49 protein-coding genes and 4 tRNA genes are annotated in these 46,724 nt (G+C 69.7%); 32 read left to right on the top strand and 21 right to left on the bottom strand.

The window, feature by feature from the left end; all coding sequences use genetic code 11:
- Window positions 1-6: 6 nt before the first annotated feature.
- The gene (locus J7357_RS19810; protein WP_209249137.1) at window positions 7-420 is read right to left on the bottom strand and encodes an ester cyclase; all 414 of its coding nucleotides are present in this window, start codon (window positions 418-420) and stop codon (window positions 7-9) included.
- Between the two features lie 238 nt (window positions 421-658).
- Complete coding sequence (locus J7357_RS19805) at window positions 659-1,453, bottom strand: DUF481 domain-containing protein (RefSeq protein WP_010341068.1); 795 nt, start codon at window positions 1,451-1,453, stop codon at window positions 659-661.
- A gap of 179 nt (window positions 1,454-1,632) precedes the next feature.
- On the opposite strand from J7357_RS19805, the gene J7357_RS19800 reads away from it, so the two are divergent.
- Window positions 1,633-2,604, top strand: coding sequence for a YafY family protein (locus tag J7357_RS19800; RefSeq protein ID WP_010341069.1), 972 nt, complete (start codon window positions 1,633-1,635; stop codon window positions 2,602-2,604).
- A 241-nt stretch (window positions 2,605-2,845) separates the two neighbouring features.
- Here J7357_RS19800 and J7357_RS19795 read toward each other — a convergent pair whose 3' ends face one another.
- Both J7357_RS19795 and J7357_RS19790 read right to left on the bottom strand, forming a co-directional pair.
- On the bottom strand, window positions 2,846-3,262 hold the full coding sequence (locus J7357_RS19795; RefSeq protein ID WP_209249135.1) for a helix-turn-helix domain-containing protein: 417 nt from the start codon (window positions 3,260-3,262) through the stop codon (window positions 2,846-2,848).
- Window positions 3,263-3,503: 241 nt separating this feature from the next.
- Window positions 3,504-4,049, bottom strand: a complete 546-nt coding sequence (locus J7357_RS19790) for a lipocalin family protein (protein ID WP_244667700.1) — start codon at window positions 4,047-4,049, stop codon at window positions 3,504-3,506.
- Window positions 4,050-4,216: 167 nt separating this feature from the next.
- Between J7357_RS19790 and J7357_RS19785 the strand changes: the two genes are divergently transcribed.
- From J7357_RS19785 to J7357_RS21455, 3 genes are all read left to right on the top strand, one after another.
- Window positions 4,217-4,516 (top strand): hypothetical protein, encoded by a 300-nt coding sequence (locus J7357_RS19785; protein WP_209249131.1) that lies wholly within the window; start codon window positions 4,217-4,219, stop codon window positions 4,514-4,516.
- 67 nt (window positions 4,517-4,583) lie between these two features.
- Window positions 4,584-6,689, top strand: coding sequence for a prolyl oligopeptidase family serine peptidase (locus J7357_RS19780; RefSeq protein WP_209249129.1), 2,106 nt, complete (start codon window positions 4,584-4,586; stop codon window positions 6,687-6,689).
- Between the two features lie 75 nt (window positions 6,690-6,764).
- Window positions 6,765-7,244: a hypothetical protein gene (locus J7357_RS21455; protein ID WP_244667683.1), complete on the top strand. Its 480-nt coding sequence runs from the start codon at window positions 6,765-6,767 to the stop codon at window positions 7,242-7,244.
- A 9-nt stretch (window positions 7,245-7,253) separates the two neighbouring features.
- On the opposite strand, the gene J7357_RS19770 is transcribed toward J7357_RS21455, so the two are convergent.
- Window positions 7,254-8,465, bottom strand: coding sequence for a pyridoxal phosphate-dependent aminotransferase (locus J7357_RS19770; protein WP_209249127.1), 1,212 nt, complete (start codon window positions 8,463-8,465; stop codon window positions 7,254-7,256).
- Between the two features lie 257 nt (window positions 8,466-8,722).
- Between J7357_RS19770 and J7357_RS19765 the strand changes: the two genes are divergently transcribed.
- The 10 genes from J7357_RS19765 to J7357_RS19720 all read left to right on the top strand — a co-directional run bounded on the left by J7357_RS19765 (window position 8,723) and on the right by J7357_RS19720 (window position 18,499).
- Window positions 8,723-10,813: a S9 family peptidase gene (locus J7357_RS19765; RefSeq protein ID WP_209249125.1), complete on the top strand. Its 2,091-nt coding sequence runs from the start codon at window positions 8,723-8,725 to the stop codon at window positions 10,811-10,813.
- A gap of 522 nt (window positions 10,814-11,335) precedes the next feature.
- Window positions 11,336-11,716, top strand: coding sequence for a YbaN family protein (locus J7357_RS19760; RefSeq protein WP_209249123.1), 381 nt, complete (start codon window positions 11,336-11,338; stop codon window positions 11,714-11,716).
- 61 nt (window positions 11,717-11,777) lie between these two features.
- Window positions 11,778-12,029 (top strand): lipoprotein, encoded by a 252-nt coding sequence (locus J7357_RS19755; RefSeq protein WP_010341226.1) that lies wholly within the window; start codon window positions 11,778-11,780, stop codon window positions 12,027-12,029.
- The gene (gene dapF, locus J7357_RS19750; RefSeq protein WP_209249121.1) at window positions 12,022-12,879 is read left to right on the top strand and encodes a diaminopimelate epimerase; all 858 of its coding nucleotides are present in this window, start codon (window positions 12,022-12,024) and stop codon (window positions 12,877-12,879) included. Before J7357_RS19755 ends, dapF begins: the two co-directional genes overlap by 8 nt.
- Window positions 12,876-13,541: a DUF484 family protein gene (locus tag J7357_RS19745; RefSeq protein ID WP_010341229.1), complete on the top strand. Its 666-nt coding sequence runs from the start codon at window positions 12,876-12,878 to the stop codon at window positions 13,539-13,541. Before dapF ends, J7357_RS19745 begins: the two co-directional genes overlap by 4 nt.
- A 217-nt stretch (window positions 13,542-13,758) precedes the next feature.
- The gene (gene xerC, locus J7357_RS19740) at window positions 13,759-14,631 is read left to right on the top strand and encodes a tyrosine recombinase XerC (RefSeq protein WP_209032082.1); all 873 of its coding nucleotides are present in this window, start codon (window positions 13,759-13,761) and stop codon (window positions 14,629-14,631) included.
- A gap of 144 nt (window positions 14,632-14,775) precedes the next feature.
- Window positions 14,776-14,961 carry a DUF3079 domain-containing protein gene (locus J7357_RS19735; protein ID WP_343237440.1) on the top strand — a complete coding sequence of 62 codons (186 nt, stop codon included), beginning with the start codon at window positions 14,776-14,778 and terminating at the stop codon, window positions 14,959-14,961.
- 48 nt (window positions 14,962-15,009) lie between these two features.
- Window positions 15,010-15,561, top strand: a complete 552-nt coding sequence (gene hslV, locus J7357_RS19730) for an ATP-dependent protease subunit HslV (RefSeq protein ID WP_010341232.1) — start codon at window positions 15,010-15,012, stop codon at window positions 15,559-15,561.
- Window positions 15,562-15,674: 113 nt separating this feature from the next.
- The gene (hslU, locus tag J7357_RS19725; protein WP_209249119.1) at window positions 15,675-17,039 is read left to right on the top strand and encodes an ATP-dependent protease ATPase subunit HslU; all 1,365 of its coding nucleotides are present in this window, start codon (window positions 15,675-15,677) and stop codon (window positions 17,037-17,039) included.
- A 380-nt stretch (window positions 17,040-17,419) separates the two neighbouring features.
- Window positions 17,420-18,499: an NAD(P) transhydrogenase subunit alpha gene (locus J7357_RS19720; protein ID WP_209249117.1), complete on the top strand. Its 1,080-nt coding sequence runs from the start codon at window positions 17,420-17,422 to the stop codon at window positions 18,497-18,499.
- A 292-nt stretch (window positions 18,500-18,791) separates the two neighbouring features.
- Here J7357_RS19720 and J7357_RS19715 read toward each other — a convergent pair whose 3' ends face one another.
- The 3 genes from J7357_RS19715 to J7357_RS19705 are packed head-to-tail and all read right to left on the bottom strand — an operon-like array spanning window position 18,792 to window position 20,280.
- Window positions 18,792-19,295: a DUF3106 domain-containing protein gene (locus tag J7357_RS19715; RefSeq protein ID WP_209249115.1), complete on the bottom strand. Its 504-nt coding sequence runs from the start codon at window positions 19,293-19,295 to the stop codon at window positions 18,792-18,794.
- Between the two features lie 5 nt (window positions 19,296-19,300).
- Window positions 19,301-19,708, bottom strand: a complete 408-nt coding sequence (locus J7357_RS19710) for a hypothetical protein (protein WP_209249113.1) — start codon at window positions 19,706-19,708, stop codon at window positions 19,301-19,303.
- The gene (locus tag J7357_RS19705) at window positions 19,705-20,280 is read right to left on the bottom strand and encodes an RNA polymerase sigma factor (protein WP_209249112.1); all 576 of its coding nucleotides are present in this window, start codon (window positions 20,278-20,280) and stop codon (window positions 19,705-19,707) included. Before J7357_RS19705 ends, J7357_RS19710 begins: the two co-directional genes overlap by 4 nt.
- A 165-nt stretch (window positions 20,281-20,445) precedes the next feature.
- On the opposite strand from J7357_RS19705, the gene J7357_RS19700 reads away from it, so the two are divergent.
- Together J7357_RS19700 and J7357_RS19695 are read left to right on the top strand one after the other, a co-directional pair.
- Window positions 20,446-20,757, top strand: a complete 312-nt coding sequence (locus tag J7357_RS19700) for an NAD(P) transhydrogenase subunit alpha (RefSeq protein ID WP_010341238.1) — start codon at window positions 20,446-20,448, stop codon at window positions 20,755-20,757.
- A gap of 104 nt (window positions 20,758-20,861) precedes the next feature.
- Complete coding sequence (locus J7357_RS19695) at window positions 20,862-22,331, top strand: NAD(P)(+) transhydrogenase (Re/Si-specific) subunit beta (protein WP_209249307.1); 1,470 nt, start codon at window positions 20,862-20,864, stop codon at window positions 22,329-22,331.
- Window positions 22,332-22,528: 197 nt separating this feature from the next.
- Here the strand turns inward: J7357_RS19695 and J7357_RS19690 are convergent, their stop codons facing one another.
- Window positions 22,529-22,948, bottom strand: a complete 420-nt coding sequence (locus tag J7357_RS19690) for a hypothetical protein (protein ID WP_010341240.1) — start codon at window positions 22,946-22,948, stop codon at window positions 22,529-22,531.
- Between the two features lie 105 nt (window positions 22,949-23,053).
- Between J7357_RS19690 and sufT the strand changes: the two genes are divergently transcribed.
- The 3 genes from sufT to J7357_RS19675 all read left to right on the top strand — a co-directional run bounded on the left by sufT (window position 23,054) and on the right by J7357_RS19675 (window position 27,149).
- Window positions 23,054-23,605 (top strand): putative Fe-S cluster assembly protein SufT, encoded by a 552-nt coding sequence (gene sufT, locus J7357_RS19685; protein WP_209249110.1) that lies wholly within the window; start codon window positions 23,054-23,056, stop codon window positions 23,603-23,605.
- A gap of 102 nt (window positions 23,606-23,707) precedes the next feature.
- Complete coding sequence (locus tag J7357_RS19680; RefSeq protein ID WP_209249108.1) at window positions 23,708-24,808, top strand: branched-chain amino acid aminotransferase; 1,101 nt, start codon at window positions 23,708-23,710, stop codon at window positions 24,806-24,808.
- Between the two features lie 574 nt (window positions 24,809-25,382).
- Window positions 25,383-27,149: a S8 family peptidase gene (locus J7357_RS19675; RefSeq protein WP_209249304.1), complete on the top strand. Its 1,767-nt coding sequence runs from the start codon at window positions 25,383-25,385 to the stop codon at window positions 27,147-27,149.
- Window positions 27,150-27,472: 323 nt separating this feature from the next.
- On the opposite strand, the gene ybaK is transcribed toward J7357_RS19675, so the two are convergent.
- From ybaK to wrbA, 4 genes are all read right to left on the bottom strand, one after another.
- A complete protein-coding gene (gene ybaK / locus J7357_RS19670) occupies window positions 27,473-27,946 on the bottom strand; it encodes a Cys-tRNA(Pro) deacylase (RefSeq protein ID WP_209249106.1) in 474 nt (157 codons plus the stop codon).
- A 9-nt stretch (window positions 27,947-27,955) separates the two neighbouring features.
- Window positions 27,956-28,441: an asparaginase domain-containing protein gene (locus J7357_RS19665; RefSeq protein WP_010341245.1), complete on the bottom strand. Its 486-nt coding sequence runs from the start codon at window positions 28,439-28,441 to the stop codon at window positions 27,956-27,958.
- A gap of 79 nt (window positions 28,442-28,520) precedes the next feature.
- Complete coding sequence (locus J7357_RS19660) at window positions 28,521-28,877, bottom strand: DUF2069 domain-containing protein (RefSeq protein WP_209249104.1); 357 nt, start codon at window positions 28,875-28,877, stop codon at window positions 28,521-28,523.
- A complete protein-coding gene (gene wrbA, locus J7357_RS19655; RefSeq protein ID WP_209249102.1) occupies window positions 28,874-29,470 on the bottom strand; it encodes an NAD(P)H:quinone oxidoreductase in 597 nt (198 codons plus the stop codon). The genes J7357_RS19660 and wrbA overlap by 4 nt, the downstream gene beginning before the upstream one ends.
- A 76-nt stretch (window positions 29,471-29,546) precedes the next feature.
- On the opposite strand from wrbA, the gene J7357_RS19650 reads away from it, so the two are divergent.
- Together J7357_RS19650 and J7357_RS19645 are read left to right on the top strand one after the other, a co-directional pair.
- On the top strand, window positions 29,547-30,821 hold the full coding sequence (locus J7357_RS19650) for a YihY family inner membrane protein (RefSeq protein WP_209249302.1): 1,275 nt from the start codon (window positions 29,547-29,549) through the stop codon (window positions 30,819-30,821).
- A gap of 5 nt (window positions 30,822-30,826) precedes the next feature.
- Window positions 30,827-31,459 (top strand): TlpA disulfide reductase family protein, encoded by a 633-nt coding sequence (locus J7357_RS19645; RefSeq protein WP_244667696.1) that lies wholly within the window; start codon window positions 30,827-30,829, stop codon window positions 31,457-31,459.
- A 466-nt stretch (window positions 31,460-31,925) separates the two neighbouring features.
- Here the strand turns inward: J7357_RS19645 and ppk2 are convergent, their stop codons facing one another.
- The 8 genes from ppk2 to hemA all read right to left on the bottom strand — a co-directional run bounded on the left by ppk2 (window position 31,926) and on the right by hemA (window position 39,131).
- Window positions 31,926-32,714: a polyphosphate kinase 2 gene (ppk2, locus tag J7357_RS19640; protein ID WP_209249100.1), complete on the bottom strand. Its 789-nt coding sequence runs from the start codon at window positions 32,712-32,714 to the stop codon at window positions 31,926-31,928.
- A complete protein-coding gene (locus J7357_RS19635; RefSeq protein WP_209249098.1) occupies window positions 32,711-33,055 on the bottom strand; it encodes a helix-turn-helix domain-containing protein in 345 nt (114 codons plus the stop codon). Before J7357_RS19635 ends, ppk2 begins: the two co-directional genes overlap by 4 nt.
- 13 nt (window positions 33,056-33,068) lie before the next feature.
- A complete protein-coding gene (gene moaB, locus J7357_RS19630) occupies window positions 33,069-33,587 on the bottom strand; it encodes a molybdenum cofactor biosynthesis protein B (RefSeq protein ID WP_209249096.1) in 519 nt (172 codons plus the stop codon).
- Between the two features lie 54 nt (window positions 33,588-33,641).
- A complete protein-coding gene (locus J7357_RS19625; RefSeq protein WP_244667682.1) occupies window positions 33,642-34,271 on the bottom strand; it encodes a hypothetical protein in 630 nt (209 codons plus the stop codon).
- Between the two features lie 311 nt (window positions 34,272-34,582).
- A complete protein-coding gene (locus J7357_RS19620; RefSeq protein ID WP_209249094.1) occupies window positions 34,583-36,295 on the bottom strand; it encodes a tetratricopeptide repeat protein in 1,713 nt (570 codons plus the stop codon).
- 40 nt (window positions 36,296-36,335) lie between these two features.
- Window positions 36,336-36,788: a GNAT family N-acetyltransferase gene (locus tag J7357_RS19615; protein ID WP_209249076.1), complete on the bottom strand. Its 453-nt coding sequence runs from the start codon at window positions 36,786-36,788 to the stop codon at window positions 36,336-36,338.
- Window positions 36,785-37,870, bottom strand: a complete 1,086-nt coding sequence (prfA, locus tag J7357_RS19610; protein WP_209249074.1) for a peptide chain release factor 1 — start codon at window positions 37,868-37,870, stop codon at window positions 36,785-36,787. The genes J7357_RS19615 and prfA overlap by 4 nt, the downstream gene beginning before the upstream one ends.
- On the bottom strand, window positions 37,848-39,131 hold the full coding sequence (hemA, locus tag J7357_RS19605; RefSeq protein WP_209249072.1) for a glutamyl-tRNA reductase: 1,284 nt from the start codon (window positions 39,129-39,131) through the stop codon (window positions 37,848-37,850). Before hemA ends, prfA begins: the two co-directional genes overlap by 23 nt.
- A gap of 66 nt (window positions 39,132-39,197) precedes the next feature.
- Here hemA and J7357_RS19600 point away from each other — a divergent pair, with 66 nt between their 5' ends.
- The 11 genes from J7357_RS19600 to J7357_RS19550 all read left to right on the top strand — a co-directional run bounded on the left by J7357_RS19600 (window position 39,198) and on the right by J7357_RS19550 (window position 46,650).
- Window positions 39,198-40,868, top strand: coding sequence for a tetratricopeptide repeat protein (locus tag J7357_RS19600; RefSeq protein ID WP_209249070.1), 1,671 nt, complete (start codon window positions 39,198-39,200; stop codon window positions 40,866-40,868).
- A gap of 62 nt (window positions 40,869-40,930) precedes the next feature.
- Entirely contained in the window at window positions 40,931-41,518 is a 588-nt protein-coding gene (gene lolB / locus J7357_RS19595; RefSeq protein ID WP_343237442.1) for a lipoprotein insertase outer membrane protein LolB, read from the top strand.
- Window positions 41,515-42,381 (top strand): 4-(cytidine 5'-diphospho)-2-C-methyl-D-erythritol kinase, encoded by an 867-nt coding sequence (gene ispE, locus J7357_RS19590; protein ID WP_209249066.1) that lies wholly within the window; start codon window positions 41,515-41,517, stop codon window positions 42,379-42,381. Before lolB ends, ispE begins: the two co-directional genes overlap by 4 nt.
- A gap of 13 nt (window positions 42,382-42,394) precedes the next feature.
- A tRNA-Gln gene (locus J7357_RS19585) sits at window positions 42,395-42,471 on the top strand.
- A 139-nt stretch (window positions 42,472-42,610) separates the two neighbouring features.
- Window positions 42,611-43,570: a ribose-phosphate diphosphokinase gene (locus J7357_RS19580; RefSeq protein ID WP_010341263.1), complete on the top strand. Its 960-nt coding sequence runs from the start codon at window positions 42,611-42,613 to the stop codon at window positions 43,568-43,570.
- A 168-nt stretch (window positions 43,571-43,738) separates the two neighbouring features.
- Entirely contained in the window at window positions 43,739-44,386 is a 648-nt protein-coding gene (locus tag J7357_RS19575; protein WP_017907366.1) for a 50S ribosomal protein L25/general stress protein Ctc, read from the top strand.
- A gap of 54 nt (window positions 44,387-44,440) precedes the next feature.
- Complete coding sequence (gene pth / locus J7357_RS19570) at window positions 44,441-45,022, top strand: aminoacyl-tRNA hydrolase (protein ID WP_209249064.1); 582 nt, start codon at window positions 44,441-44,443, stop codon at window positions 45,020-45,022.
- Between the two features lie 79 nt (window positions 45,023-45,101).
- A complete protein-coding gene (gene ychF / locus J7357_RS19565; RefSeq protein WP_010341267.1) occupies window positions 45,102-46,193 on the top strand; it encodes a redox-regulated ATPase YchF in 1,092 nt (363 codons plus the stop codon).
- 159 nt (window positions 46,194-46,352) lie between these two features.
- A tRNA-Tyr gene (locus tag J7357_RS19560) sits at window positions 46,353-46,438 on the top strand.
- Between the two features lie 32 nt (window positions 46,439-46,470).
- A tRNA-Gly gene (locus J7357_RS19555) sits at window positions 46,471-46,544 on the top strand.
- Window positions 46,545-46,574: 30 nt separating this feature from the next.
- A tRNA-Thr gene (locus J7357_RS19550) sits at window positions 46,575-46,650 on the top strand.
- The last annotated feature ends 74 nt before the right edge of the window (window positions 46,651-46,724 follow it).

Below are 46,724 nucleotides of genomic sequence, written 5' to 3'. Positions count from 1 at the left end.
CCGCTCCTACGCGCGCTGCAGGCCAGCGAGCACGGTCGGCAGGTTGTTGAGGCCCCAATGCTCGACATAGCGGCCGTCCTCGACCCGGACGATGTCGATCACCTCGATGCTGACCGTCTTTCCAGTCGGCTCTACCCCGAACAGCGTCCCGGTGTGCGTGCCCGACACGGTCTTGCGGGTCGTCACCTTGTCGCCCTCGGCGACCTGGTCGTGGATCGTCACCGTCAATCCGGCCAGTGCGGGCCGGAGAATGTCATGGAAGGTGCTCCACATGCTCTCGCTTCCTGCAGGAGCGCCGGGCGGAGCGGATCGATTGACGAACCCCGGCGCCATCAGCGCCTCGAATGCGGCGCGATCACCGCCTTCGATCACGTCCTTGTTGAAGCGGCGTACCACCGTCTTTGGATCGGATACGGTCATCACAGCCTCCGTTTCGAACACGGCCATACAGCGATAATGGACATAGTAAAGGTCGCGCGGTTGGCGCTGCCTTCCCGATCTGCAGGGGATCTGGCAGAGCACGCAACGGGACCATCACGCCTCGACGTGGTTGGTGCGCTTACGGGCGGCGAAACCGCGCGGCGACCGGCACCGCCCTGTCGCCGAACCCGGCATCCCTGCCTTTACCAATCCCCACTCCCGACTCCCGAATCCCCGCTCACTTGAACTTGTAGACCAGGTTCATCGTGGCCAGGGTATCGGTCTTCTTCTTGTCGTCGCTGACGTCGCTGTTGTAGCGCGCCTGCCAGCCGGCCTTCAGCGCCAGACGCTCGTTCATGCTGACCGAGATGCCCAGGTCGTTCTGCGCGAAGGTGTTGTACGCGCCGGATTCGACCAGCAGGGTGTTGCCCAGTTCGGTATTGCTGGTCAGGCCGTACTTGAAGTCGACCAGGCCGCGGCCGATCAGGCCGGTCTCGGTGCGGTTCTCGACCACGTCGTGGGCGCGGCGCACGCCGGGACCGATCTGCACGTCGATGCTGCGGCGGTCGCCGTCCATGATCCGGGTGCCGTAGCCGATGCCGATCGTCGCCAGGCGGTCGTAGGTGGCGAAGTCGTCGCGCTCGTAGCGCAGCGAGGCGGTCAGCTGGCGGTGCTCGCCGAGCTGCAGCGCGCTGCCGGCGCTGCCGGTGTAGCGGTTGGAGGTGGTCTGGCGCTTGCGCGTGGTGGTGCCGTCGGGATTGGTGTCGACGTACTCGGCGCTGGCGTGCAGGGCGAGCAGGTCCAGGCTGTGGATCCAGTCGCCGTCCACGTACTGTCCCTTCAGGCGGCCGTTGAGGCTTTCGTTGCTGCTGTTGCCGTGCGAGGAAGCGAAGCCCAGTTCGCCCGATCCGCTCCACGGCGAACTGGCCGGGTCCGTGGCTGTCGGTGAGGTGGCGACGTCGGCGGCCCAGGCCGGGGACGTGCTCAGCAGCAACATGGCGATGGCGGATACGAGGGTGGCGCGGCGGGACATGGCTTCTCCGGGAATGAGGACGCAGCCTTCGGCTAACGAAATGGAAACGATTTCATCATACCGGATCCACATGACACCCTGGCCGGCCCGGGGCGCCGGCTTCATCGGCGGTTCGGGCGCTGCACCGGCCGCCATGCCGGGCAGGCGTTTTCCGCCCGCGACTCAGACATAATCGGACCATGGACCGCTACGAACGCATCAACGCACTGCACCGCCTGCTCAAGTCCGCGCGCTACCCGGTGACGGTGGCGCGGCTGCAGGACGAACTGGGCTGCTCCCGCGCCACCGTCTACCGCGATCTGGCCTTCCTGCGCGACGCGCTGATGGCGCCGGTGGAGGGCGACGGCGAGGCCGGCTTCCGCTACGAATCCGGCGAGAGCGACCGGTTCGAGCTGCCGGGCCTGTGGCTGAGTTCGGAGGAACTGCACGCGCTGCTGGCCTCGCAGCAACTGCTGGCGCGCACCGGCGGCGGGGTGCTGTCCTCGGTGCTGGCGCCGCTGCAGCAGCGTATCGAGAGCCTGCTCGCGGCCCAGGCCGGGGCGACCCATTGGCCGGTGGAGCGGGTGCGGGTGATCCCGCACCGCGGCCGCAAGCTCGACGAAGCCAGTTTCCGCACCGTCGCCTCGGCAGTGCTGGAGCGCAAGCGCCTGTCCTTCGACTACCGCGCCCGCTCCACCGACGAATCGACCAAGCGCACGGTGTCGCCGCAGCGCATCACCCATTACCGCGACAACTGGTACCTGGACGCCTGGGACCATGGCCGCGACGCGGTGCGCAGCTTCGCGGTGGACCGCATCAACCATGCGCGCCTGCTCGACCAGCCAGCGCAGGACGTGGCCGACGCCGAGCTGGATTCGCAGCTGGCGGCCAGCTACGGCATCTTCTCCGGCGCGCCCAAGGGCTGGGCCACCATCGTGTTCAGCCCCAAGGCCGCGCGCTGGGTCGCCGACGAGCATTGGCACTCCAAGCAGCAGGGCCGGTTCCTGGCCGATGGCCGCTACGAACTGAAGGTGCCCTACAGCGTCTCGCGCGAGCTGCTGATGGACGTGCTGCACTACGGCTCCGATGCGGAGATCGTGGAGCCGCGCTCGTTGCGCGAGCAGGCCAAGGCGCTGCTGTCGCTGGCGCTGAGCAACTACAGCGACGATTGAGGCGCCGCTGTGCGCGGCGCGATGGCCCGTGCAGGAATGGCTTCATCTGCGACCGGCGTGGCCGACATGGCGCGTCGCGGCTGAAGCCGCTCCTACGGGGAAATTGGCGTCGCCGCCGAGGCGTGCACTGGTGCGGGAGGCAGTCGCTTGTCGCGCAACGCAGCGGCCGCCGTCGTAGGAGCGGCTTCAGCCGCGACCGTGGCATTGCCGCACCATGCCCGTTGCATCCTGGAGGTCTCCCCTACGCCGCATCCAGCGGCGCGCCGCCACCCAGGATCACGCCGATATTGCGCTCGATCCAGTCCACCAGCGCGTGCACGTGGGCAGCGGCCTCCTCGCCGAGCGGGGTCAGGTCGTATTCCACGTGCGGCGGCACCACCGGATAGGCGGTGCGCTGCACCAGGCCATCGGCCTCCAGCGCCTGCAGGGTCTGCGACAGCATCTTCTCGCTGACGCCCTCCAGGCTACGGCGCAGGTCGCCGAAGCGATGGGTGCCCTTGCGCAACGCCACCAGCACCAGCACGCCCCAGCGGCTGGTGACGTGGCTCAATACGGCGCGGGAAGGGCAGTTCTGCGCGAACACCTGGCCGCGCAGCAGGCTTGTGTCCGCGCAGCTGCGCGGCGCTTCGTCGAGAGGTTCGGAAAGGACGCTGGCCACGCGATGCACCTGTCTGTGGGGGAGGGCGCCCCCGATCATACGGGCCGCGCCGTGCGCTTCGCTGAGCGAAGGATGATCGTGGTGACGGTGCAGACCACGCCGCTGCGATGGCGTGGCGGCGTGGGGTTGTCGCGATGGCGTTGCTCGAGCGGCTGGACCGAGCCCGTGCGTGCCGGAGTGCGTTGGCTCGGTGCGGCGCGGTCGCGTGCGCGCGGCGCGTTGCCCGACTCTGACGGCTGCCTCAGGGCTTGTTCGGCACTTCGAAGCCGAGCTTGCCGACCTGCTCGCGGCGCTGCGCCACGCGCTTGAGCTTGTCGATGTTGACCCCGTACTGGTGGTCCAGCTTGTCGACCAGTTCGCGGTACTGCTTGTGGCTCATGTCCGGCGAGCGTGCGAACACCCAGGCCAGATCGCGGCCTGGGTAGTCGATCAGCGCCCAGGAATAGTCCGGCGCCACTTCTAGGATGCGGTACTTGGTGGGCACCATCCTGAAGAACCAGGTCGTCCAGCGGCGGTTGCCGGTGCCTTCCTTGACCGTGGCGCGCGAGTTGAGCTCCTTGACCGGCTCGTCGAAGCCGTTGCGGTACTCGTAGCGCACCGCGATCTTGCCGTCTTCCTTGAGGGTGTACTCGTCGCTGCTGGCGACGTGGCCGCGCTCGGCGAAGTAGGGGATGTGGGCGATCACGTACCAGCGGCCCATGAAGCGCTGCAGGTCGATCGGCGGCTGCGCCGGCTCCTGTTCCGGATCCGGCGCCTTGGCGCGGGCCGTCGGCAACGGGACGGCCATGCCCAGCAGCAGCACGGAAGCGAACAGGGAAAGCAGGCGCATAGGAGATTCCGGGGCGAAGGGCGAACGCCGGTGAAGTATGCGCGTGCGCCATGTCAATGATGCGTCGCAGCCCCTGAGATGTCCCGGCGGCACCCTGCGCGCCTCGACTTCCAGGAGCTGCCGTCATGCCGATCGTTCCGTCCTCTCCGCGCCGCCACGTCCCGCACCCCGGCCTGCGTCGCCTGCTGCGCCAGGCGATCCTGGCCGGGCTGGCCCTGGTCCTGGTGTGGCCGGCCGCGCGCGGCCACAGCGAATGGCTGGGCTGGCGGCCGCTGTGGTTGCTGGGCATGCCGCTGAGCGCCTGGTGGGCCTTGCACCGCTTCCCGCTGCCGCCGCTGCGCCGCCTGTGGGCGCAGTGGCGGGCCCGGCCGCGGGCGCAGGCGCGGCGGCGCGGACCCGCCGTGCGCGCCACGCGCCCAGCCTGACCTTCGGCAGGGGAGGGCGGCGAGGCCACATGCTACGGTGCGGCGCTGTCCTTCCCGGATCCGAACCATGTCCCCACTTGCACACGCCTGCCTGCTCGCCGGCCTGCTCACCGCCGGCACTGCCGCGGCCAAGGAAACCGCGATGCCCCAAGATCCCTATGCCTGGCTCGAAGACGTCACCGGCGCCAAGGCGCTGGACTGGGTCAAGGCGCAGAACGCCAAGACCGAGGCGCGGCTGACCGAGACCCCGGCCTTCAAGGCCCGCGAGACCGGCATCCGCGAGGTACTGGATTCGGACGCCAAGATCCCCGCCGTGCAGAAGATCGGCCCGTACTACTACAACCTGTGGAAGGACCGTGCGCACGAGCGCGGCCTGTGGCGCCGCACCACGCTCGAGGAATACCGCAAGCCCGAGCCGAAGTGGGAGACGGTGCTGGACCTGGACGCGCTGAACAAGGCCGAGGGCGAGAACTGGGTGTGGCACGGCGCCAACTGCCTGCGCCCGGACTACACGCGTTGCCTGATCGCGCTGTCGCGCGGCGGCGCCGACGCCGACGTGACCCGCGAGTTCGACCTGGGCAGCAAGCAGTGGATCAAGGACGGCTTCTTCCGTCCCGAGGCCAAGGGCGGGCTGAGCTGGATCGATGCCGACACCGTCTACCTGTACACCGACTTCGGCCCCGGCTCGCTGACCAGCTCCGGCTACCCGCGCGTCGTCAAGCAGTGGAAGCGCGGCACCCCGATGAGCAGCGCCACGCTGGTCTACGAAGGCAAGCCGGACGACATGTACATCGCCGCGATGCACGACGACACCCCCGGCTACGAGCGCGATTTCGTCAGCCGCACGCTGGCCTTCTACAACGACGAGATGTACCTGCGCGGCGCCGATGGCCGCCTGACCAAGATCGACGTGCCCAATTCGGCCAACAAGGGCGTGCACCGCCAGTGGCTGACCCTGGAGCTGCGCGATCCGTGGACGGTGGGCGGCACGACCTACCCGGCCGGTGCGCTGCTGGCGACCAGGTTCGACGACTTCATGGCCGGCAAGCGCGACTTCCAGGTGCTGTTCACGCCGACCGAGACCGCCTCGCTGGCGTCCTTCGCCTGGACCAGGTCGCGGCTGGTGCTGAACGTGCTCGACGACGTCAAGAGCCGGCTGTGGGTGCTGACCCCGGGCGAGGGCGAATGGGCGCGCACGGCGTTCCCGGTCGGCGACCTGGCCTTCGGCAGCACCAGCGTCGATGCGGTCGATGCCGACGAGAACGACCAGGTGTGGCTGACCTCCACCGACTTCCTGACCCCGACCACGCTGATGCTGGCCGACGTGCAGCGCGGGCCGAAGAGCATCGAGACGCTGAAGGCGATGCCGAGCTTCTTCGACGCGTCCAAGGACGAGATCGAGCAGCACTTCGCGGTGTCCAAGGACGGCACCAAGGTGCCGTACTTCCTGGTCCGGCCCAAGCAACTGAAGGCCGACGGCAGCGCGCCGACCCTGCTGTACGCCTACGGCGGCTTCGAGATCTCGATGACCCCGTTCTACTCCGGCAGCCTGGGCCGCGCCTGGCTCGACCAGGGCGGCGTGTACGCGCTGGCCAACATCCGCGGCGGCGGCGAGTACGGCCCGCGCTGGCACCAGGCGGCGCTGAAGCAGAACCGGCACAAGGCCTACGAGGACATGGCGGCGGTGGCGCAGGACCTGGTCGCGCGCAAGATCACCTCGGCCAAGCACCTGGGCGTGCAGGGCGGCAGCAACGGCGGGCTGATGGCCGGCAACATGCTGATGCAGTACCCGCAGCTGTTCGGTGCGGTGGTGGTGCAGGTGCCGCTGCTGGACATGAAGCGCTACAGCCACCTGCTGGCCGGCGCCTCGTGGATGGCCGAGTACGGCAACCCGGACACCGACGACTGGAAGTTCATCCAGACCTTCTCGCCGTACCACCTGTTCGACCCGAAGAAGACCTATCCGCCGGTGATCTTCCTGACCTCCACCCGCGACGATCGCGTGCACCCGGGCCATGCGCGGAAGATGGCGGCGAAGATGATCGACGCCGGCAAGGATGTGACCTACTACGAGAACATCGAAGGCGGTCATGGCGGTGCAGCCAACAATGCGCAAGCTGCGCACATGCAGGCGCTGGCGTACAGCTTCCTGTGGGAGCGGTTGTCCAAGTGAGTGGTGCGGTCCGCGTCCCGGTCGGGGCGCGGATCACCGCACGGGTTCCAGCGTGTCGCCTGCGGAGGCGTGGTCATGATGGTCAGTCTGGTGCTCGCGCTGGCGGCCAGCCAGTGCACGGTCGAACACGCGCGCTATACCTTGCGCCACGATCCCGCGCTCACGGCGCGTTTCGTGGCGGTGGACAGCGGACCGGACTGGCCTGCACACCTGGCGCTGCGCCTGCACTCCACGCGCAGCGGCCAAGATCACTGGTTCCTGCCGGCCGATGGCGGCAGCGATGGACGCCAGACCCTGGTGTCCATCGCCGATCCGACCCAGCCCGGCTGGCAGCCGCCTTCTCCCGACGGCGGTGACCGCCCGCTCGGCGAGGCCGAGTATCTCGGCGCCGATGCCGCCTACGATCTGCTTGATGGCGTGCCGCGCCGCGGCACGCCGGCGCCTGCGCATTTCCTGGTGCCGGACTTGCGGCAACTGCTGTGGTACCGGGCACCTGCACAGCAGCGCGAGCCGAGTGCGCGGCAGTTCTTCGACCGGGTGGGATGCGACGCCTGACGCGATGCGTCAGCGCGCCCAGCGCCCCAGCCCGCGCGCGATCCGCGCCACCGCCTCCTGCAGCCGCGGCAGGCTCTGGGTGTAGGCGATGCGCACGTGCTGGCCGGCGCGGTGGCGGCCGAAATCCACGCCCGGTGTAAAGGCGACGTGCTCGGTCTCCAGGAAGTGCGCGCAGAAGGCCTGCGCATCGTCGGTGAACCCGGAGACGTCGGCGTACAGGTAGAACGCGCCTTCCGGTTCGACGTCGATGCGGAAGCCGAGCGCACGCAGCGCCGGCAGCAGATAGTCGCGGCGCTGGGCGAACTCGGCGCGGCGCGCTTCCAGGATCTGCAGCGTTTCCGGCAGGAAGCAGGCCAGCGCCGCGTGCTGGGCGATGCTGGGCGCGCTGATGTACAGGTTCTGCGCCAGCTTCTCCAGCGACGGCACTGCCGCGCGCGGCGCCACCAGCCAGCCGAGGCGCCAGCCGGTCATGCCGAAGTACTTGGAGAAGCTGTTGAGCACGTAGGCGTCGTCGTCGACTTCCAGCACGCTGGGCGCGTCGATGCCGTAGCTGAGGCCATGGTAGATCTCGTCCACCACCAGGTGCCCGCCGCGGGCACGCAGCGTCTGCGACAGTGCCGCCAGTTCGGCGCGCGACAGCACGGTGCCGGTGGGGTTGGCCGGCGAGGCCACCAGGGCGCCGACGCTGTCGGCGTTCCAGTGCCGCTGCAGCAACTCCGGGGTCAACTGGTAGCGGCTGTCCGGGCCGACCGGCACCAGCTGCGCGGCGCCTTCGACCAGGCGCAGGAAATGGCGATTGCATGGGTAGCCGGGGTCGGCCATCAGCCAGTGGCGGCCGGGGTCGACCAGCAGCGCGCTGGCCAGCAGCAGCGCGCCGGAGCCGCCGGGGGTGATCAGGATGCGTGCCGGGTCCAGGTCGACATCGTGGCGTTGCCGGTAGAAGTCCGCCAGCGCCTGGCGCAGGGCCGGCAGGCCGCGCGCAGCGGTGTAGCGGGTATGGCCGGCAGCCAGCGCGGCCTGCCCGGCGGCGACGATCGGCGCGGCGGTGGTGAAGTCCGGCTCGCCGATTTCCAGGTGGATCACGTCGTGGCCGGCGTGTTCCAGTTCGTTGGCGCGGGCCAGCAAGGCCATCACATGGAAGGGTTCGATCTCGCGGCTGCGCTGGCTGTAGCCGGACGCGGCGGGCGAGGCGCTGAGGGTGTCGCCGGGAAGGGAAGCCATGCCGCCGATGATAGAGGAGCGTGCTTTCGTGCGTGTTAGCGATGTCGGGCGGGTTGCGCAACGGCGGTGCCGTGCCGCATCGCACCCATGCCGCCGGCACGCTTGCCATGGCGCAGCGTTGCAGGGAGACTCGGCCGGCACTGCGCGGCGTCCGCCCGCTGCCGCTGCCCGCGCGGGTAGCGCGTCCCGTTGCGTTACCGCCGCCGGAGCCCCATTAGATGCCCCACCGCCCCCTGCTAGCGAGCCTTGTCCTGCTCATGACCGCCTCCTTCGCTTCCTCCGCCTCCGCCGCCGCGGCCACCCCGCCGCATCCGGCCAAGCAGCCGCACGCGGTCAAGGCGCCGTTCGGCGCCGTTCGCCAGGACGCCTACTACTGGCTGCGCGACGACACACGCAAGAACCCGCAGATGCTGGCCTATCTCAATGCCGAGAACGCCTACGCGGACCAGGTGCTGAAGCCGCTGCAGCCGCTGGAAGACCGGCTGTACGAGGAGATCGTCGGCCGCATCAAGCAGGACGACAGCAGCGTGCCGTACCGCGAGCGCGGCTACTGGTACTACACCCGCTACGAGAGCGGCAAGGACTACCCGATCCAGGCGCGTCGCAAGGGCAGCATGGAGGCGCCGGAGGAGATCCTGCTCGACGTCAACGCCATGGCCGCCGGCAAGGGCTATTTCAGCGTCGGCGACGCGGCGGTCAGCCAGGACAACCGCATCCTGGCCTGGACCGAGGACGACGTCGGCCGCCGCCAGTACGTGGTGCGCTTCAAGAACCTGGACACCGGCGAAGTCTATGCCGACCGTATCCCCGGCGTGTCGCCGGACGTGGTGTGGGCCGACGACAACAAGACCCTGTTCTACGTCGAGAACGACCCGGAGACGCTGCTGACCGTGCGGGTCAAGAAGCACGTGCTCGGCACGCCCGCCGCGCAGGACGCGCTGGTGTACGAGGAGAAGGACGACAGCTTCTACATGGGCGTGGGCCGTACCCGCGACGACAAGTACATCGTCATCGGCGTCGAAAGCACGGTGTCCTCCGAGCAGCGCTACGCGCCGGCCGCCGATCCGCAGCGTTTCACCGTGCTGGCGCCGCGCGAGCGCGACGTCGAGTACCACGCCGACCACTTCGACGGCCGCTGGGTGATCCGCACCAACTGGAAGGCCAAGAACTACGCGCTGATGACCGCGCCCGACGGCGCCACGGCGCGCAGCCAGTGGCAGAGCTGGCTGCCCTACGACGAGAAGGTGTTCATCGACGGCTTCGAGCTGTTCGACGGCTTCACCGCCATCGCCGAGCGTTCCGACGGTCTGGAGCGGATCCGCCTGCACTTCGCCGACGGCAAGGAGGAGTACGTCAAGGCCGACGAGCCGGCGTATTCGATGGGCCTGTCGATCAATGCCGAGCCGGACACGCCGTGGCTGCGCTACAGCTACACCTCGCTGACCACCCCGGCCACCACCTACGAACTCAACACCCGCACCGGCGAGCGCAAGCTGCTCAAGCAGCAGCCGGTGATCGGCTACGACGCCAGCAAGTACCAGACCGAACGCGTCTGGGTGACTGCGCGCGACGGGGTCAAGGTGCCGGTGTCGCTGGTCTACAAGAAGGGCTTCAAGAAGGACGGCAGCGCCGCGCTGTACCAGTACGCCTACGGCAGCTACGGCATGTCCACCGATCCGGCGTTCAACCTGCCGGTGGTGAGCCTGCTCGACCGCGGCGTGGTTTACGCCATCGCGCACATCCGCGGGGGCCAGGAAATGGGCCGCGACTGGTACGACCAGGGCAAGCTGCTGCACAAGAAGAACACCTTCACCGACTTCATCGACGTCACCCGCGGCCTGGTGCAGCAGGGCTACGCCGCACCGGATCGCGTCGCCGCGGCCGGCGGCAGCGCCGGCGGCCTGCTGATGGGCGCGGTGGCGAACATGGCGCCCAAGGACTACCGCGTGCTGGTGGCGCAGGTGCCGTTCGTGGACGTGGTCACCACCATGCTCGATCCGAGCATCCCGCTGACCACCAACGAGTACGACGAGTGGGGCAATCCCGAGCAGAAGGCGTACTACGACTACATGCTCAGCTACTCGCCCTACGACAACGTCATCCGCCAGGCCTATCCGGCGATGTACGTCGGCACCGGGCTGTGGGATTCTCAGGTGCAGTACTGGGAGCCGGCCAAGTGGGTGGCCAAGCTGCGCGAGAACGACACCGGCAACCAGCCGATCGTGTTCCGCGTCAACATGGAAGCCGGCCACGGCGGCAAGTCCGGCCGCTTCCGTCGCTACCGCGAAATGGCCGAGTCCTACGCCTTCATGCTGGACCAGCTGGGCGTGGAGCAGCCGGCCAAGTAAGCGCGGTGCGCATCGGCTGGCCTGCGGGCCGGCCGATATGCGGGTGGGGCGGCTGACGTCAGGCCTGCCCATCCCAATGCTCGGTTGGATGGCAGATGGCCTGTGGCGTCCCGCGTCGCGGCTGAAGCCGCTCCCACAACGGAGTCGTGCGGTGGAGTCGAGCCTGCACGGTTCGATCACCGGATGCGCCATGACGTGCAGCAGCGCTGGCGACGTGGCAATGCCTTGTGGGAGGGACTTCAGTCCCGACTGCGCGGAGGTCGGATAGCCGAAGGCTTCGATCGTCGCGGCTGAAGCCGCTCCTACAGCGGCACATTGCTTGGTTCCACTGCGTGAGAGAGTCGGCACCAGCGCTGATGGCGTGGCAATGCCTTGTGGGAGGGACTTCAGTCCCGACTGCAGTCAGATCGGACGCCCCGATGGCGCCCCGCGTCGCGGCTGAAGCCGCTCCTGCAGCCGTCCGGCGTCGCGCCAGTACCGGGTCGACGCCTGCCCGCGCCAGCGCAGGCTTATCATGCCGCGATGCGCACGCACTCCCGTTTCCGCTGGGCCTGGTGGCTGCTGGCCTACGCCAGCCTGGCGACCGGCATCGTCGGCATCTTCGTGCCGGGCTTGCCGACCACGGTGTTCGTGCTGATCGCCGCCTACGCCGCCGCGCGTGGTTCGCCGCGCCTGCGCCGGCGCCTGCTGCGCGATCCGCGCTTCGGCCGCAGCATCCGTGACTGGGAGCGACATGGTGCGGTCAGCCGGCGCGGCAAGTGGATGGCGACGCTGGCCATGGCCGCGTGTGCGCTGGTGTTGCTGCTGTTCGTCCATCGATTGTGGGTGCAGGTGCTGGCGATCGGCTGCATGAGCGCGGTGGCGCTGTGGCTGTGGTGGCGGCCGGAACCGCCGCGTGCGTGAGCGCGCGGCAGCGTGCGACCGCGGCACAGCCGGTTCATGGCGGTATGGCTATACTCGGGGCATGAGCACATCGTCCTCTTCTCCGATCCGTCTCGTCCTCTCCGCCGCTGCGCTGCTGGCCCTGGCCGGCTGCGGCAATAAGGGCCCGCTGGTGATGCCGCAGAAGCCGGTGCCGGTGGAAGCCGCACCCGCCACGCCCGCACCGGACGCGACGCCGCCGGCGACCACCGATCCCGCCGGGCAGGCGCAGCCGGTGGATGGGCAGCGCCCGCCGGCCAACGACACCACCACGCCCACCAATGGGAATGAGTGAGGCCCGCCACGCCGCGCGCCTGCGTTTCAGCAAGATGCAAGGCGCGGGCAACGATTTCGTGGTGCTCGACCTGCGCGACGGCACCCCGCCGCCGGACGCCGCACTGGCGAAGCGTCTGGCCGACCGCCACTTCGGCGTCGGTTGCGACCAACTCCTGACCATCGAGGCGCCGCGCGATGCCGCGGCCGTGGCCAGCTACCGCATCTGGAACACCGACGGCAGCGCCGCCGGACAATGCGGCAACGGCGCGCGCTGCATCGCGGCCTGGCTGGTGCGCGATGGCACTGCGCCGGCCGCGGACGATTTCGTCATCGAAAGCCCCGCCGGCAGCCACCACATCACCCGCAGCGCCACCGGCGAATTCGCCGTGGCGATGGGCGTGCCGCGCTTCGCCCCCGAAGATGTGCCGCTGGTCGGCTTCCCACGCGCGCGCGAGGAGTACGTGCTGCCGCTGCAGGGCGGCAGCGTGCGCTTCGGCGCGGTGTCGATGGGCAACCCGCACGCGGTGCTGGAAGTGGGCCTGGTCGATGCGGCGCCGGTGGAACGCCTGGGGCCGTTGCTGCAGCAGCACGCCTCGTTCCCGGATTCGGTCAACGTCGGTTTCGTGCAGGTGATCGACCGCGGCCACCTGCGCTTGCGCGTGTACGAGCGCGGTGTCGGCGAGACGCTGGCCTGCGGCAGTGGCGCCTGCGCGGCGGCCGCGGTGATGATGCAGCGCGGCCGGGTCGAGCGCGACGTGCGCGTCAGCCTGCCTGGCGGCGAGCTGCGCGTGCAGTGGCCGGACGACACCGCACCGGTGGTGATGTCCGGGCCGGCGACGTTCGTCTTCGATGGAGAATGGATCCGATGAGCGACAGTCACGACAAGCTCGGTGCGCACGAGGTGGCGGCGTGGCTGCGGCGCCATCCCGGCTTCCTGAAACAGTTTCCCGACCTGGCGCTGACCCTGGTGGTACCGCGCGACGACGGCCCGACCGCGTCGCTGGCCAGCTACCAGCTGGAAGTGCTGCGCGACAAGAACCGTGAGCTGTCGCGGCGGCTGGCCGACCTGGCCGCCAATGCGCAGGTCAACGAACGGTTGGCGGTGCGCACCCATCAGTTGACCCTGGCGTTGATGCGTCAGCACAGCGCCGCCGACAGCGTGCGCGCGATGGCCGCATCGCTGCAGGAGGATTTCCAGGGCGACCTGGTCAGCATCGTGCTGCTGCAGCCCTTGCCCGGCCTGGAGCAGGCGCCGTGGCTGCAGGTGCTGGCGGCCGACGATGCGCGGCTGGCGCCGTTCCGCGATTGCCTGAAGGACGGCGAGCCGATCTGCGGCCGCCTGCAACCGGAAAAGCAGGCGCTGCTGTACGGCGAGCGCGTGGACGAGGTGCAATCCACCGCGCTGCTGCCGCTGCCGGGCCTGGGCCTGATCGCGGTCGGCAGCCGCGACCCGAACCGGTTCTATCCCGGCATGGGCACCTTGTTCCTGCGCATGATGGGCGAAGCGCTGGCGGTGGCGTTGCAGCGATGAGCCGGGCCGGGACGCGGAGCCCCGGGCCCGCAACCCGGGACGACCTTGCCGCCGCTGCGGTGCGCCTGCGCTGCGCCGCCGCCGTGGTCCGTCCCGCGCGGCGTCCCGCCGCTGCGGTCGCGACATGGCAGCGGGCATGCCAGCAAAACTCCCTCGCAAGGCGATCGCCTTGCGCTGCGAGGACCGCGACCCGACATCCGGCGCACCTCGGTCGCGCATGATCCCGGCCTTCCTCGCCTACCTGCAGGTCGAGCGGCGCATGTCCGCGCATACCCTGGACGCGTACCGGCGCGACCTGGCCGCGCTGGAGGCGTGGGCCGCGGCCAACCTGCTCGGCGAGCCCGCCGCGCTCGATGCCGCGCAACTGCGCAACTTCATCGCCGCCGAACACCGTCGCGGGCTGTCGCCCAAGAGCCTGCAGCGGCGCCTGTCGGCGTGCCGCAGTTTCTATGCGTGGCTGCTCAAGCACGGCCACATCGCCACCAGCCCGGCGGCGGCATTGCGCGCACCGAAGGCGCCGCGCAAGCTGCCGCAGGTCCTCGACGCCGACGAGGCGGTGCGCCTGGTCGAAGTGCCGACCGATGCGCCGCTGGGCCTGCGCGATCGCGCGCTGCTGGAGCTGTTCTATTCCTCCGGCCTGCGCCTGAGCGAGCTGTGCGCGCTGCGCTGGCGCGATCTGGATTTCGTCGCCGGCATGGTCAGCGTGCTGGGCAAGGGCAACAAGCAGCGACTGGTGCCGGTCGGCTCGCATGCACGCACCGCGCTGCTGGCGTGGCGCGAGGAGAGCCGGGGCGAGGCTGCTGCGCCGGTGTTCCCGGGCCGTGGCGGGGCACCGATCGGTGCGCGTGCGGTGCAGATCCGGATCAAGCAACTGGCCGGGCGCCAGGGCCTGTTCAAGCACGTGCATCCGCACATGCTGCGGCATAGTTTCGCCAGCCACATCCTGGAATCCTCCGGCGACCTGCGCGGCGTGCAGGAACTGCTCGGCCATGCCGACATCGCCACCACGCAGATCTACACCCACCTGGATTTCCAGCACCTGGCCAAGGTCTACGACGCGGCGCACCCGCGCGCCAAGCGCAAGTCCTGAGCGCTGCATCGCGGCCAGCACCGCACTGCGCTTGTTCTCGATCAAGGCACACCGTCCCACGCAGGACGACACTGCCCTCCCACGTCGCGAGGGTGCATCGATGGCCAAACCCTTTCCGCTGGCGCCGCGCCATCCCGAACGGCTGTGCTGGGCTGCGACCGCGATTGCGCCGCTCAGGATCTGGCCTGCGGCAACGGCGCCGGGCGCACCCCGCATCCGATCGAAACCGACGGCAAGGATTGGTACCTCGCTTGGGGCATCGCCGTCGATCCGGCGCGGCCGGCGCATGCCCGGCTCGGCGATGCTCCGCCCGCTCACGGCGACGCTTGAACCGCGCGCCGCCAGCCCCCACACCTGAGTCATCGCTCCGGAGGCCGCATGGATCCCAGTCAGAACCCCAATGTTTTCCACGCCACCACGATCCTGTCGGTGCGCCGCGATGGCCGCGTCGCCGTGGCCGGCGACGGCCAGGTGACCCTGGGCCACACCGTGATGAAGGGCAATGCGCGCAAGGTGCGCCGGCTCGGCCGCGAGGGCCAGGTGCTGGCCGGCTTCGCCGGCGCCGCCGCCGACGCGTTCACCCTGTTCGAGCTGTTCGAGGCCAAGCTGGAGAAGCACGGCCAGCTGACCCGCGCCGCAGTCGAACTGGCCAAGGATTGGCGCACCGAGCGCCGCCTCGGCAAGCTCGAGGCGCTGCTGGCGGTGGCCGACAAGGAGACCTCGCTGATCATCAGCGGCACCGGCGACGTGATCGAACCGGAGGACGGCATCATCGCCATCGGCTCCGGCGGCTCCTACGCCCTGTCGGCTGCACGCGCGCTGCTCGGTCACACCACGCTGGACGCGCGCACCATCGCCGTCGAAGCACTGAACATCGCCGGCGACATCTGCATCTACACCAATCGCAATGTGGTGGTGGAAGAGCTGTAAATCGGGAATGGAGAATGGGGAATCGCAACAGCGGTTCTCGTCTCCGTCACCGATGACGTCTGCTTTCCCATTCCCGATTCTCCATTCCCGATTCCCTCTTCGATTTCCCGACCATGACCGATACCCATAGCACCATGACCCCGCGCGAGATCGTGCAGGAGCTGGACCGCCACATCGTCGGCCAGCACGAGGCCAAGCGCGCGGTGGCGATCGCGCTGCGCAATCGTTGGCGGCGCATGCAGTTGCCCGATGCGCTGCGCAACGAAGTGATGCCGAAGAACATCCTGATGATCGGCCCTACCGGCGTCGGCAAGACCGAGATCGCGCGGCGCCTGGCGACGCTGGCCAATGCGCCGTTCGTCAAGGTCGAGGCCACGCGCTTCACCGAGGTCGGCTACGTCGGCAAGGACGTGGAGCAGATCGTGCGCGATCTGGCCGATACTGCGGTCAAGCTGTACCGCGAGCAGGCCAAGACCCGCGTGCGCACGCAGGCCGAGGAGCGCGCCGAAGAACGCATCCTCGATGCGCTGCTGCCGCGGCGCAGCGCCGGCATCGGCTTCGATCCGGAAGCCGCGCGCAACGAACCGTCGGCGCAGGACAGCGACACCCGCAGCAAGTTCCGGCGCATGCTGCGTGCCGGCGAACTGGACGAGCGCGAGATCGAACTGGATGTCGCGGTCAACGTCAGCATGGACATAATGACCCCGCCGGGCATGGAGGAAATGGGCCAGCAACTGCGGCAGATGTTCTCCAACCTGGGCGGCGGCAAGTCGCAGTCGCGCAAGCTGACCATCAAGGCCGCGCGGCCGCTGCTGATCGAGGAAGAGGCCGGCAAGCTGGTCAACGAGGACGACGTGCGCGCCGCGGCGATCGAGGCCTGCGAACAGCACGGCATCGTGTTCATCGACGAGATCGACAAGGTGGCCAAGCGCAGCGAGGCCGGCGCCACCGGTGGCGACGTCTCGCGCGAAGGCGTGCAGCGCGATCTGCTGCCGCTGGTGGAAGGCTCCAACGTCAGCACCAAGTACGGCACGGTCAAGACCGACCACATCCTGTTCATCGCCTCCGGCGCGTTCCATCTGGCCAAGCCCAGCGACCTGATCCCGGAGCTGCAGGGCCGCTTCCCGATCCGGGTGGAGCTGTCGGCGCTGTCGAAGGACGACTTCATCCGCATCCTCACCGAGCCGAAGGCGGCGCTGACCAAGCAGTACGAGGCGCTGCTGCTGACCGAGGGCGTGAGCCTGCGCTTCACCGACGACGCCATCGCGCGCCTGGCGGAGATCGCGTTCCTGGTCAACGAGCGCCAGGAGAACATCGGCGCGCGGCGCCTGCACACCGTGCTCGAGCGCCTGCTGGACACGCTGAGCTACGAGGCCCCGGATCGCGACGGGCAGAGCGTCACCGTGGACGCGGCCTATGTCGACGCGCACCTGGGCGAACTGGTGCAGGATCCGGACCTGAGCCGGTACATCCTGTAGGCCCAGGTACGATCCACACCGGCAGGCGCCTTGCTGGCGTCTGCGTTGTGCCGCTCGACCCAGGTCGGTATGTCGTTGCCGCGCTCGTCTTCCATCGCGACGAGGCGGCAGGTCGCGCCTGCAGTGGTTCCCCGTTGGCGACCGCATGTCGTCGCTGCCCATGTTCCCGGCCGGCCAGTCCCATCCGATGCGCTGATGCGCGCGGGTGCATCGGGAGAGCCTCGCCCTCAAAATGCGCGTGGAGCGCGGCTGACGCCAGCGTCCGTGTTTTCGGCATGCCGACCCGCTGGCCCGCGCTGCCCGGCAGGGGGCAAGCCTCCACCCGGCGTGCGGACGCTGTAGGATCGGCGCGGACGACGGACTCAGGCACGGGGAATCGCATGGCAGTGCAGGTGCTGGTGGTGAAGGAATCGGCGCAGGGCGAACGCCGCGTGGCGGCCACGCCGGAGACGGTCAAGAAACTGGTCGCGCTGGGCGCGCAGGTGCGGGTCGAGCCGCAGGCCGGCGTATCGGCCGGGTTCGTCGATGACGCATATCTGGCCGCCGGCGCCAGCCTGGCCGATGCCGCCAGCCCGGCGCAGGCGGATCTGGTGCTGTGCGTACAGCCGCTGCCGGCGCTGGCGCTGGAGCAGTTGAAGGAGGGCGCCGGCGTGGTCGGCATCCTGCAGCCGCAGGCCGATCCGGCGCGCGCGGCGGCGCTGCAGGCACGGCAACTGGTCGCCTTTCCGCTGGAGCGGCTGCCGCGCACCACCCGCGCGCAGGCCATGGACGTGCTCAGTTCGCAGGCCGGCATGGCCGGCTACAAGGCCACCCTGATCGCCGCGCAGCTGGCGCCGCGCTTCTTCCCGATGCTGACCACTGCGGCCGGCACCATTCGCCCGTCCAAGGTGCTGATCGTCGGTGCCGGCGTGGCCGGCCTGCAGGCCATCGCCACCGCCAAGCGCCTGGGCGCGCAGGTGGAAGGCTTCGACGTGCGCCCGGAGACCCGCGAGCAGATCGAATCGCTGGGCGGCAAGTTCCTCGATCTCGGGGTCAGCGCCGCCGGCGAGGGCGGCTACGCGCGGCAACTCACCGACGACGAGCGCGCGGAGCAGCAGCGTCGCCTGGCCGAGCACCTGAAGGGCATCGACGTGGTGGTGTGCACCGCCGCGGTACCGGGGCGACCGGCGCCGAAGATCCTCAGCGCGGCGATGGTCGCCGGCATGAAACCGGGCAGCGTGGTGGTCGACCTGGCCGCCGAGACTGGCGGCAACTGCGAACTGACCCGGCCCGGCGAGACCATCGCACACGCCGGGGTGACCATCGCCGGTCCGCTGGATCTGGCCAGCATGGGCGCGGTGCATGCCAGCGAGATGTACGCGCGCAACGTCTACAACTTCGTCGCGCTGTTCCTGAAGGACGGCGCGATCGCCTACGACTGGAACGACGAGCTGCTGGCGAAGACGCGCTGGACGGCATGAGCGTGGCCGCGATGGTCGGGCGCCGGCTCGGTCGGCGCTGATCTGCGGGCACGGTCGCCCGTGTAGGGGCGACAGGCGCTACCGAAAACGCCGCGTCGCGACTGGAAGGCGACTTCGTGAAATGTCCCGTAGGAGCGGCTTCAGCCGCGACCGGGTTTACCGGCAACGCTGTCGCGGCTGAAGCCGCTCCTGCGCGAGGTGCTTTCTGCGGCGCTGGAGTCCATGCGCCGTACCCGGCGATGCGAGGACGCGCGCGCATGCGCATCAGGCTTCGACCGGCGCCGGGCTTCGCTTACCTGGAAGCCTCCGGCGGCGGCCGCTCGTCCGGGCCGGCATTGGCGCGGATCCAGGCGGCGCGTTGCGCCGGCGTCATCGCTTCCCAGCGGTCGCGCAGCGCCTTGCGCTGCTCCGGTGGCAGCGCACGCATGCGGTCGAACAGCACCCGCGCCTCCTCGCGCTGTCGCGGGTTCATGTCCTCGTAGCGGCGGGCACCCTTGCGCGCTTGCTCGCGTTGTTCCGGGGTCATCGACTGCCAGCGTTGCGCATGCTCGAACATGCGCCGGCGTTGCTGCGGGGTGTCGTTCCAGCGCTGGCGCAGGGGCGCGATCAGCAACTCGCGCTGCTGCGGGCTCAGGTGTTCCCAGTCGGGCAGCGGCGGGCCGGTATCGTCGTCGCGATCTGCGGCGAAAGGCGGTGGCGGAGGCGGCGGCCCCGGCGGGGGCGGCGCGGCGAAGGCCGGGACGGCGCTGCCGGCCAGCAGCGCCAGCGCCAGGGAATATCGGATCAGGCGAGTCATCGGGTTCATTCCATTGCCAGCGAGGTATCGGACCCCAGCCACAGGTACAGGTCGGGATTTTCGTCCAGCATCGCGGTCGCACTCGCGGCCTGGTCGCTGTCGGTGCTTGCGCTGGCGCCCGTCGGCGTGGGCGCCACCGCGGTCGTGCCGGCAACGACGCTGGCGGTGGTGATCGGCACCGACGGTGCCGGGCGCAGCAGCAGGTGTACGCCCAGCGCCGCACCGAGCAGCGCCGGCACCGCCGCCAGCAGCCAGCCCCGGCGCAGGAAGGGCGCCGTGCGCGTCTGGCTGGCCTGCCGGCGCGCGGCGCGCAGCCGCGCCAGGGTCGGCGCGGGCAGGGCCTGCAAACTGGCCTGGTGGACGGTACGCAGGCGCGCGTCGAAGTCCGCGGAGCGGATGGGATCGGATGTCATCGGACGTCCTCCAGTTGTTTCTGCAGCGCCTCGCGGGCGCGCGACAGATGGGTTTTCACCGAGCCTTCCGAACAGCCCATCGCGCGTGCGGTGGTGGCCACGTCCAGCTCTTCCAGCACGCGCAGGGTGAAGGCCTCGCGTTGCCGGGCCGGCAATGCGCGCAGCGCCGTCACCAGGCGCGCATGGGTCTGCCGACGCTCGTGCTGCTCGGACGGATTGGGGCCGTCGTCGGCCCAGTCCGGCGGGCTGTCCGCGTCGCGCTCGCTGCTCGGTGCCCAGAAGCGCAGGCGGAAATTGCGGCGGCGCTGCAGGTCGATGATGCGCCGGCGCAGGATGCTCCAGAACAGCGGCGTCCATTCCTGCGCCGGGCGCTCGCGGTAGGCCAGCAGCTTGATCATCGCGTCCTGCACCGCATCCAGCGCGTCCTCGCGCTGGCGCAGGCCGGCTTCGGCGAAGCGGAACGCGCGCGGCCCGATCTCGGCCAGGAACGCATCCAGCGACGCCGGCAGCGGGCGCTGCGCGGTGTCGGCATCGGTCGACGGCGGTGCGAGGGCGGGCGTGCTCACCAGCACAGCTTAGCTTCCTGGCGGGGGGATGCCGTGGTTAACGCGCCGCGGCGGCCGCGGTTGACCGGCCGGACGCCGCGGGCCTGGTGGCACGGCACGGCGGCATCGCACAGCGGTTCAGCAGACGGTTATGATGCGGCGGACGGGCGCGGCGCCCGGGAGAACAGTGCGATGAGCGACGGGTTCGTGGCCTTGTACATCTTCATGCTGGCGGCCATCGCCGGGCATGTGATCATCTCGCGGGTGCCGGTGATCCTGCACACCCCGCTGATGTCCGGTTCCAACTTCATCCACGGCATCGTGCTGATCGGCGCGATGGTGGTGCTGGGCCATGCCGACACCACCCTCGAAAAGGCCATCGGCTTCGTCGCGGTGCTGCTCGGCGCCGGCAATGCTGCCGGCGGCTACGTGGTGACCGAGCGCATGCTCGACATGTTCAAGTCCAGCAAGCCGGACGCCGCCAAGACCAAGGCGAAGGATTGAATGCGCGGCATTGGCGCATCGCCGCGGCGCTGGCCATGGCCGCCTTGCTCGCGTTGCTCGGCATCGCGCTGGTCTTTCTTTCCTACTTGCTGCCGCTCGGGCAGATGTCCTTTTTCGGAGCACGCCTGCTGATGGAACTGTTGCCGATCCTGATCAAGAGCAGCTACCTGGTCGCCGCCACCCTGTTCCTGCTCGGCCTGCAGCGCATGGCCTCGCCCAGGACCGCGCGCAGCGGCATCCGCTGGGCCGGCTTCGGCATGCTGCTGGGGACCGCCGCCACGTTCCTGCTGCCGGGCCTGCACAACCTGCCGCTGATCGTGCTGGCGATCGCGCTCGGCACCGCTGCGGCATGGATCTCGGCCAAGAAGGTGGCGATCACCGACATGCCGCAGATGGTGGCGCTGTACAACGGCATGGGCGGCGGCTCGGCGGCGGCGATCGGTGCGGTGGAGCTGCTGCGCTTCTCGTTCCTGATGCGCCGCGACACCACCCATTGGAGCGAGGCTGCGATCGCCGCGCTGGCCGCGCGCCAGCCCGACGCCACCACGCTGGCGCTGGCGGTGATCGGTTCGGCGATCGGCGCGGTGTCGCTGTCCGGCTCGATCATCGCCTGGGCCAAGCTCGACGGGCGCCTGGACAAGCGCGTCACCTTCCCCGGGCAGCAGGCGTTCAACCTGCTGGTGTGCGTGGCGATGCTGGGCGTCGGCGCGTGGGCCGCGATCAGCCTGAGTCCGCTGGCGATCGTGCTGTTCTTCGTGCTGGCGCTGGCCCTGGGCGTGCTGATGACCTTGCCGATCGGCGGCGCCGACATGCCGGTGGTGATCTCGCTGTACAACGCCTTCACCGGCCTGGCGGTGGCGTTCGAGGGCTATGTGCTCGGCAACGAGGCGCTGATCATCGCCGGCATGATGGTCGGCGCGGCCGGCATCCTGCTGACCCGGCTGATGGCCAAGGCGATGAACCGGCCGATCCGCGGCGTACTGTTCTCCAACTTCGGCGGCGGCGGCCAGGCGCAGGCGATCGCCGGCAGCCAGAAGCCGATCGAGGCCGGCGACGTGGCGGCGATGATGGCCTACGCCGAGCGCGTGGTGATCGTGCCCGGCTACGGCATGGCGGTGGCGCAGGCGCAGCACAAGATCTGGGAGCTGGCGCAGCGGCTGATCGAGCGCGGGGTCAAGGTCAAGTTCGCGATCCACCCGGTGGCCGGGCGCATGCCCGGGCACATGAACGTGCTGCTGGCCGAAGCCGGCGTGCCCTACGACCTGATCGCCGACATGGACGACATCAACCCCGAGTTCGCCAGCACCGACGTGTCGCTGGTGATCGGCGCCAACGACGTGGTCAACCCGGTGGCCAAGACCGACCCGGCCAGCCCGATCTACGGCATGCCGATCCTGGACGTGGTCAATTCCAGGAACGTCATCGTCATCAAGCGCGGCAAGGGCACCGGCTTCGCCGGCATCGAGAACGCGCTGTTCTATGCCGACAACACCCGCATGCTCTACGGCGACGGCGCCGAGGCGGCCGGCGCCCTGGTCAGCGAACTGAAGGCGCTGGACGGCGGCGGCCACTGAGCCGTTGCAGGCGGGCCAGGGGGTGACGTAAGCCGGAGTCGTAGGAGCGGCTTCAGCCGCGACCTGACGTTACCGGTAACTCCCATCGCGGCTGAAGCCGCTCCTGCAAAAAGCGATGCGCTTCAGCGCGAGGTGGGATGACCAGGATGCCCTCAGGCCGCGCCACGCCGGTGGCGTCCGCCGCGCTGCGGCTTGGCTCAGCGCGCGCTGAAGTACGCTGCGGCCACGCCGATGCCCAGCCACAGCAGATCGCCGGGGCTGTTGGCCAGCAGGGTCAGGGTCCAGGCGTAGTGGGCGCCCATCTTCAGCGACGAGTCCCACACGTTCAGGCCCAACCCCGCGCCCATCTGCGCGGCGGCGATGCCCCAGTTGGCGGCGACGATCACCAGGACCGTGGCGACCATCGCCACCGCGATGCGCAGCGGCCCGCGCGGCAGGCCGCCCAGGCGCAGCATCCAGGCGATCTCCAGCGCCACCACCACGGCCATCCAGCCGGCCTGGCGACCCAGCGACAGCGCCACCAGCAACCAGGCGATCAATGCGGTGAAACAGCCCATGGCGAGCAGCAGGGGCCAGAGCCAGTGCGAGGACCTGGCCGGCGTGGAGGAAGGCGGCATTCGATGTTCCCGGAGAAGGCGTACAGGATACTTCCGGCGCGCGCCCCGCGCACTCGGATAAACTGCACGACTTGCACCGGCGGGGCCTGGCCCCATATCGCCCCCATGTACTCACGCAGCAGCGAACCTGTCCAATTCGAACGCGATTGCGCCGCGGTGATGGTGCCGCAGGGCGACGCGGTGACCCTGCCGGCCGGCAGCTATGGCTATATCACCCAGGCCCTGGGCGGCAGCTACACGGTGTTCGTGGAGGGCAACCTGTTCCGCATCGCCGGCAAGGACGGCGACGCCATCGGCAAGGAGCCGCCGCCGGGGCTGGAACTGCCCGAGGGCGCCGGCGACGAGCAGGTGGAAGCCTTGATCTGGCAGCAGTTGCGCACCTGCTTCGACCCCGAGATCCCGTTCAACATCGTCGATCTGGGGCTGATCTACGACGTGACCATGCACGCGCGCGAGCATGGCCAGCGCACCGTCGAGGTCAAGATGACCCTGACCGCGCCAGGCTGCGGAATGGGCGAGATCCTGGTCGACGACGTGCGCAGCAAGCTGGAGATGATCCCGACCATCGCCGAGGCCGACGTCGAGCTGGTGTTCGATCCGCCGTGGGGCCGGCATATGATGTCCGAGGCCGCGCGCCTGGAAACCGGCATGCTCTGACCCGCGCGCGACGCGTCGCGACGGAGCCCGATCGGGCGCCGCCGCTGCCGTCGCCACGACGCTGCGGCCCTGGCCATCCCTCGACTACCACAGGAATTCCCGGTGTCCGCTACCGAGCCGTCCACGCAGTTCCGCCTGACCCCGTCCACCGCCGCGCGCAGCGCCGAGGCGCGCGCGCAGATCCTCGCCGCGCCGGGCTTCGGCAACTATTTCACCGACCACATGGTCGCCATCGAATGGAGCCGCGAGCAGGGCTGGCACGACGCCGAAGTGCGCGCCTACGGCCCGCTGGCGCTGGACCCGGCCGCCTCGGTGCTGCACTACGGCCAGGAGATCTTCGAAGGCATCAAGGCCTACCGCCATGCCGACGGCTCGATCTGGACCTTCCGCCCGGAGGCCAACGGCAAGCGCCTGCAGCGCTCGGCGCAGCGCCTGGCGCTGCCGGAGCTGCCGGTGGAGCTGTTCGTGGAATCGCTGCGGCAGCTGATCGCGGTCGACGCGGCCTGGGTGCCGTCGGCGCCGGAGACCAGCCTGTATTTCCGTCCGTTCATGATCGCCAACGAGGCCTTCCTGGGCGTGCGCGCCGCGCAGAAGGCCGGCTACTACGTCATCGCCAGCCCGGCCGGCGCCTATTTCGCCAAGGGCGTGGCGCCGGTGGCGATCTGGCTGTCCACCGACTACGCGCGCGCCGCCAAGGGCGGCACCGGCGCGGCCAAGTGCGGCGGCAACTACGCCGCCTCGCTGCTGCCGCAGCAGCAGGCGCAGGCGCAGGGCTGCTCGCAGGTGCTGTTCCTCGACCCGGTCGAGGGCAAGTACATCGAGGAACTGGGCGGCATGAACGTGTTCCTGGTGATGCGCGACGGTAGCCTGGTCACTCCGGCGCTGTCGGGCAGCATCCTGGAAGGCATCACCCGCGACAGCATCCTGCAACTGGCCCGCGATCGCGGCATGCAGGTGGTGGAGCGCCAGGTCAGCATCGACGAGTGGCGCGACGGCGTGGCCTCGGGCGAGATCGCCGAGGTGTTTGCCTGCGGCACCGCCGCGGTGGTGACCCCGATCGGCCAGCTCAAGGGCAAGGACTTCGCCGTGGGCGACCTGACCGCCCCGACCGGCCCGGTGACCCTGTCGCTGCGCCAGGAACTCACCGACATCCAGTACGGCCGCGTCGCCGACCGCCACGGCTGGCTGGTGCGGCTGGGCTGAGCCGAACGCCCAACGCTGGGGCGGCTGTCGGCTGCCCTGGCGAATGGACCTCATGCCCCTTGGCGCATGGTCCGACAGCGTTGGCCATCGCCGGCGACGTTCGCGCTGGTGCGCTGGGGCGTGCGATGTGTTGCCGCCCCCGCCTCCGCGTCTTCCCGGGAGTCCGCTCCTCGGACATATCGTGTCCGTCCCGATGTATGGCGCTGCCATGCAGGCGACCTCTGTCGTCTGTATCCACTGTCTCCTTTTCTTGTCCCGTGTGTCGCGCTGGAGCCAAAAAGCTGCCCCTGATTTGCCAAGTTTGGCGTCTAGACATGTTGCATCGCAACAAAAACGAGGTATGCATCTCTTTATTACATCGAAACTGGTAGCAGTTCCTCGTTTTGTACAACGGATTTCCGTCACACCCTGCTCCATACGCGCTTGTACTGAGCTAGCGTCGATGAATGGTCGGCAACACGCCATCCGACCGGGCTCGCAACGCACGCCAGGTTCAGGTTTCGACCGGACCGGTGCGGCGCGGAACACCGCCATCAGGCGGCTACTCAACCGAAAGGAAGTCCGAATGTCCGAAATGTCGCATCGTGGGTCGCGCCAGCGTCCGTGGCTGGTCGTGCTGGGCGCCTCCGCTCTCACCTCGCTGCTGTTGGCCACCCCAGCCTTCGCCGGTGACGTGAACCTCTCCGGCCTGTCTTCCGAACCGACCGTACAGCGCTTCATCGTCAAGACCCGCGATGCCGCGCCGGTCAGCATCTCCAGCGCGTCCGCGGCCGCTGCGGCACCCTCGGCGGCGCTGCGCGCGACGCTGCAGTCGGCCGCCGCCGCGCTGCCGGCCAAGAACGGCCGTGCGCTCGGCCTGACCAGCCTGCGCCGCCTGGCGGTCGGGCCGGAAGTGGTCAAGGCCAGCCGTCCGCTGGATCGCGCCGAGGCCGAGACGCTGATGCGGCAGATCGCCGCCGACCCGAACGTCGAGTACGTCGAGGTTGACCAGCGCATGACCATCGCGCTGACCCCGAACGATCCGCGCCTGGGCGACCAGTGGGCCTTCGGCACCACCAACGCCGGCATCAACGTGCGCTCGGCCTGGGACAAGGCCACCGGCGACGGCGTGGTGGTGGCGGTGATCGACACCGGCATCACCAGCCACCCCGATCTCAACGCCAACGTCCTGCAAGGCTACGACTTCATCAGCGATGCGGATGCCGCACGCGACGGCGACGGCCGCGACAGCAACCCGGCCGACGAGGGCGACTGGGCCGCCGCCGGCGAGTGCTATTCCGGCTCGCCTGCCTCCAATTCGAGCTGGCACGGCACCCACGTGGCCGGCACCATCGCCGCGGTCACCAACAACGGCACCGGCGTGGCCGGCACCGCGTTCAAGGCCAAGATCCTGCCGGTGCGCGTGCTCGGCAAGTGCGGCGGCTACACCTCCGACATCGCCGATGCGATCACCTGGGCCTCCGGCGGCACCGTCAGCGGCGTGCCGGCCAACCAGAACCCGGCCGAAGTGATCAACATGTCGCTGGGTGGCAGCGGCACCTGCTCGACCACCTACCAGAACGCCATCAACGGCGCGGTCGGTCGCGGCACCACGGTGGTGGTGGCGGCGGGCAACAGCTCGACCAACGTGTCCAGCTCGGTGCCGGCCAACTGCAACAACGTGATCGCGGTGGCCGCCACCACCTCGTCGCGGGCCAAGGCCAGCTACTCGAACTACGGCGCGGGCATCGACATCTCCGCACCGGGCTCGAGCATCCTGTCCACGCTCAACGACGGCACCACCACTCCGGGCAACCCGAGCTACGCCTCCTACAACGGCACCTCGATGGCGACCCCGCACGTGGCCGGTGTGGTCGCGCTGATGCAGTCGGTGGCGCCGACCGCGCTGACTCCGGCGCAGGTGGAGAGCACCATCAAGAACACCGCGGCCAGCTTCTCCTGCTCCCAGGGCTGCGGCGCCGGCCTGCTCGACGCCAACGCCGCGGTCACCGCGGCGCAGAGCGGCGGCAGCGGCGGCGGTGGTGGCGGCAGCAGCAACGAGCTGCAGGACGGCGTGGCGGTCACCGGCCTCAGCGCCAGCAGCGGCTCCTCGCTGAACTACACGGTCAAGGTGCCGTCCGGCGCCAGCAGCCTGGTGGTCACCACCTCCGGCGGCAGCGGCGATGCCGACCTGTACGTGCGCTTCGGCAGCGCGCCGACCGATTCGGCCTACGACTGCCGTCCGTACAAGAACGGCAACAACGAGAGCTGCACCTTCAACTCCCCGCAGGCCGGTACCTACTACGTGCGGGTGAAGGCGTACAGCACGTTCTCCGGGCTCAGCCTCAAGGCCGACTACTGAGGCACTCCGTCGCGGCGGCTGCTTGACGGCCGCCGCGCACCTCCCGGTGCCGGATCGCAGTGGTCGGCCAGGATGATGCCGATGCTGCCACTCTCGGTCGCCCCGCGCTTCGGCGCGGGGCTTTTTTATGGGTGAACGGCGCGCGCTGTCGCGTGGCGCGGCATGGCGCTATGCCCTGTGCCGGTGATCACTGCGGGCGTCGTGTGGATCCGCTCGTCGGCACGGCGGCGTGGATCCCGGTGCCGCCAATGCCACGGTGCAGGCGCGGTGGGGCGCGGCGATCGGCAGGATCGCGCTCTACGCCACCCGCGCCGCCGCCGCCATCACTCGCACAGATCGCAGGCACGCGCCTGCAGTGCGTCGAGTACCTGCGCGGCGTCCATCTCCAGCAGCAGGCCGCGTTGCCCGGCGTTGAACCAGACGCTGCCTGCGCCCAATGCCGATTGCTCGATCAGCACCGGCGCCGGCCGCTGCTGGCCCAGCGGACTGATGCCGCCGACCTTGTAGCCGGTGCGGCGCTCGGCCTCGGCGGCCTCCATCATCCGCGCCGCCTTGCCGCCCGCGGCGGCGGCCAGTTTCTTCAACTGCACACGGCGGTCGGACGGGACCACCACGCAGACCGCGCGCGTGTCGACCCAGGCCATCAGGCTCTTCAGCACCCGCTCCGGCGGCAGGCCCAGCGCCTGCGCGGCCTGCAGGCCCTTGGCGCCGGCTTCGGCTTCGTAGTCGTAGGGATGCAGCCGGTAGACGATGCCGGCCGCATCCAGCGCCTTGGTCGCGCGCGTGGCCTTGGACATCGCGATCGCTCAGGCGGCCTCGAAGCGGTTCGCCGCCACGTTCTTGCGCACCTTCTGCGGATCCCAGATGCGCCCGTTCATGGCGATGTAGACGCCGGCCGGCAGCGACTGCACCGCGCCGACCGCGCAGCCGATGTTGAACTCGGCGTCGGAGCCGCGGAAGCGCGCCGGGTTCAGCGCGCCGGTCATCACGATGGTCTTGCCCTCGATCGCCTGCAGCACCTTGCCGGTCTGCACCATCGAGTCGGTGCCGTGGGTGATCAGCACATGCCGCGCCGACTGCGCGGCGATGGTGGCGCGGATCAGTTCGCGGTCGTCGTCGGTGATGTGCAGCGAATCCTTGCGGATGATCGGGATGACGGTGAAGCGGAAGGTCACGCCCAGTTCCTTGAGGATCTGGCCGATCTGCGGGTCGCCGATCTGGTAGTCGGACTTGTCGTCGAAGTAGATCTTGTCGATCGTGCCGCCGGTGGTGACGATCAGGAGTTCTTCCATTGCCGTTCCTAGAAGCGTGTCGGGACGCGGCGGTGGCCGCGCAGGCCGTCCATGATACCGGCCGCGGTGGGGCGGCCGCTCAGTCGCGCCCGGCCGCGCCGCGGCGGCGGGCGAAGCGTGCGCGGATGCCCGGTGCGCTGGACAGGCCCACCACCAGCAGCGCCAGCAGCAGTTCGGCCCAGCCGTAGCCGCGCTGCGGCGGGTGGCTCCAGGCGGTCATCACCCCGTGGCTGAACCACAGCAGCGCGCCGACGCCGCTCCAGAAGCGCGCCAGCGCCGAGCCGCGCAGCACGCCCACGGCCAGCAGCAGCGGCGGCAGCGCGAACACCAGCAGGGCGGCCAGGCGGTGGCGATCGTCGTGGAACCAGGCCGCGAACAGCGCCGCCAGCGCCAGCAGCGTCGCCCCCAGCGCCACCTGCAGGCGCCCGCCGCTCATGGCGCCGCCAGTCGCTGCGCGATCTCGGCCAGGCGCCGGCCGAGCGCACGCGCCAGTTGCGCTTCTTCCTCGCTGGGCTGCGGATCGTCGTCGGCGCCGGCGACGTGGCTGGCGCCGTAAGGTGTGCCGCCGCTGCGGGTGCTGCTGAGCAGCGGTTCGGTGTAGGGAATGCCGACGATCAGGCAGCCGTGGTGCAGCAGCGGCAGGTGCATCGACAGCAGGGTGGCCTCCTGGCCGCCGTGCAGCGACGCGGTGGAGGTGAACACCGCCGCCGGCTTGCCGGCCAGCGTGCCGCTGGCCCAGTCGGCACCGAGGCCGTCGATGAAGTGCTTGACCGGCGCGGCCATGTTGCCGAAGCGGGTCGGGCTGCCCAGCGCCAGGCCCACGCACTCGCGCAGGTCGTTGGCATCCACGTATGGCGCGCCGCTGTCGGGCACCGGCGGTGCGCTGGTCTGGGTGACCGCGGCCACCGGCGGCACGGTGCGCAGGCGTGCGGCCATGCCCGGCACCTCGCCGACGCCGCGCGCGATCTGCCGCGCCAGGCGCGCCACCGAGCCGCCGCGGCTGTAGTACAGGACCAGAATCTCGGCCATGCGGCCCTCTCGTGGATCGGAACGGCCGCCAGTATCGACGATGCCGGCGTCCATGCGCATCGGGTACCCTTGCCCGATGCAGCCGCTGGACACCGTCAACCTCTGGGCCGATCGCCTGCGCGACCGCGCGCGCATGCGCAGCTTCGCCGGTTTCCTGTGGCGACGCTTCATCGACGACCGGCTGTTCCAGGCCGCGGCGTCGCTGGCCTACACCACCATCTTCGCGCTGGTGCCGCTGGCGGTGGTGGTGTTCGGGGTGCTGTCGGCGTTCCCGGTGTTCGACAAGTGGAGCGACCAGCTCAGCGACTACATCTTCTCCAACTTCGTGCCGGCCGCGGCGCGCTCGGTGGAGTCCTACCTGCGGCAGTTCTCGGCCAGCGCCGGGCAACTGACCACCGCCGGCGTGATCGCGCTGGTGGTCTCGCTGCTGATCACCCTCAACAGCGTCGAGCAGACCTTCAACCAGATCTGGCGGGTGGTGTCGGCGCGGCCGCAGCTGACCCGGTTCCTGGTGTACTGGACCGTGCTGACCCTGGGCGCGCTGCTGGCCGCGGCGTCGCTGGCGGTGTCGGCGCGGTTCTTCGCGCTGCCGCTGTTCAAGACCAGCGAAGGCCGGATGCTGGCGCAGGTGGTGCTGAGCGTGGCGCCGGTGCTGATCGAGTTCGTCTGCATCACCCTGGTGTACCGGGTGGTGCCGCACCACACGGTCAAGCTGCGCCACGCGGTGCCCGGCGCGCTGCTGGCGGTGCTGCTGCTGGAGCTGGTGAAGTGGGGCCTGAGCCTGTACCTGGGCAGCTTCCAGTCGTACCAGCGCATCTACGGCACGGTCGCGTTCGTGCCGATCTTCCTGCTGTGGATCTACCTGAGCTGGATCGCGATCCTGCTCGGCGCCTCGGTGTCCTCCTCGATCGCCGCCTTCCGCTACCAGCCGGCCTCGATGCGCCTGCCGGCCGGCTACGAGATCTACGGCCTGCTGCGCCTGCTCGGGCGTTTCGCGCAGGCGCGCAAGCAGGGCAGTGGACTGCAGGAGGATCAGATCCTGCAGTTGGAGCCGATGCTGACCGACTCGCTGATGCAGCAACTGCTGTGCGAACTGGAGCGCATCCGCCTGCTCCGCCGCACCGAGCAGGGCGACTGGCTGCTGGCCCGCGACCTAGGCGACCTGCCGGTGGCCGAGCTGTACGAGAATTGCCAGCTGCGCATCCCTGTCGTCGAGACCTACCTGCCGTGCCGCGACGACGCCCTGGGCCAGGCGGCGTGCCGCGCGCTGGACGAACTGCGCCTGCCGTTGCGCGACGTGCTCAAGCGTCGCGTCGGCGACCTCTACACCGAGATCGGAGACCTTGCATGACCGCCATGCGCCTGTTGTTCCCGCTGTTCGCCGCCGCCGCCCTGCTGGCCGGGTGCGACCGCCAGCCCACGCCCAAGCCGGCCGATGGCGCTGCGACCAGCGCGCCGTCCACCGCGCCGAAGGCACCGCCCGCGCCGGCAGCGCCGGAGGCGCCCGCCGCGCCGGCGGCCGGACCGTCGGTGGTGCAGGAGACCCGCCCCGAGCCGACCCTGAAGATGAAGGCGGTGGACGGCCGCGAGTACGACCTGGCCGCGCACCGCGGGCAATGGGTGGTGGTGAATTTCTGGGCCACCTGGTGCGCGCCGTGCCTGAAGGAGATGCCGGAGCTGTCGGCGCTGCACGTGATGCGCGACAACATCGAGGTGGTCGGCCTGGCCTACGAGGACATCGAGCCGGCGGAGATGCAGGCATTCCTGAAGCAGCACCCGGTTGCCTACCCGATCGTCATCGTCGACACCTACGCGCCGCCGGCCGACTTCGCCACCCCGCGCGGCCTGCCGATGACCTACCTGATCGCGCCCAACGGCAAGCTCGCCAAGCAGTTCCTGGGGCCGGTCACCGCCAAGGACATCGAAGGCGCGATCGCCGCCGCCGGTGGCCCGGCGCCTGGGCAGGGCAAGGGGAAGGCGGCGGGGTGAGGCTATCGGTGGCCTGAGTGGCGCGGCCGCCGCCCGGGATTGGGCATTCGGGATTCGGGATTGGAAGGCGCGCTTCCGTGCGTGCGGAAGCGCCATCAGGTCGCTGTCGAATCGCTGTCGAATCGCTGTAGGAGCGGCTTCAGCCGCGACCCGGAAGGCTGACCCATGGTGGTGCCGCGGCTAAACCCGACTTCCATCCGATGCGTCCGGAATGGAATGCAGTCGTTGTGGGAGGGACTTCAGTCCCGACGCCTTGTGCGATGAGAGGCTTGGACGGCTTCGCCCGTCGCGGCTGAAGCCGCTCCTACAGGAGGCAGGATCTGCTTTGCATTCGGTGAGCCGCGCGATCCAGCGTAGGAGCGGCTTCAGCCGCGACCTGTTTCCACCGAATCGGCTAACGGCGCCGCCCAACAACGTGCGATCGCATGACAACCGCACGCCGCACGCTTCAACCAATCCCGACTCCCTAATCCCCACTCCCCACGTCATACGACGGAATCGGCTGCAGCAGCCCGAACTTTTCCTTGTGCAGCTTGTGCTTCAGTGGCGGCAGGTCCAGGTCCGGTTCGTGCAGGCGGGTTTCCGGCAGTTGGTCGAGCAGGTGCCGGATCAGGGTCAGGCGGCCGCGCTTCTGGTCGTTGAAGTCGACCAGGGTCCACGGCGCGTAGTCGCGGTGGGTGGCTTCCAGCATCGCCTCGCGCGCGCGGGTGTAGTCGGCGTACTGGCTGCGCGATTTCAGGTCCACCGGCGACAGCTTCCAGCCCTTTAGCGGGTCGTGCAGGCGCTCGGCGAAGCGCTTTTCCTGCTGCGCCTGGTCCACGCACAGCCAGTACTTGAACAGGCGGATGCCGTCGTCCACCAGCAGCCGCTCGAACATCGGAGTCTGGCGCAGGAAGGCGTGGTATTCGGCGTCGCTGCAGTAGCCCATGACCCGCTCCACGCCGGCGCGGTTGTACCAGCTGCGGTCCATCAGCACGATCTCGCCGGCGGCCGGCAGGTGCGCGATGTGGCGCTGGAAATACCACTGCGTGGCTTCGCGGTCGGTCGGCTTGGGCAGGGCGACCACGCGGCACTGGCGCGGGTTCAGGTGTTCGGCGATGGCCTGGATCGCGCCGCCCTTGCCGGCGGTGTCGCGGCCTTCGAACAGCACCAGCACGCGCTCGCCGCTGTGCTGCACCGCCTGCGCCATCGCGGTCAGTTCCAACTGCAGCGGTTGCATCAGGGCCTTGTACTGCTTGCGCTTGAGGTGACTCATTTGCTGCTCCGCTTGCGGGGACCGGTACCGGCCATGCTGCGCGCCACTTCCAGCAGCGCGCCCTGCTGGCGGGTGTCGAGGGCGCGGTAGGCCTGCAGCAGATCGTGTTCGCCGCGGGTGCGCGCCGGGTCCAGCTGGCTGGCCAGTTCGCCGAGCAGGGTACCGGCGGGGACGCCGAAGGTGCGCGCCAGGGCGGTGAGCTGGGCGCGTCCGGGCAGCTTCTCGCCGGCCATCCAGGCCTTGACCGTGGCCGCGCCGGCGCGCGGGATGGCCGCGGCGATGTCCGCGGCGCTCATGCCGCTGGCCTTGGCCAGCAGGCGCAACGTGGTATCCAGGGGCATGCGGGAGTCCAGGTCATTCCTTCAGCCGCGGGCGCAGCGTGGCCAGATTGCAGGGACGGGTGCGGGCATCCAGTTGCGCGGCGATGATCCGCTCCCAGGCGGTGCGGCAGGCCGAGGTGGAGCCGGGCAGGCAGAACAGGAAGGTGGCGTTGGCAAGGCCGGCAAAGGCACGCGACTGCAGCGAGGAGGTGCCGATCTCCTCGACGCTGATCGCACGGAACAGCTCGCCGAATCCCGGCATCTCCTTGTCCAGCAGCGGCAGCAGCGCCTCAGGCGTGGAATCGCGGCCGGTGAAGCCGGTGCCGCCGGTGACCAGGATGCCGTCCACCTCGGGGTCGGCGATCCAGGCCGAAACCGTGGCGCGCATCCGGTAGCGATCGTCCGGCAGCAGCGACCGCGCATGCAGGCGGTGACCGACGCCCTGCAGGGCGGCGACCAGGTAGTCGCCGGAGCTGTCCTGGTCGAGGGTGCGCGTGTCCGAGACGGTCAGCACGCACAGGTTCAAGGCAATGAAGTCGGCATTGGCGCTCATGCCGGCAGCCTAGCCGCTCGCCCGGCCGGCGTACAGCCTGCCTGCGCCGGCGCTTCAGCCGCGGCTGCGCTGGGCCATGTCCATGCCTGGCAGGACGAGAGCACGTGGCCGGAAGCGGCTGACGCGCGCGGCGCGATCGGTGGCCAGCGGCAGGCGCTCGGGTTCGCGCTGCAGTGCGCGACGCTGCGCATCCGCGCTGTGCCACTCGGTGCACTCAAGCAGGGTGCGGCCGTCGTCGGACAGGTACAGATGCGCGGCGATCAACCCCCGCAGTGCATGCGCGCCATCCTGCAGGGCGGCGAAGGCGGCGTCGGCACGGCCCTGTGCCTGCGTCGCATCGCGTGTCGGCACGCGTGCGACCACCACACAGGACGCTGGTCGCCGCGGATCGGACACGCCGCTGCGGATGCGCTGGTAGCGGCGCAGCGTCCGTCGCAGTGCCGGCAGGCGTGCACGCAGCAGTCCATGCAGTTCCGGGGCCGCGTCGTAGCAGCAGCGCGCGTACAGCAGGTCAGGGGCATCGCCCAGCGATTCCATCCAGGTCAGCGCCTGCAGGCGGTGGTCGCACAGGCCGCGCACGCAGTCGAACAGTGCGGTCCGGTCGGGGGCGGGGGCCTCGGCGAGCAGCATGCTGCGCGCGGGTGTGGGAGCAGGGGGCAGGGGAGTGGGAGACGACAGCGACATCGCGGGATCTGCACAGGGAGCGTGCGCGCAGTGTCGGACCTCAAGTTGACTTGAGGTCAAGCAGTCCGCTTGATCCGCTGGGTGCAGGTGGACATGCAGCTGCTATGCGCACTGAATTTCTGCGGCGCTTCGGCGCGATCTGCAGCGACGGAGCGTCCTCATCACGAGGTGCGTCTTGGCATTGCACGCGCCAAGCGACCCAAGGATGCGTGCCAAGATGACATCGGTCGGTCCGATGGCGACAGGTAACGGGCGTCAGTGCCTTGCGCTGCCTGCTGGCTGCTTTGGCGGTGCAGCGCATGCCTAATCGATCAGGCCGAGGCTCCGCCTTGCCAACCGTGGTGGGCCGCAGTGTCGCGCAGCAACGCGGCGAAGTCGTCGGCAAATCCCTGCATGTCGAACAGGCCGCTGTCCGCACGCCGTGCGTGCAGTCGCTCGCGCAATGCCTGCAGCGCCGCGGGATCGCGCCCCAGGCGCACTGCGGTGGCGACGAACGCCGCATCGTCGGCGGCGTTCATCTCGTCCAGGCCGAGATGATGGTTGAGGCTGCCGGCCACGCGCGCGGCGAAGGTGCTGCCGGGGCAGGTCAACACCGGGCAGCCGGCCCACAAGGCATCGGAGGCGGTGGTGTGGGCGTTGTACGGATGCGTGTCGAGGAACAGGTCGGCGTGCCGGTAGCGCGCCAGATACTCCGGGTGCGCCAGCTTGGGCATGAAGCGCAGGCGTGTCGGTTCCACGCCGGCGGCCGCGGCGGCCGCACGCAGCCGATCGTCGGCCTGGCCAGGGCCGGACAGCAGCCACAGCACGCTGTCGGGCACCTGCCGCAGCACCTCCAGCATCCGCGCCATGCTGCGTGGGCCGAGCTTGTAGCTGTTGTTGAAGCAGCAGAACACGGTGCCGCGCTCGGGAAGGCCGCAGTCGCGGCGTGAGGGCGGGGTGCCGACGGTGCGGGTGTCGTCGGAGGGCTGGAAGGCGCGCGGCAGCCGCAGCACCCGCTCGCTGCAGTGCGCGGCCAGCGCCGGCGGCAACGCATAGGCATCGCCGATCACGTAGTCGATCCACGGCGCGCCGGAGGTGCCGGGGTAGGCCAGCCAGTTCAATTGCACCGGTGCCGGACGCAGCGCCAGCACTTCCGGCGTGCCGCCGCCCCCCCAGCCGCGCAGATCGAACAGCAGATCGATGCCGGCGTCGCGGATCTGTTGCGCGGTCTGCCGATGCGGCTGCCCGGCCACGTTGTGCCAAGCGTGTGCAGCCGCCTGCAGGCGCGCGCGCAGCGCGCTGCGGTCGTCGCCGTTGAGCGCGAACAGGTGCACCTGCAGATCGGCGTGCGCGCGCAGGCGCTCGAACAGGGCGACGGTCAGCAGGCCGGTGGGATGCGCGCCGAAGCCGTTGGACAGGAAGCCGATACGCAACGCGCCATCGCGGCGCACCTGCGCAGCCGGCAGCGGCGCGACGCTGCGCGCCAGCGCCTGGGCGCGGTTGCGCGCGCAGCGCAGTTGCTCGTCCGCGCCCGCGTCCTCGTTGAGGAAGGCAAACGGCTCGATCGCCGGGTGCCCTTGCCGCACCGCGCTGCGCACCTGCTGCGACAGCGCGTCCAGCCCGCGCCAGTCGCACAGCTTGCGGCGCCAGTTCAGCAGGTAGGCGGCGATCGATGGCTCCTGCGGCAGCAGGGCGTGGGCATGCGCGTAGGCCTGCGCCGCCGCTTCGGCCTCGCCGCTGTCCTCCAGCGCGTGGCCCAGCCACACCGCGATGCCCGGGTGCTGCGGCGCTTGCTGCAGCGCCTCGCGCAACGCGTGCGCGGCTTCGGCATGGCGGCCCTGGGTCCAGCGCACCCGGCCCAGGCGCGCCAGCGCCTCCGGATGACCGGGGCGCAACTGCAGCGCGCGCAGCGCGGCCTGCTCGCCGGCCGCCGCCGCGCCGGCTCCGAGTTCGGCGTCGGCGAGCATTACCCAGGCCAGGAAGTCCTGCGGATCGCGGCGCACTGCGGCCTGCAGTTGCAGGCGTTCGTCGGCGCCGCCGTTCATGCCGCCGTGGCGGCCGCGACCGACCGCGGGCGATGCGCGCTCATGGCGCCAGCGCCTTGACGTAGTGCTGCGCGCTCAGTTCCTGCTGCCAGCCGCAGGCGCGGTACAGGGCCTGCGCGGCGAGATTGTCCTGCGCCGTCTCCAGCACGATGCGCGCCGCGCCATCGTCTGCGGCGTGGCGCTCGGCGGCGTGCAGCAGCGCCTGCGCCACGCCGTGGCGGCGGTGCGCGGGTGCCACGTACAGATCGTTGAGGATCCACAGCCGTGCCGCCCGCACGGAGGAGAAGGACGGATACAACTGCACGAAGCCGGCGGCCTGCGCATCGCGTTCGGCCAGCAGCACGACCGACTCGGCGCGGGCCATGCGCGCGGCGAGAAAGGCGTGCGCAGTCGCCGCATCCGGCGCCTGCCCGTAGAACTGCCGGTAGGCATCGAACAGCGCCACCAGCGCCGGCAGGTCGTGCGCATCGGCCTGGCGCACGCGCACGCTCATGGGCTGTCGCTCAGGCGCGCCAGTTCGTCGACTTGGTGCTCGTGGCTCAGGCGCCCGATCAGTGCATCGAGGTCGCCCTCGATGACGTTCGGCAGGTCGTACAGGGTCAGGCCCTCGACACGGTGGTCGGTAATGCGGCCCTGCGGGAAGTTGTAGGTGCGGATGCGCTGGCTGCGGTCGCCGCTGCCGACCTGCAGCTTGCGGTCCTGCGCCTCGGCCGCGGCCTGCTTGCTGCGCTCGGCCTCCAGCAGCTGCGCCTTGAGCCGCTTCATCGCCTTGTCGCGGTTGGCGTGCTGGCTGCGCTCGGTCTGGCATTCCACCACCACGCCGCTGGGTACGTGGGTGATGCGGATCGCCGACTCGGTCTTGTTGACGTGCTGGCCGCCGGCGCCGGAGGAGCGGAAGGTGTCGATCTTCAGGTCGGCCGGGTTGATCGTGATCTCCTCCACGTCGTCGGCCTCGGGAATGATCGCCACCGTCGCCGCGGAGGTGTGGATGCGGCCCTGCGACTCGGTCGCCGGCACGCGCTGCACGCGGTGCGTGCCGGATTCGAATTTCAGCCTGGAGTAGGCGCCACGGCCGACGATGCGCGCCACGACCTCCTTGTAGCCGCCGTGCTCGCCGGGGCTGTCCGATTCCACTTCCACCTTCCAGCCCTGGCGTTCGGCGTAGCGCGCGTACATGCGGAACAGGTCGCCGGCGAAGATCGCCGCCTCGTCGCCGCCGGTGCCGGCGCGCACTTCCAGGAACAGGTTGCCGTCGTCGCGCGGATCGCGCGGCACCAGCAGCAGCGCCAGTTCCGCGTCCAGCTCGGCCAGGCGCGCCTGCGCGGCGCCGATTTCCTCCTCGGCCAGCCCGCGCAGTTCCGGATCGGCGCGCATCGCCTCGGCCGAGGCCAGGTCGGCCTTGGCGGCCGCCTCGGCGGCCAGCGCGGCGGCGACCGGTTCCAGTTGCGCGAACTCGCGCGAGTAATCGCGAAAGCGCGTGTTGTCGCTCACCACCTCGGGGTCGGACAGCAGGCGTTCGAGTTCTTCGCGACGCTCGGCCAGCGCCTCCAGCTTACGGCGCAGGGTCGGTGTCATCGGTCTTCAGGATCGGGTGGAAATAGCCCGGCTTCTCCGGGAACAGGCGCTCGGCGGCGCGCGCCAGCTCGGCGTCGCCGCGCAGCGCCGCCTCGCGCAGCGCCGCGGTGGGCGGATGCAGCAGGCGGTTGGTCAGGGTGTTGGCGAGGAACTCCAGCACCTCGTCGGCCGGCTTGCCGTGCGCCAGTTGCTGCCGCGCCTTGGCCAGCACGTCGTCGCGGGTGCTGTCGCCGTGCGCGCGCAGGCGCTTGAGCGGCGCCTGGCGGGTGCTGGCCTGCAGCGCCTCCATGTAGCGCACGACCTGCAGGTCGATGATCGCCTCGGCCGCCTCGGCGGCCTCGCGGCGGCCGCGACGGTTGTCCTCGACCGCGCGCTCCAGGTCGTCGACGGTGTACAGGTAGGCGTCGGCCAGGTCGGCCACGCCGGCCTCGATGTCGCGCGGCACCGCCAGGTCGAACAGCAGCATCGGCTTGTGCTTGCGCGCGCGCAGCGCCTGTTCGACCTGCGCCCGCGTCACCACCGGCTCGCGCGCGGCGGTGGCCGAGAACACCACGTCGGCCTCATGCAGGTGGCGCTCCAGTTCGCTCAGCGGCAGCGCCACGCCGCCGTGGCGGCTGGCCAGCTCCTGCGCGTGGGCGAGGGTGCGGTTGGCGATCAGCAGGCGCCGCACGCGGCCCTCGCTGAGATGCTTGGCGGCCAGCTCGATGGTCTCGCCGGCGCCGACCAGCAGCACGGTGGATTCGCTGAGCCGGGCGAAGGAGCTTTGCGCCAGGCGCACCGCGGTGGAGGCGACCGAGACCGGATTGGCGCCGACCCGGGTGTCGGTGCGCGCGCGCTTGGCCACCGAGAATGTCTGCTGGAACAGCCGGTCCAGGCGGCTGCCCATCGCCCCGTGCTCGCGCGCCAACGACCAGGCGTCCTTCACCTGGCCGAGGATCTGCGGCTCGCCCAGCACCATCGAGTCCAGCCCGGTGGCGACACGGAACAGGTGCCGCACCGCATCTGCGTCCTGGTGCTGGTACAGATACCCGTGCAGGCCGGCGGCATGCGCATCCAGCCAATCGGCCAGGTGTTGCGCATCGCCGGCGATGGCGTACAGCTCGGTGCGGTTGCAGGTGGACAGCAGCGCCGCCTCGGCGACGTCGGGCAGCGCGCGCAACGATTGCAGCGCGCGCGGCAATGCGTCGCCGGCGAATGCCACCCGTTCGCGCAGGTCGACCGGCGCGGTCTGGTGGTTCAATCCGAGCACCCACAACGTCATCTGTTCAGTTGCTTGCGATAAGCTGCTGGCCATTCAGGGCCCCATTTTACGGCCCGGCCGCTTCCGATGCCCGCATTGATTCGCATCCGTACCATTCTGCTGCTGTCCGCAATCGCCGCCGTGGCCGCACCGGCCGCGGCCAAGGCGCCGAGTCCCGCCCAGGACGTGATGACCCCGGTGCTGGCCGGCGAGTTCGCCCTGCAGGCCGGGCAACTGGCCGACGCCTCGCGCTGGTACCTGCAGGCCGCCAACGACAGCCCCGGCGACGCCGGCCTGGCCGAACGCGCCACCCGCATCGCCATGCTCGCCAACGACAGCGCCGCCGCCACCCAGGCCCTGGCGCTGTGGCGGCAGCGCGCGCCCGAGTCGCTGGCCATGCGCAGCGCCGAGGCCTCGCTGGCCCTGCGCAGCGGCAACCTGCGCCAGGCGCGCAGCCTGCTGGTGGCCCTGCTGCGCGACAAGGACCCGCGCGGTTGGCGCTTCGCCCTGATCGCCCTGGTCAGCGGCAACCGCGATCCGGAGGTGGCGGCCAAGGCCCTGGACCAGTTGCTCGACGCCAATGCCATCCCCGATCAGCTCGAGGCCTGGCAGGAGTTCGGGCGCCTGGCGCTGCGCCTGGACCAGCCCAAGCTGGCCGAGCGCATCGTCGACCAACTGGTCAAGCGCTTCCCGCAGGAGCCGCGTGTGGCGCTGCTGCATGCCACGCAGTTGCAGCAGGCGGGCAAGACCGAGCAGGCGCGTGCGCTGCTGCAGGGCGTGGAGCCCAAGGTGGAAGGCGACCCGGAACTGCGCACCGCGCTGGCCTATGCCTACGACGCCATCGGCGACACCGCTGCCGCGGCGCGGGTCCTGGCGCTGGGGCCACAGACCACCCAGAACTATGGCCTGCGCGCTTCGATGCTGGCCAAGCTGCAGGACAACGCGGCCCTGACCGCGCTGTACGACGAACTGCGCAAGGGCGCCGACCGGCCCGATCCGGAGCGGCGCCTGCTGCTCGGCAAGATCGCCGAGTTCCTCAAGCGCAACCAGGAGGCGGTGGACTGGTACCGCGGCGTGCCGGGCGGTCCGCTGCGCAGCGAGGCGCGGCTGCGCGCCGCCGGCGCGTTGTACGCGCTCGGCCAGAAGGACGCGGCCTTTGCCGAGGCGCGCGCGCTGCAGGACGACGCCGAGGCCGACGATGCCGCGCGCCGCGACGCCTATGTGCTGGAGGCGGAACTGCGCCAGCGCAGCGGCGACGACGCCGGCGAGCTGCAGGTGTTCGAGCGTGGCCTGGCCGCGTATCCGGACGACAACGCGCTGCTGTATGCGCGCGGGCTGTCGTGGGAGCGTCGCGACCGCATCGATCGCGCCGAGGCCGACCTGCGCAAGATCCTGGTCACCGAGCCGGAGAACGTGGCGGCGCTGAACGCGCTCGGCTATACCCTGGCCGACCGAACCAAGCGCTATCGCGAGGCGCTGCAACTGATCGACCGCGCACGCACCGCCGATCCCGACAATGCCGCGATCATCGACAGCTATGGCTGGGTGCTGTACCGGCTCGGCAAGACCCAGGAGGCGCTGGTGCAACTGCGCCGCGCCTGGAGCCTGGTGAAGGATCCGGAGATCGCCGCGCACATCGGCCAGGTGCTGTGGGAGCAGGGCAAGCACGACGAGGCCAACAAGTACTTCGACGAGGCGCGCAAGCTCGATCCGGACAATCGCGCGCTGCGCCGCGCCCTGGAACAGGTGACACCGTGAGGGCTGGTCTGCGCACCGCCTGGGCGCTGGCCGCCGGGCTGCTGCTGGCCGGTTGCAGCGCGGTGCCGACCCGCACGCCGGCGCCGGTCGCCGTCGCTGCGCCCGATGCCGCCGCGCAACAGGCCGAGGCGGCGCGCGCGCAGTGGCTGCAGGCGCATCCGGACTGGTCGTTCCAGGGCCGGGTGGCGATCACCAAGGGGCGCAACGGCGGCAGCGGCCGCATCGACTGGACCCAGCGTCAGCGGCAGTACGAAGTGCAGCTCAGTGCGCCGGTGACCCGGCAGAGTTGGCGCCTGATCGGCGACAGCCACTCCGAGGCCGGGCGCCTGGAAGGGCTGGAAGGCGGGCCGCGCGACGGCGAGAACGCCGAGCAGTTGCTGCTGGAGGCGACCGGCTGGGAGATCCCGGTCAACCTGCTGCCGGACTGGGTGCGCGGGCTGGTGGCGACCGACGCGCAGGCGCCGGAGCGGGTCGACTACGACGCGCAGGGCCGGCCGCACACGCTCCGGCAGATGGGCTGGGACATCGAATTCCAGGACTGGTACCCGCCCAGCGACGGCCGTCCGGCGCTGCCGCGGCGCATCGAGGCGCGCAACGGCGACGCCAAGGTGCGCCTGCTGGTCGACGCCTGGACCGTGCCCGCGCCATGAGCGGGGCCGTCGAAGGCGGGGGCTGGTCGTCCTGGCCGGCCCCGGCGAAGCTGAACCTGTTCCTGCAGATCACCGGACGCCGGCCGGACGGCTACCACCAGTTGCAGACCGTGTTCCGCCTGCTGGATTGGGGTGACACGGTGCACCTGCGGCCGCGCGCGGACGGGGTGGTGGCGCGCATTGGCCCTTCCGTGGCCGGCGTCGCCGAGGCCGACGACTTGCTGGTGCGGGCTGCTCGGCTGCTGCAAAAAACAGCGAATGTTGCGCAAGGTGTCGATATCCGCGTCGAAAAGCGCATTCCGGCAGGCGGTGGCTTCGGCGGCGGCTCGTCCGATGCGGCGACCGCGCTGGTGGCGCTGAACGCGCTGTGGCGCGCCGGGCTGGACGAGGGTGCCCTGGCCGAGCTCGGCCTGTCGCTGGGCGCGGACGTGCCGGTGTTCGTGCGCGGACGCGACGCCTGGGCCGAGGGCGTGGGCGAGCAACTGACCCCGATCGCCCTGCCGCCAGCCTGGTACGTGCTGGCCGATCCGGGCGTGCACGTGCCCACCGCGGCGCTGTTCCAGTCCCCGGATTTGACGCGGGATGCTGCGCCCGCGAAAATAGCGGACTTCGTTTCAGGTTTCCTGCTCGGTAACGCGTTCGAGCCGGTCCTGCTTCGCCGCGAACCGGCCGTCCAGGCCACGTTCCAGGCGCTTGCGCGGATCGGCACGCCACGCCTGACCGGGTCGGGAGGCGGTTGTTTCGTCGAGTTCGCCGATCGCGCTGCCGCCGTGCGCGCGCTGGCGGACTTGCCGGACGGGATGCGCGCCTGGGTGGCAGGCGGCGTCCCGCGCTCGCCGCTGCTCGACGCGCTGGAGGCTTGACACAGGTTTACGCAGGGGCGTCGCCAAGAGGCCCAAGGCACCAGGTTTTGATCCTGGCATTCGTAGGTTCGAATCCTACCGCCCCTGCCATTTAGGTATGCAGATCCCTCTGCAAAAGCCCGCACCTCCATGTGCGGGGATTCAACGGGAAAAGCATCGCTTCTCCTCGCGTTCCGATTCACCCTCTTTTCATCGCCACACGCTCTTCGCAGCCACCCGAGAGACCCTCATGCAAGACCAACGCAACCTGCTGGTGTTCTCCGGCAACGCCAACAAGCCCCTGGCCAAAAGCATCTGCCGCGAGTTGGGCGTGCGCCCCGGCAAGGCGATGGTCTCCAGCTTCTCCGACGGCGAAGTGCAGGTGGAGATCGAGGAGAACGTACGCCGGCAGGAAGTGTTCGTGATCCAGCCGACCTGCGCGCCCAGCGCAGAGAACCTGATGGAACTGCTGGTGATCATCGACGCGCTCAAGCGCGCCAGCGCCGCCAGCGTCACCGCGGTGGTGCCGTACTTCGGCTACTCGCGGCAGGACCGGCGCATGCGCTCCTCGCGCGTGCCGATCACCGCCAAGGTCGCGGCGAAGATGTTCAGCGCGGTCAACGCCGACCGCGTGCTGACCGTGGACCTGCACGCCGACCAGATCCAGGGCTTCTTCGACATCCCGGTCGACAACGTCTACGCCTCGCCGCTGCTGCTGGCCGACATCTGGCGCGCCTACGGCACCGACAACCTGATCGTGGTGTCGCCGGACGTGGGCGGCGTGGTGCGCGCCCGCGCGGTGGCCAAGCGCCTGGACGATGCGGACCTGGCGATCATCGACAAGCGCCGCCCGCGCGCCAACGTGTCCACGGTGATGAACATCATCGGCGACGTCGAGGGCAAGACCTGCGTGCTGGTCGACGACATCGTCGACACCGCCGGCACCCTGTGCGCCGCCGCGGCCGCGCTGAAGGAGCGCGGTGCGCTGAAGGTCGCCGCGTACTGCACGCACGCCGTGCTGTCCGGCCCGGCGGTGAGCAACATCACCAATTCGCAGCTGGACGAACTGGTCGTCACCGACACCATTCCGCTGTCGGAGGCTGCCCGCGCCTGCGGCAAGATCCGCCAGCTCAGCGTCGCCGAGCTGCTGGCCGAAACCATCCGCCGCATCGCTTTCGGCGAGTCGGTGAGCTCGTTGTACGTGGATTAAAGGCTGGGAATGGGGAATCGGGAATAGGGAATGGGCGGAGCGCGGCATTGCGCTGTTGCGATTCCCCATTCCCGATTCCCCACTCCCGGCTTCACAGACTCTTCTGGTCGCGGAAGAGTCCTTCAAACCGCCGCGAGGCGGTTCATTCAACCAAGGTAGTAAACGCAAATGGCAACCACGCATGAAATCAAGGTGCAGCGCCGCGAAGTCGAGGGCAAGGGTGCGAGCCGCCGCCTCCGTCGCGACGGCCTGATCCCGGCGATCGTCTACGGTGGCGATCTGAAGCCGGTCAACATCCAGCTCGACCACAACGAAGTCTGGCTGGCCAGCCAGAACGACTGGTTCTATTCGTCCATCCTCAGCCTGAGCCTGAACGGCGACGTGCAGAAGGTGCTGCTGCGCGATATGCAGCGTCACCCGTTCAAGCAGCTGATCATGCACATCGACTTCCAGCGCGTGAACGACAACGAAGCCCTGCACGCCTCGGTGCCGCTGCACTTCATCAATGAGGACGTGTCCCCGGCCGGCAAGTCGGCAGAAGTGGTCGTCACCCACGAGCTGAACGAAATCCAGGTCGTGTGCCTGCCGAAGGACCTGCCGGAGTTCGTCGAAGTCGACCTGGCCGCGCTGTCGGTCGGCGACGTGATCCACCTGTCCGACCTGAAGCTGCCGGCTGGCGTCGAGCTGCCGGAACTGAAGCTGGGCAAGGAGCACGACGTGGCGGTGGTCATCGCCAAGCACGGCCGTGTCGAGGAAGAGCCGGAAGCCACCGACGCGGCGGCCGCCGCCGAGCCGGCCAAGAAGGACGGCAAGTAATCGCCTGCGCGGCGTCCGGGCCATCGGTCCGGACGCCGCGGCGATGCATTGCGCATGACTGGTCTGCGTCTGATCGTCGGCCTGGGCAACCCCGGCGCCGAACACGCGAACACCCGGCACAACGCCGGGTTTCGTTTTGTCGACGCGTTGGCCGAGCGGGCCGGCGCGCGCTGGAGCGTGGACGTCAAGCTGTTCGGCGAGACCGCCAAGGTCGAGGTCGCGGGGCAGTCGGTGTGGCTGCTGAAGCCGGCCACCTTCATGAACCTCAGCGGCAAGTCGGTGACGGCGGCCTTGCGCTTCTGGAAGATCGAACCGGCGCAGGCGCTGCTGGCGCACGACGAACTGGACCTGGCGCCGGGCACGGCACGGCTCAAGTTCGACGGCGGCCACGGCGGCCAGAACGGACTGCGCGATACCATCCGCCTGCTCGGGCATGCCGGCTTCCACCGCCTGCGCATCGGCATCGGCCATCCCGGCCACAAGGACAAGGTGGTGCCGTGGGTGCTGGGACGCGCCGGCAAGGACGACCAGGTCCTCATCGACCGCGCCATCGACGACGCCATCGACGTGCTGCCGCTGGCCGTGCAGGGCGACTTCAACGAGGCGATGAAGCGGTTGCATACGCAGGGGAAATAGGGAATGGGGAATGGGGAATGGAAAGGCGGCTATGCTTTCCGATTCCCTATTCCCGATTCTCCATTCCCGGATTACACACATGGGCATCAAATGCGGCATCGTCGGCCTGCCCAACGTCGGCAAGTCGACCCTGTTCAATGCGCTGACCAAGGCGGGCATCGCCGCGGCCAACTTTCCGTTCTGCACCATCGAGCCGAACGTGGGCGTGGTGCCGGTGCCGGATCCGCGTCTGAACGCGCTGGCGGCGATCATCAATCCGCAAAAGGTCGTGCCGACCGCGGTCGAGTTCGTTGACATCGCCGGCCTGGTCGCCGGTGCGGCCAGCGGTGAGGGCCTGGGCAACAAGTTCCTGGCGCACATCCGCGAGGTCGATGCGATCACCCACGTGGTGCGCTGCTTCGAGCATGGCGACATCATCCACGTGAACAACAAGGTCGACCCGGTCTCCGACATCGAGACCATCGACACCGAGCTGGCCCTGGCCGACCTGGACAGCGTGGAGAAGGCGCTCAATCGCGCCGAGCGTTCGGCCAAGGGCGGCGACAAGGACGCGGCCGCGCGCAAGCCGGTGCTGGCCAAGCTGCAGGCCGCACTGGCCGAGGGCAAGGCCGGTCGCAACGCCGGCCTGGACGAGGAGGAGAAGGCGCTGGTGCGCGATCTGTTCCTGCTCACCCTCAAGCCGGTGATGTACATCGCCAACGTGCTGGAAGACGGCTTCGAGAACAATCCGCACCTGGACGCGGTGCGCGCGCATGCCGCGGCCGAGGGCGCCGAGGTGGTACCGGTGTCGGCGGCGATCGAGGAAGAACTGTCGCAGCTGGACGACGCCGACCGCGACGCGTTCCTGGCCGACCTGGGCCTGAGCGAGCCGGGCCTGAACCGGGTGATCCGCGCCGGCTACACGCTGCTTGGGCTGCAGACCTATTTCACCGCTGGGGTGAAGGAAGTGCGCGCCTGGACGGTCAAGGCCGGGTCGACTGCGCCGCAGGCTGCGGCGGTGATCCACACCGACTTCGAGAAGGGCTTCATCCGCGCCGAAACCATCGCCTACGACGACTTCATCAAGTACAAGGGCGAGGCCGGCGCCAAGGAAGCCGGGCGCCTGCGCCTGGAGGGCAAGGAGTACCGCGTGCAGGAAGGCGATATCCTGCATTTCCGCTTCAACGTCTGATGCGTGCGCGTGTCCTGGCCGGGCGCGCGCGAGCCACGGCGATTTCCTGCGACATCGCGTCAAAATACTGTTGACAAGGCGCAGATGTCAGGGAAGAATAGCGGGCTGTTTCACCCCTCTCTGATTTCGGCGTCGCAGCCGGGTTCGAGTGGGTAAGTTGGAGGGATACCCAAGCGGCCAACGGGGGCAGACTGTAAATCTGCTGGCTTACGCCTTCGGTGGTTCGAATCCACCTCCCTCCACCAGTTATTTTGTTGTGGCAGTGCGGCATCCCGTAGCGGGAGTAGTTCAACGGTAGAACCTCAGCCTTCCAAGCTGATGGTGCGGGTTCGATTCCCGTCTCCCGCTCCATTGAACGCGCTTGTGTCACAATAGAACAACGCTCACGTAGCTCAGTCGGTAGAGCACCTCCTTGGTAAGGAGGAGGTCGAAGGTTCGATTCCTTTCGTGAGCACCATATTCAGTCGTCAAATCTTTCTACGATCACCGAGAAGAAGCAGCCATGGCCAAGGGTAAGTTCGAGCGCACCAA

The organism is Xanthomonas sp. D-109, from assembly GCF_017746095.1.
In the GTDB taxonomy this organism is placed as follows: Bacteria; Pseudomonadota; Gammaproteobacteria; order Xanthomonadales; family Xanthomonadaceae; genus Xanthomonas_A; species Xanthomonas_A sacchari.
The sequence above is the reverse complement of the archived record's forward strand: the minus strand, read 5'-3'. Positions and strand labels throughout refer to the sequence as shown.

Bases quoted from the DNA above. Each gene is read 5' to 3' on its own strand.
- J7357_RS19715 (WP_209249115.1), bottom strand. From the start codon at position 19,295: ATGACTCGCCTGATCCGATATTCCCTGGCGCTGGCGCTGCTGGCCGGC.
- J7357_RS19700 (WP_010341238.1), top strand. From the start codon at position 20,446: ATGAGCGACGGGTTCGTGGCCTTGTACATCTTCATGCTGGCGGCCATC.
- prfA (WP_209249074.1), bottom strand. From the start codon at position 37,870: ATGACACCGACCCTGCGCCGTAAGCTGGAGGCGCTGGCCGAGCGTCGC.
- hslV (WP_010341232.1), top strand. From the start codon at position 15,010: ATGGATCCCAGTCAGAACCCCAATGTTTTCCACGCCACCACGATCCTG.
- ybaK (WP_209249106.1), bottom strand. From the start codon at position 27,946: ATGTCCAAGGCCACGCGCGCGACCAAGGCGCTGGATGCGGCCGGCATC.
- dapF (WP_209249121.1), top strand. From the start codon at position 12,022: ATGAGTGAGGCCCGCCACGCCGCGCGCCTGCGTTTCAGCAAGATGCAA.
- J7357_RS21455 (WP_244667683.1), top strand. From the start codon at position 6,765: ATGATGGTCAGTCTGGTGCTCGCGCTGGCGGCCAGCCAGTGCACGGTC.
- J7357_RS19625 (WP_244667682.1), bottom strand. From the start codon at position 34,271: ATGTCGCTGTCGTCTCCCACTCCCCTGCCCCCTGCTCCCACACCCGCG.
- J7357_RS19690 (WP_010341240.1), bottom strand. From the start codon at position 22,948: ATGCCGCCTTCCTCCACGCCGGCCAGGTCCTCGCACTGGCTCTGGCCC.
- ispE (WP_209249066.1), top strand. From the start codon at position 41,515: ATGAGCGGGGCCGTCGAAGGCGGGGGCTGGTCGTCCTGGCCGGCCCCG.
- J7357_RS19650 (WP_209249302.1), top strand. From the start codon at position 29,547: ATGCAGCCGCTGGACACCGTCAACCTCTGGGCCGATCGCCTGCGCGAC.
- J7357_RS19695 (WP_209249307.1), top strand. From the start codon at position 20,862: ATGTCCTTTTTCGGAGCACGCCTGCTGATGGAACTGTTGCCGATCCTG.
- J7357_RS19575 (WP_017907366.1), top strand. From the start codon at position 43,739: ATGGCAACCACGCATGAAATCAAGGTGCAGCGCCGCGAAGTCGAGGGC.
- hslU (WP_209249119.1), top strand. From the start codon at position 15,675: ATGACCGATACCCATAGCACCATGACCCCGCGCGAGATCGTGCAGGAG.
- J7357_RS19785 (WP_209249131.1), top strand. From the start codon at position 4,217: ATGCCGATCGTTCCGTCCTCTCCGCGCCGCCACGTCCCGCACCCCGGC.
- J7357_RS19710 (WP_209249113.1), bottom strand. From the start codon at position 19,708: ATGACATCCGATCCCATCCGCTCCGCGGACTTCGACGCGCGCCTGCGT.
- J7357_RS19800 (WP_010341069.1), top strand. From the start codon at position 1,633: ATGGACCGCTACGAACGCATCAACGCACTGCACCGCCTGCTCAAGTCC.
- J7357_RS19660 (WP_209249104.1), bottom strand. From the start codon at position 28,877: ATGAGCGGCGGGCGCCTGCAGGTGGCGCTGGGGGCGACGCTGCTGGCG.
- J7357_RS19615 (WP_209249076.1), bottom strand. From the start codon at position 36,788: ATGAGCGTGCGCGTGCGCCAGGCCGATGCGCACGACCTGCCGGCGCTG.
- J7357_RS19720 (WP_209249117.1), top strand. From the start codon at position 17,420: ATGGCAGTGCAGGTGCTGGTGGTGAAGGAATCGGCGCAGGGCGAACGC.
- J7357_RS19665 (WP_010341245.1), bottom strand. From the start codon at position 28,441: ATGGAAGAACTCCTGATCGTCACCACCGGCGGCACGATCGACAAGATC.
- J7357_RS19580 (WP_010341263.1), top strand. From the start codon at position 42,611: ATGCAAGACCAACGCAACCTGCTGGTGTTCTCCGGCAACGCCAACAAG.
- J7357_RS19810 (WP_209249137.1), bottom strand. From the start codon at position 420: ATGACCGTATCCGATCCAAAGACGGTGGTACGCCGCTTCAACAAGGAC.
- J7357_RS19600 (WP_209249070.1), top strand. From the start codon at position 39,198: ATGCCCGCATTGATTCGCATCCGTACCATTCTGCTGCTGTCCGCAATC.
- wrbA (WP_209249102.1), bottom strand. From the start codon at position 29,470: ATGGCCGAGATTCTGGTCCTGTACTACAGCCGCGGCGGCTCGGTGGCG.
- moaB (WP_209249096.1), bottom strand. From the start codon at position 33,587: ATGAGCGCCAATGCCGACTTCATTGCCTTGAACCTGTGCGTGCTGACC.
- J7357_RS19675 (WP_209249304.1), top strand. From the start codon at position 25,383: ATGTCGCATCGTGGGTCGCGCCAGCGTCCGTGGCTGGTCGTGCTGGGC.
- J7357_RS19760 (WP_209249123.1), top strand. From the start codon at position 11,336: ATGCGCACGCACTCCCGTTTCCGCTGGGCCTGGTGGCTGCTGGCCTAC.
- ychF (WP_010341267.1), top strand. From the start codon at position 45,102: ATGGGCATCAAATGCGGCATCGTCGGCCTGCCCAACGTCGGCAAGTCG.
- J7357_RS19620 (WP_209249094.1), bottom strand. From the start codon at position 36,295: ATGAACGGCGGCGCCGACGAACGCCTGCAACTGCAGGCCGCAGTGCGC.
- J7357_RS19780 (WP_209249129.1), top strand. From the start codon at position 4,584: ATGTCCCCACTTGCACACGCCTGCCTGCTCGCCGGCCTGCTCACCGCC.
- hemA (WP_209249072.1), bottom strand. From the start codon at position 39,131: ATGACGTTGTGGGTGCTCGGATTGAACCACCAGACCGCGCCGGTCGAC.
- J7357_RS19790 (WP_244667700.1), bottom strand. From the start codon at position 4,049: ATGGCCGTCCCGTTGCCGACGGCCCGCGCCAAGGCGCCGGATCCGGAA.
- sufT (WP_209249110.1), top strand. From the start codon at position 23,054: ATGTACTCACGCAGCAGCGAACCTGTCCAATTCGAACGCGATTGCGCC.
- J7357_RS19635 (WP_209249098.1), bottom strand. From the start codon at position 33,055: ATGCCCCTGGATACCACGTTGCGCCTGCTGGCCAAGGCCAGCGGCATG.
- J7357_RS19745 (WP_010341229.1), top strand. From the start codon at position 12,876: ATGAGCGACAGTCACGACAAGCTCGGTGCGCACGAGGTGGCGGCGTGG.
- J7357_RS19805 (WP_010341068.1), bottom strand. From the start codon at position 1,453: ATGTCCCGCCGCGCCACCCTCGTATCCGCCATCGCCATGTTGCTGCTG.
- J7357_RS19770 (WP_209249127.1), bottom strand. From the start codon at position 8,465: ATGGCTTCCCTTCCCGGCGACACCCTCAGCGCCTCGCCCGCCGCGTCC.
- ppk2 (WP_209249100.1), bottom strand. From the start codon at position 32,714: ATGAGTCACCTCAAGCGCAAGCAGTACAAGGCCCTGATGCAACCGCTG.
- pth (WP_209249064.1), top strand. From the start codon at position 44,441: ATGACTGGTCTGCGTCTGATCGTCGGCCTGGGCAACCCCGGCGCCGAA.
- J7357_RS19755 (WP_010341226.1), top strand. From the start codon at position 11,778: ATGAGCACATCGTCCTCTTCTCCGATCCGTCTCGTCCTCTCCGCCGCT.
- J7357_RS19645 (WP_244667696.1), top strand. From the start codon at position 30,827: ATGCGCCTGTTGTTCCCGCTGTTCGCCGCCGCCGCCCTGCTGGCCGGG.
- J7357_RS19765 (WP_209249125.1), top strand. From the start codon at position 8,723: ATGACCGCCTCCTTCGCTTCCTCCGCCTCCGCCGCCGCGGCCACCCCG.
- xerC (WP_209032082.1), top strand. From the start codon at position 13,759: ATGATCCCGGCCTTCCTCGCCTACCTGCAGGTCGAGCGGCGCATGTCC.